At 55.5% G+C, this 57,671-nt stretch carries 42 protein-coding genes (2 of these 42 running past the window's edge); 26 read left to right on the top strand and 16 right to left on the bottom strand.

Annotated elements, in window-relative coordinates:
* The 4 genes from NTX17_05425 to NTX17_05440 form a co-directional block, all read right to left on the bottom strand.
* A protein-coding gene (locus NTX17_05425; GenBank protein ID MCX5800811.1) for a hypothetical protein crosses the window boundary here: on the bottom strand, positions 1–1,213 show its 5' portion. It extends 2,015 nt beyond the left edge of the window; the window shows 1,213 of its 3,228 coding nt (coding positions 1–1,213); the start codon lies at positions 1,211–1,213; its stop codon lies off the left edge, out of view.
* Entirely contained in the window at positions 1,214–2,014 is an 801-nt protein-coding gene (locus NTX17_05430; GenBank protein ID MCX5800812.1) for a response regulator, read from the bottom strand.
* Positions 2,015–2,096: 82 nt separating this feature from the next.
* On the bottom strand, positions 2,097–3,392 hold the full coding sequence (locus NTX17_05435) for a 4-hydroxybutyrate CoA-transferase (GenBank protein MCX5800813.1): 1,296 nt from the start codon (positions 3,390–3,392) through the stop codon (positions 2,097–2,099).
* 32 nt (positions 3,393–3,424) lie between these two features.
* Complete coding sequence (locus tag NTX17_05440; protein ID MCX5800814.1) at positions 3,425–5,392, bottom strand: cache domain-containing protein; 1,968 nt, start codon at positions 5,390–5,392, stop codon at positions 3,425–3,427.
* A 156-nt stretch (positions 5,393–5,548) separates the two neighbouring features.
* On the opposite strand from NTX17_05440, the gene NTX17_05445 reads away from it, so the two are divergent.
* The 7 genes from NTX17_05445 (at position 5,549) to NTX17_05475 (ending at position 14,206) form a co-directional block, all read left to right on the top strand.
* Positions 5,549–7,234, top strand: coding sequence for a metallophosphoesterase family protein (locus NTX17_05445; GenBank protein ID MCX5800815.1), 1,686 nt, complete (start codon positions 5,549–5,551; stop codon positions 7,232–7,234).
* A 71-nt stretch (positions 7,235–7,305) separates the two neighbouring features.
* Positions 7,306–8,469 (top strand): hypothetical protein, encoded by a 1,164-nt coding sequence (locus tag NTX17_05450; protein MCX5800816.1) that lies wholly within the window; start codon positions 7,306–7,308, stop codon positions 8,467–8,469.
* Between the two features lie 9 nt (positions 8,470–8,478).
* Positions 8,479–9,195, top strand: coding sequence for a GNAT family N-acetyltransferase (locus tag NTX17_05455; GenBank protein MCX5800817.1), 717 nt, complete (start codon positions 8,479–8,481; stop codon positions 9,193–9,195).
* 220 nt (positions 9,196–9,415) lie between these two features.
* A complete protein-coding gene (locus NTX17_05460; protein MCX5800818.1) occupies positions 9,416–10,297 on the top strand; it encodes a GNAT family N-acetyltransferase in 882 nt (293 codons plus the stop codon).
* Between the two features lie 17 nt (positions 10,298–10,314).
* Positions 10,315–11,787: an oligosaccharide flippase family protein gene (locus tag NTX17_05465; protein MCX5800819.1), complete on the top strand. Its 1,473-nt coding sequence runs from the start codon at positions 10,315–10,317 to the stop codon at positions 11,785–11,787.
* A 36-nt stretch (positions 11,788–11,823) separates the two neighbouring features.
* Positions 11,824–12,576 (top strand): glycosyltransferase family 2 protein, encoded by a 753-nt coding sequence (locus NTX17_05470; protein MCX5800820.1) that lies wholly within the window; start codon positions 11,824–11,826, stop codon positions 12,574–12,576.
* A gap of 34 nt (positions 12,577–12,610) precedes the next feature.
* The gene (locus NTX17_05475; protein MCX5800821.1) at positions 12,611–14,206 is read left to right on the top strand and encodes a glycosyltransferase family 39 protein; all 1,596 of its coding nucleotides are present in this window, start codon (positions 12,611–12,613) and stop codon (positions 14,204–14,206) included.
* A gap of 15 nt (positions 14,207–14,221) precedes the next feature.
* Here the strand turns inward: NTX17_05475 and NTX17_05480 are convergent, their stop codons facing one another.
* Positions 14,222–14,890, bottom strand: coding sequence for an OmpA family protein (locus tag NTX17_05480; GenBank protein ID MCX5800822.1), 669 nt, complete (start codon positions 14,888–14,890; stop codon positions 14,222–14,224).
* A 419-nt stretch (positions 14,891–15,309) separates the two neighbouring features.
* On the opposite strand from NTX17_05480, the gene NTX17_05485 reads away from it, so the two are divergent.
* The gene (locus tag NTX17_05485) at positions 15,310–18,735 is read left to right on the top strand and encodes a hypothetical protein (GenBank protein ID MCX5800823.1); all 3,426 of its coding nucleotides are present in this window, start codon (positions 15,310–15,312) and stop codon (positions 18,733–18,735) included.
* 35 nt (positions 18,736–18,770) lie between these two features.
* Here the strand turns inward: NTX17_05485 and NTX17_05490 are convergent, their stop codons facing one another.
* Positions 18,771–21,263 (bottom strand): protein kinase, encoded by a 2,493-nt coding sequence (locus tag NTX17_05490; GenBank protein MCX5800824.1) that lies wholly within the window; start codon positions 21,261–21,263, stop codon positions 18,771–18,773.
* Between the two features lie 276 nt (positions 21,264–21,539).
* On the opposite strand from NTX17_05490, the gene NTX17_05495 reads away from it, so the two are divergent.
* The 3 genes from NTX17_05495 to NTX17_05505 are packed head-to-tail and all read left to right on the top strand — an operon-like array spanning position 21,540 to position 25,575.
* On the top strand, positions 21,540–23,207 hold the full coding sequence (locus NTX17_05495) for a hypothetical protein (protein MCX5800825.1): 1,668 nt from the start codon (positions 21,540–21,542) through the stop codon (positions 23,205–23,207).
* A 3-nt stretch (positions 23,208–23,210) separates the two neighbouring features.
* On the top strand, positions 23,211–24,689 hold the full coding sequence (locus tag NTX17_05500; protein MCX5800826.1) for a hypothetical protein: 1,479 nt from the start codon (positions 23,211–23,213) through the stop codon (positions 24,687–24,689).
* Positions 24,682–25,575 carry a metallophosphoesterase gene (locus tag NTX17_05505; GenBank protein ID MCX5800827.1) on the top strand — a complete coding sequence of 298 codons (894 nt, stop codon included), beginning with the start codon at positions 24,682–24,684 and terminating at the stop codon, positions 25,573–25,575. The genes NTX17_05500 and NTX17_05505 overlap by 8 nt, the downstream gene beginning before the upstream one ends.
* An 8-nt stretch (positions 25,576–25,583) precedes the next feature.
* Here the strand turns inward: NTX17_05505 and NTX17_05510 are convergent, their stop codons facing one another.
* The 3 genes from NTX17_05510 to NTX17_05520 all read right to left on the bottom strand — a co-directional run bounded on the left by NTX17_05510 (position 25,584) and on the right by NTX17_05520 (position 31,870).
* On the bottom strand, positions 25,584–28,778 hold the full coding sequence (locus NTX17_05510; GenBank protein MCX5800828.1) for a nucleotidyltransferase domain-containing protein: 3,195 nt from the start codon (positions 28,776–28,778) through the stop codon (positions 25,584–25,586).
* Positions 28,771–30,516 (bottom strand): hypothetical protein, encoded by a 1,746-nt coding sequence (locus NTX17_05515; protein ID MCX5800829.1) that lies wholly within the window; start codon positions 30,514–30,516, stop codon positions 28,771–28,773. Before NTX17_05515 ends, NTX17_05510 begins: the two co-directional genes overlap by 8 nt.
* A 67-nt stretch (positions 30,517–30,583) precedes the next feature.
* Positions 30,584–31,870 carry a Glu/Leu/Phe/Val dehydrogenase gene (locus NTX17_05520; protein MCX5800830.1) on the bottom strand — a complete coding sequence of 429 codons (1,287 nt, stop codon included), beginning with the start codon at positions 31,868–31,870 and terminating at the stop codon, positions 30,584–30,586.
* A 408-nt stretch (positions 31,871–32,278) separates the two neighbouring features.
* Here NTX17_05520 and gdhA point away from each other — a divergent pair, with 408 nt between their 5' ends.
* Complete coding sequence (gene gdhA, locus NTX17_05525) at positions 32,279–33,640, top strand: NADP-specific glutamate dehydrogenase (GenBank protein MCX5800831.1); 1,362 nt, start codon at positions 32,279–32,281, stop codon at positions 33,638–33,640.
* 487 nt (positions 33,641–34,127) lie between these two features.
* Positions 34,128–35,183: an arabinogalactan endo-1,4-beta-galactosidase gene (locus NTX17_05530; protein MCX5800832.1), complete on the top strand. Its 1,056-nt coding sequence runs from the start codon at positions 34,128–34,130 to the stop codon at positions 35,181–35,183.
* 24 nt (positions 35,184–35,207) lie between these two features.
* On the opposite strand, the gene NTX17_05535 is transcribed toward NTX17_05530, so the two are convergent.
* Genes NTX17_05535 through NTX17_05550 form a run of 4 tightly spaced genes read right to left on the bottom strand, consistent with a single transcriptional unit; the run spans position 35,208 to position 39,816 of the window.
* Entirely contained in the window at positions 35,208–35,639 is a 432-nt protein-coding gene (locus NTX17_05535; GenBank protein MCX5800833.1) for a 3'-phosphoesterase, read from the bottom strand.
* A gap of 52 nt (positions 35,640–35,691) precedes the next feature.
* The gene (locus NTX17_05540) at positions 35,692–37,161 is read right to left on the bottom strand and encodes a TolC family protein (protein ID MCX5800834.1); all 1,470 of its coding nucleotides are present in this window, start codon (positions 37,159–37,161) and stop codon (positions 35,692–35,694) included.
* Positions 37,146–38,771: a DHA2 family efflux MFS transporter permease subunit gene (locus NTX17_05545; protein ID MCX5800835.1), complete on the bottom strand. Its 1,626-nt coding sequence runs from the start codon at positions 38,769–38,771 to the stop codon at positions 37,146–37,148. Before NTX17_05545 ends, NTX17_05540 begins: the two co-directional genes overlap by 16 nt.
* Before the next feature lie 22 nt (positions 38,772–38,793).
* Entirely contained in the window at positions 38,794–39,816 is a 1,023-nt protein-coding gene (locus NTX17_05550; protein ID MCX5800836.1) for an HlyD family secretion protein, read from the bottom strand.
* A 190-nt stretch (positions 39,817–40,006) separates the two neighbouring features.
* Between NTX17_05550 and NTX17_05555 the strand changes: the two genes are divergently transcribed.
* The 7 genes from NTX17_05555 to NTX17_05585 all read left to right on the top strand — a co-directional run bounded on the left by NTX17_05555 (position 40,007) and on the right by NTX17_05585 (position 46,615).
* Positions 40,007–40,849, top strand: coding sequence for a glutaminyl-peptide cyclotransferase (locus NTX17_05555; GenBank protein ID MCX5800837.1), 843 nt, complete (start codon positions 40,007–40,009; stop codon positions 40,847–40,849).
* A 299-nt stretch (positions 40,850–41,148) separates the two neighbouring features.
* On the top strand, positions 41,149–42,120 hold the full coding sequence (locus tag NTX17_05560; GenBank protein MCX5800838.1) for a substrate-binding domain-containing protein: 972 nt from the start codon (positions 41,149–41,151) through the stop codon (positions 42,118–42,120).
* A 108-nt stretch (positions 42,121–42,228) separates the two neighbouring features.
* Complete coding sequence (locus tag NTX17_05565; protein ID MCX5800839.1) at positions 42,229–44,016, top strand: tetratricopeptide repeat protein; 1,788 nt, start codon at positions 42,229–42,231, stop codon at positions 44,014–44,016.
* Positions 44,017–44,111: 95 nt separating this feature from the next.
* Complete coding sequence (locus NTX17_05570; GenBank protein ID MCX5800840.1) at positions 44,112–44,840, top strand: MotA/TolQ/ExbB proton channel family protein; 729 nt, start codon at positions 44,112–44,114, stop codon at positions 44,838–44,840.
* 3 nt (positions 44,841–44,843) lie between these two features.
* Entirely contained in the window at positions 44,844–45,317 is a 474-nt protein-coding gene (locus tag NTX17_05575; protein MCX5800841.1) for a biopolymer transporter ExbD, read from the top strand.
* A gap of 1 nt (position 45,318) precedes the next feature.
* Positions 45,319–45,822 carry a biopolymer transporter ExbD gene (locus NTX17_05580; protein MCX5800842.1) on the top strand — a complete coding sequence of 168 codons (504 nt, stop codon included), beginning with the start codon at positions 45,319–45,321 and terminating at the stop codon, positions 45,820–45,822.
* A gap of 64 nt (positions 45,823–45,886) precedes the next feature.
* Positions 45,887–46,615 (top strand): TonB family protein, encoded by a 729-nt coding sequence (locus NTX17_05585; GenBank protein ID MCX5800843.1) that lies wholly within the window; start codon positions 45,887–45,889, stop codon positions 46,613–46,615.
* 148 nt (positions 46,616–46,763) lie between these two features.
* Here the strand turns inward: NTX17_05585 and NTX17_05590 are convergent, their stop codons facing one another.
* The gene (locus tag NTX17_05590; GenBank protein ID MCX5800844.1) at positions 46,764–47,192 is read right to left on the bottom strand and encodes a hypothetical protein; all 429 of its coding nucleotides are present in this window, start codon (positions 47,190–47,192) and stop codon (positions 46,764–46,766) included.
* A gap of 131 nt (positions 47,193–47,323) precedes the next feature.
* Positions 47,324–49,870: a cation-translocating P-type ATPase gene (locus tag NTX17_05595; GenBank protein MCX5800845.1), complete on the bottom strand. Its 2,547-nt coding sequence runs from the start codon at positions 49,868–49,870 to the stop codon at positions 47,324–47,326.
* Between the two features lie 232 nt (positions 49,871–50,102).
* On the opposite strand from NTX17_05595, the gene NTX17_05600 reads away from it, so the two are divergent.
* The gene (locus NTX17_05600; GenBank protein MCX5800846.1) at positions 50,103–52,868 is read left to right on the top strand and encodes an endonuclease; all 2,766 of its coding nucleotides are present in this window, start codon (positions 50,103–50,105) and stop codon (positions 52,866–52,868) included.
* Positions 52,869–53,011: 143 nt separating this feature from the next.
* The gene (locus NTX17_05605; protein MCX5800847.1) at positions 53,012–54,655 is read left to right on the top strand and encodes a C69 family dipeptidase; all 1,644 of its coding nucleotides are present in this window, start codon (positions 53,012–53,014) and stop codon (positions 54,653–54,655) included.
* Positions 54,656–54,720: 65 nt separating this feature from the next.
* Here NTX17_05605 and NTX17_05610 read toward each other — a convergent pair whose 3' ends face one another.
* The gene (locus NTX17_05610; protein ID MCX5800848.1) at positions 54,721–54,888 is read right to left on the bottom strand and encodes a Flp family type IVb pilin; all 168 of its coding nucleotides are present in this window, start codon (positions 54,886–54,888) and stop codon (positions 54,721–54,723) included.
* A 411-nt stretch (positions 54,889–55,299) separates the two neighbouring features.
* Here NTX17_05610 and NTX17_05615 point away from each other — a divergent pair, with 411 nt between their 5' ends.
* The 4 genes from NTX17_05615 to NTX17_05630 all read left to right on the top strand — a co-directional run.
* A complete protein-coding gene (locus NTX17_05615) occupies positions 55,300–55,962 on the top strand; it encodes a SagB/ThcOx family dehydrogenase (GenBank protein ID MCX5800849.1) in 663 nt (220 codons plus the stop codon).
* A 428-nt stretch (positions 55,963–56,390) separates the two neighbouring features.
* Positions 56,391–57,155, top strand: coding sequence for an AraC family transcriptional regulator (locus tag NTX17_05620; GenBank protein MCX5800850.1), 765 nt, complete (start codon positions 56,391–56,393; stop codon positions 57,153–57,155).
* Positions 57,148–57,288, top strand: a complete 141-nt coding sequence (locus NTX17_05625; GenBank protein ID MCX5800851.1) for a hypothetical protein — start codon at positions 57,148–57,150, stop codon at positions 57,286–57,288. The genes NTX17_05620 and NTX17_05625 overlap by 8 nt, the downstream gene beginning before the upstream one ends.
* Positions 57,289–57,501: 213 nt before the next feature.
* A protein-coding gene (locus NTX17_05630; protein ID MCX5800852.1) for a diguanylate cyclase crosses the window boundary here: on the top strand, positions 57,502–57,671 show its start. It continues 1,414 nt past the right edge of the window; only the first 170 of its 1,584 coding nucleotides appear in the window; it begins with the start codon at positions 57,502–57,504; the stop codon falls past the right edge of the window.

Consider the following 57,671-nt stretch of genomic DNA (forward strand, 5'->3'; position numbering starts at 1 on the left):
CTCCGCTCTGTTTGGCCGTGAGCAAGCCCATCAAGGTCGTGAGGACACCCTCGTCTATGCCGCCGCGCTTTTCCTTCTGACTGCGGCCTATCATGCCCATTGCCCAGGCGAGATAGAGCCGCGCTTCCCTATCAGTTGTTGCGGCATGTTGCAGCAAGGTAGGTATAGCCTCTATCGCGTCGGGGCCCAGTTTCCCGAGCGCCCAGATTGCTTCGCACTTCTCGGCGCGTGTGGATTGGTCGTATTCCGAATCAACACTCGAGCGCACCTTGACCGAATCCGGGCCGTCGAGCACGCGCGCAAAGCTGGCCAGAGCCTTATTCTGTTTCAGATTTCCCAGAGCGTAGACGATGTTGGCACGGAGATCGGTGTAGCGTAAGTCGTAGGTTTCCAATGCCGCCAGGAGCGAGTCAGTGCTTCGAACGTCCCTGAGTTTGCCGATAATGCCGGAGGCCTCGAACTGCATGCCCGTTGAGACGTCTATTTGAGGGTCCGCCAGAATCTCGAGACAGGGCCGTAGAAGAATGTGAGGTGTGCCGACGGCGGCGCCCTTTGACAGATTAAGCTGGTCGCTTATGAAATCACGAACCTCGTCCTTGCGTCTCGAGTCCCGGAGGTCGCCCAGGAGAAGCTGGAGATCTTCCCTCAGCTTTTCCTCTTCGCCAATGATGAGCACCGTCTTGTTGAAGATGCCTTCCTCGTCGGCCTTGAGAAGCTCGTTCAGCTTGAAGAACGTATCGAGACCAGGTTCCTCAGTCTTTCTCAACTCATCGAGCAGCTTTTCGCTCTCTTGCTGGTACCGGACTCTCTTCGCCTTCCCGCGCGAGTCCCATTCGACAACGTATGCGTCGCCGTTCTTCCTGCATGTCTCGTATTCGACGGCGAAAGAGAGGAATTCGAATGCGCGGAGCAAGTCGGCACCGGGCGCCCTTCGAGAGAGCGTCCGTGCGAGTAGCCAGTGTTTCCTGTCCTGTAGGAGAGGGGAAAGGAGATCTCTGACCCGTCCGGGGTCTCCGCCGACCGAACCGGCTTCCCAGATTTGGAACCAGAGTTCGTTCGACGTCCTGTCTCTTGTTTCCGAGGGGTTCTTCTGCCAGCTACCTTGTCGGTCCAGATACGTTAGGCTCGTGGGGTCGAAACCCTCGAGCAGCTCTTGCAGCGAATCCAGCAAGGCGTCGATTTCTGGAACATTGAAGTCGTCTTCTGTCAGCATTCACTCGCTTCTCAACGAGGTGAGATTATTCAGATCCTCCTCCAGACACGTCGGCTTCAGCACGAGCACCCATCCCTCGCCGTAAGGATCCTCCATCAGCTTCGAATAATCCTTCCTGAGAGCCTCATTCACTGCGACGACCTTGCCGCTTACCGGCGTCCACACCTTGTGTACATGAGCGTGCGAGTCTGTGACTCTGAAGCAGACCTCTCCCTGGTACCTCATTTCGTCCTTCTTGGGAAGATCGATGGAGGCGATGTTCTCGATAGTCCGCAGGAAAACGTGGTGCACCCCCGCCCGCACGTTGCCGTCCTGTTCCGTCCGAGCCCACGAGTTCTCTGGAATGCAGTAGGTGTTGTCGGGCAGGGCCACTTTCGTTCTGCGTCTCGAACCTGGCGTACCCTTTTCCGTGCTTTCCTCCTCGTGATAGCGCTTGCTCTCCAGAGCTCTCGCTACGAGCGCGCGCAATTCGGAAGGGGTGAACGGCTTGGGGATGTAGTCGAAAGCGCCCAGCTTTATGGACAGGACCGCGGACTTGATGGAGGGATATCCGGTAATCATGATAATCTTGACATCCGGCGCCTTCTCTTTGAGCCGTCTCAAGAGGTCCATTCCTGAGAGCCCCGGCATCATCAAATCTGTGATGACCACGTCGTACCGGGATTCCTCCTCTTTTCTGAGAGCTTCTTCTGCGCTGAGCGCCATGTCTACGGTGTACTGTTCAGTGGTCAGCGCACTGGATATGCTCTTGCAGACAGGGAGCTCGTCGTCCACGACCAGGATTGTTACTTTCTGTGCCATCTCTCGTCCTTCCTCTTCTCTCTTTTCCTCGAACCGAGCCGGGCTCACGGCCGGGTCGGCTCACGCTAAGTCCGCCACCGGGCTATATCAACTTTCTCTTCATCGCTTCCCTCTCCAGATCTTGTCTGAACTTGGGAGCGGCGATTTCGATCAGTGCTTTGGCACGTTGTCGCAAGTTCTTGCCGTGAAGATAAGCCACACCGTACTCCGTCACGACGTAATGAACGTCCGCTCTGGTGGTCACCACGCCGCCGCCTTGCTTGAGATAAGGGACGATCTTCGAAGTTCCGCCGTCCTTCGTCGTTGCCGGCAAGGCGATGATGGGCTTTCCGCCCCTTGACTGCGCCGCGCCCCTTATGAAATCAACCTGACCCCCGAAACCGGAGTATATCCGAGTGCCGATCGAATCTGAGCACACCTGGCCGGTGAGGTCAACCTCTATTGCCGAGTTTATGGCCACCATCCTATCGTTCTTGGCCACGACCGAAGGATGGTTCGTGTAGTCGACGGGGTGAACCTCAAACGCCGGGTTGTCGTGAGCGAACTCGTACACCTTCTTTGATCCCCAGAGGAACGTCGCGACGGCCTTGTTGGGATGAAGGGTCTTCTTGGCTCCCGTGACAACACCCCTCTCCATCGCGTCTACTATCCCGTCCGAAACCATCTCGGTGTGTATTCCCAGATCCTTGCGGTCGTACATGGCCTTTAAGGCCGCGTTCGGTATGCCGCCTATGCCCAACTGAATTGTGGAGCCGTCCTCCACCAGATTCGCAATGTTTCCGCCGATCTTCTCTTCCACTTCCGTAAGGTCCTTCATCACGAGTTCCGGCAGTTCCCTGGAAATCTCGACCACCTTGTCCACCTGAGATATGTGGATGAAGGAATTGCCCAGCGTCCTGGGCATCTTGTCGTTCACCTCGGCCACGACGATCTTTGCACATTCGGCTGCGGCCTTTGAGGCCAGACACTCGACGCCGAAGCTCATGTATCCAAAACTGTCGGGCGGCGAAAGATGCAAAAAAGCCACGTCAAGATCTATGATGTCGGAATAGAAGAGGCCCGGTATTTCATAAAGGAATATCGGAATGTAGTCGGCCCGGCCTTCGCCGATCGCCTTTCTGTCGGCGGGTCCCACGAAAAGCGAGTTGTGTCTGAAATGCCCTTCCATTTCGGGCTTCGAAAGTGGGTCGTCTCCCAGGAGAAGCACGTGCGTCACTTCGACGCCATGAAGCTCGTCGCGCCGCCCCGCGAGCGCCTTTATGATCGTGAGAGGCGTAGCGGCGTTGCCGCTCACGTAAATCTTGTTCTTGCTCTGTACAACTGACACCGCCTCTTCCAAAGATGAGATCTTTTTCTTGTAACCGTCAAGCCATGTCATTACGCGCTCTCCCTTCCTTTCTTCCCAATCTACTAAACCTTCCTTGATTCACTCATGGGCAAACAGATGCTGAGTGTCGTTCCATTTCCGACTTCGCTCTGCACGTCTATCCGCCCGCTGTGCTGCTCTATTATTCCATAACTCACGGAAAGACCCAATCCCGTGCCCTTCGTTCCCTTTGTGGAAAAGAATGGATCGAAGATCTTACCCAAATCCGTTGCGGGAATGCCACAACCGGTGTCGCGGAACATGATTATGACACACTGTTTTTCGGGAGAGAGCCGGGAAGCGATGAATAGAGTCCCGCCGTCGGGCATTGCATCCAACCCGTTCAAGATGACGTTGGTGAACACCTGTTTGATTTTGTTTTCGTCTATTGTGATCTTGGGCAGGTTCTCGCCCAACTCCTTGTCGATCTCGACGTTATGAGCAAGCACCTGGCTCCTCAAAAGCACCAGAGTCTCCTCGATGACCTCGTTGACGTCCGCGGGTTTCTTCTCCGGTGGCGTCTGTCTCGAGAATTCCAGAAGTCCGCTCACGATTGCGCTGGACCTGGTGGTCTCGTCGATTATTAGCTTGAGATTGTCTTCGAACTTCTGCTTTTCCTCGCCCGTGAGCTTCTCTGCGATGAGATGACTATTGATGAGTATGGAAGTCAGGGGATTGTTTATCTCGTGCGCGATTCCCGCGGCCATCTTGCCGAGCGAAGAGAGTTTTTCGGATCGGAGAAGCTGATCTTGAGCGTCCCTCAGCTCCTGGGTCTTGTCCCGCACCTTATCCTCCAGAGTCTTGGTCAGGGCCTGATACCTGTCGTCCGCCCTCTGAAGCTCGGCCGTCATGGCGTTGAAGGATTCCGCCAACTGTCCGAGCTCGTCCTGTGAGTTGATCTTGACCCTGTGCGAGAGGTCGCCTCTTGCAACTTCCTCGGTGGCGACAACGAGCCGCTTGAGAGGGAAGATTATCTTGCCGGTCATGAAGTGAACCATCAACGACAAAAGGAAGGCAGTCAGCAGTGCTATGCCGAGAAAAGTGAACACGAGGCGGCGTCTAAGATCGATGTAAGGCGCCTCGAGCATGCCAACATAGAGCATTCCGATTATCTTCCCGTTGAGACTTCTTATCGGCTCGTACGCCGTTATGTACCAACCGTTTACTACAAACGCGCGCCCTATCCAAGGAACCCCTTTCTTTATTACTTCATCATACACTTCCTTTGACACTCTCGTTCCAATGGCTCTCTCGCCGGCAGTCTTTCTGACGTTGGTAGATATGCGAAGATCTCCCTGGAAGATCGTGGCCGTGCCCGTGTCTTTGCCCTTATACTTCTCTCCCTTGTAGACCATGTCCTTCACCTTATCGACGATCTCGTAGTTCTTATTGAGCAACTTGCCCGCGTACAACACACCCAGCAGAGCGCCCGCGTCATCAAAAATGGGAGCGGCCGCCTCCAACATCATGCCCGAAGTCTCGACGCGTTCTTGTGTCGGTTCGGTCATTGGAGTGGCGACAAGTCTCACGCGAGCCTGTTTTGCAAGGTCGTCGCCTTCCTCTCTCAGTTGTCGCACGGAGAGGATCTCCGTTGAGGCCACGACCTTCCGGGTGGAGAGCGCCGCCGCAACTATAGGGTTATGCATCTGGTTGTCGCCGAGGTTGTCCGGGTGCCGTGCTCTGAGGAGCACGACTCCATCCTTGTCTGCCAGTGTCAGGACATCGAGGGATTCGTTCTTTCTTATCGCCTCGAGCTCCGTCTTGGTTAGTTCCCAATTTGTGCCCACGAGGCTGTCCTTCAGGAACGACCGGACTGCCGTGAACCTGACGACGTCCCTGATTTCTCCCAGTCTCTCGCGGTATACTTCTCTGGCGGAGTTGAGGTCGGTTCTCACGTTATTCTGTGCGCGTCTGATGATCTCGTCGCCCATTAGATGCACTCCTACCCAGGAAGTGACTATTCCGTTGATTATGATCACCAGAACGAAGCTTATGGTTAATTTTTCCCTCAACGAAGCTCTCATCTCGAGATTTGCCCCTCCATTTCAAATTCGAACAATTATAACCGCTTCCGGGTGTGGAAAAAAGCCTTTCCTTGCCGGAAGGGGACAGACGGTTTCGCTTCGATTAGACTTGCGCTCCCTCTGGCTCACCGATATATTCTCTTTATGGACAAACTAGGCCCTGGGCCCTTCGTCTTGAGCTTGGTCCTGCTTTTCTCGACAGTCCTCCTCACCACGCCCGCGCTTGGACAGGCAACGCTTGTTCCGGCCGGTTCGATCTGGAAGTATCTTGACGACGGCACCGATCAGGGCTCCGCATGGCGGGAGCCGGCCTTGAACGACAGTGCCTGGCCCTCGGGGCGCGCCCAACTGGGATACGGCGAAGGTGATGAGGCGACGGTCATCGGTTATGGGCCAGACTCACGCAGGAAGCACGTAACAACGTATCTCAGGCACAGCTTCAGTGTCTCCGACCCTTCACAGTACCGTGGTCTAAAACTGAAGGTGCTTCGAGACGACGGCGCGGTCATCTATCTCAACAATAGCGAGATAGCGCGGTCAAACATGCCTTCCGGGACAGTGAGTCGCCTCACGCCGGCCTCGTCAAATGTGTCTGGGGCGGACGAAGACACGTTCCATGATTTCTTCGTAGGTCCCGACCGGCTTGTCGCCGGCACGAACGTTCTGGCCGTAGAAATCCATCAATCAAGTAGGACGAGCTCCGACGCCAGCTTCGATCTTGAGCTCTGGGCGACGGGTGTGATGCGCAAGTCGCCGTACCTGATATACGAAGGCGACAACACCGAGATGAAGGTATTGTGGCAATTGAATTCGGCTGGCGCCAGCACGATAGCGTGGGGTGCCGACACGTTCTATTCCGCAGGAAGTGCGCAAACCTCGGAGTACGGGAGCGATCACCAACACGTCTACACAATCACGAACCTGACGCCGTGCGCCAGGTACTACTACAGGGTTGTGGCTGACACGAACACCTTCAGGGGATCATTCCGTGCCGCTCCGCCCGCGGACGCCGGCCGCACCAAGTTCATCGTCTACGGAGATTCCCGTTCGTATCCCGAAGATCATGACTGGGTGGCCGGTTCGATCGTGTCCACGTGTGTCGCAGATTCCGACTTCCAGTCGGTGATCGTGTCGGTGGGCGACTTGGTCAACAATGGCGACCAAGAGACGGACTGGGACACGGAGCTCTTTGACGCCGACTATTCCCAGATTCGTGAAATGTTTGGCACCATGCCTTACCAGTCGGTCATGGGTAATCACGAGCAATCGGGCCTATTGTTTTCAAAGTACTTTCCCTATCCGTTTGTCAACGACAGATACTGGTCCTTTGACTACGGTCCCGCGCATTTTGTTATGTTGGATCAATACAGCGACTACGGTCCGGGCTCGCCTCAGCTTGACTGGATCGAGAGCGATCTGGCCTCAACCGATAAGCCCTGGAAATTTGTTTGCATGCACGAACCGGGGTGGTCCGCCGGCCCGCACGCAAACAATGTGATTGTTCAGGACTACATACAGCCCCTGTGTGAGAAATACGGTGTTGCCGTCTTGTTCGCGGGGCACAATCACTATTATGCTCGTGCCGAGGTGAACGGCGTCGAGCACATAACCGCTGGTGGAGGAGGCGCGCCTCTATACCCGCCGGACACCGCTTATCCGCACGTTGTCACAGGGACCAGGGCCCTCCATTACTGCAAGGTAGAAATTGACGGTGACTCACTTGAGCTGACCGTGGCGAAGCCCGGTGGAAAGGTGATTGACCATTTCACGTTGACACGCACTTTGAACGGAGATAAACCCGTCCCTTACTCTCCCCGAGGTTCTCGGTAACCGTTTGAGGAATTGGTAGACTTTTGCGGCAAACGACATTAGCTTAGATCCAAGCAAGGCACGCAAGATCCGTGGAACGAACGAACAGAATCAAACCGGCAAAATGGTTTAACAACGCAGACTCACCCGTCATGTTGATGGTAGACGATTTCACTAACGTCTGGATAGATCTGAACAACAACGGCAGGGTTGATGCCGGCGAAGATTGGGGACACGCAATGAATTCCCCGCACTCATCGTTCAGGTTTCTCACGTCACAGATTTTGGACCACTGGCCGGCCGTGAAAACGACCTTCTTCACACCGGTGGCACGAGTGCCGATGCTAAGAGATTACAAGTGCAAAGCTCATTTCGGTCCGATCAATGAGACTGAGGAAATGGTGGCCTTTTTCAGAGCCGTGCATGAGGACGAGAGGTTCGAGATAGCGTATCATGGCCTGACTCACGGTGTCAGCGGGAAGGACACCGGGGACTTCGTTCAGGAATGGGCTTCATATAAATCACTGGAGGAGGCGCTTGAGGCGATTCAGAAAGGGAAGAGGATATACTTCGACGTTTTCGGTCAATATCCTACGGGCGGCAAGTACTGCGGTTACGAATACAATGCTTTTTCCGACGAAAGCATCGAGCGGAGCGGCTTTCTCTGGTGGTGCAGGAGTTGGGACAGAGGGGAAGCGGGTTCCGAAGAAATCGAGCGCTTTGACGTGAGATACTTCGGAGTGAACAAAGTCATTGATATTCCGTCTACAGTCCACGGCGCGCTATTCACCGAGCCCAAGAACCGAGGGGCAAGGGCCTTCAGAAAGCGGGCCGTGCTCAAAGACGGGATCGCCCAACTCGAGCATCTGCTGAAGAACAGACTGGTGATAAGCATTCAAGAGCACATTTCACCCGCCAGAACCGACGGGAGAAGACAAACACCCAACATTTTCGACGACAAGACGGGCCTCAAGACGATCTTCGACTATCTCAAGGACAAACATGCCTGGTATTGTACGGGCACGGAGCTTGCCAAGTACGTTCAATCCCGGGACAACGTTACGGTCGAGGAGACCGAAGAAGGTTTCCGCCTCCGCTGCGCGTTGGAAGGAATTGCAGACGGGAGACGCATCTCCCTGATTGTCTCTGACGAAAAGGTGAGGAAGATACGCGCGCCCGACGGGGAATTGATAGCTCGCGGCAGCGGAGTGTTCAACGTGCGTGTCACCGAGGGCCTGTACTCGACGATTTACTGACGAACGCCCGTGGCCGTTATTCGGCCCGTGCCTTTCGTAAGAAGGAAGCTGCACGAAGTGGCTCAGTTGACGCAGAGAATAAAAGAAGGCTATGAGGAGGGAGGGACGGGACGGCTTACGCAAGCTTTTGTCAACAGGGTGACGAAGTTCGTCTCACTCTACCTTTACTCTCGCAAGAAAGCGCGACTCCTCGAGTGGTCCCTGACCGGGCCCGTACCTGAGGTCGATCCGCCTGGGATCGGCATAGAGATAAGAGACCTCCGGGAAGAAGAGATACCTTGCTTCAAGGACATTGTCAGGGCGAAGAAACTCGAGCTTTTCCGAGAGAGACTCGCCGAGGGCAAGATATGCCTTGTGGCATGGCACGAAGGTGAAGTCGCCTGGTTCGGTTGGGTTGCCATGGGTCCTGAATACGAACCCATCTTTCGTGTCATGCTCAATCTGAAGGAAGACGAAGGATACCTTCTCGACGCATTCACGAATCCCAAGTACAGAGGGAAGAACCTTCACACTTACATGTCGGCGAGACGGCTTGAGCGTCTCCAGAGAATGGGAGCAAGAAGGGCCTTCGGCATTGCAGCCGTAGAAAACCTGCCCTCACGAAAAGCCCACGGGAAGGGTGGTTGCGTGGAAACCAGAGAGGTTTCCTGCATCAACATTCTGGGCATAAGGTTCCATTTGTGGAAAGACTTACCGGAGAAAGAGCTGAAGAGTGGCCAGCCTTGAAAAGGAGTAGATCACGGTCAACATAAGACTTGTCACCAGACTCGGGGATTTTTCATCTCTCAAGCCCCATCTCAACCGTATTCTTCAGTCGAGCGGCTCTGACCACGTCCAGTGCACCTTTGAATGGCTGTCTCTGTGGTTCAAGCACTTCGGGGCAGAAGAGGAACTTTTTGTGCTTGTCGCGCAGGAAGGAGAAGAGATTCTCGGGGTGGCGCCGTTGATGATACACAAACGGCCTGCGGTCCTCAGGGGACTCGTCAAGCTCAACACACTCTGCTTCATCGGTTACGGGTTCACGGATCACTCAGACTTCATAATCTCGAGGGATAGGGACCGCGTCATGAGGGCGTTCTTCGGCTGCATATTCGAAAACAGTCATCTCTGGGACGAGGTGTTGTTGACGCAGATCCCCGACTCTTCCCCGAATTTCGAACTGGTCAAGAGCGAGATCCAGAAGGGCGGGTATGAAGTCACGACAGACGTGTTGATCAAGTGTCCTTACATCGAGATAGAAGGAGATTTTGAGGCTTACTACAACAGACTCGGCAAGAACTTGAAGCACGACGTTGCAAAGAAATCAAGAAGGTTGACGGAGCAGGGACTCGAGCCGGACTTCGAAGTCGCCACAAGGATCGACGAGAAGATCCTGGAGGAATTGCGTGGGCTCAACCGGAAGCGCGCCGAGGCGACGGGGCACAGGTCATTCTTCCTCAGGAAGGACAGATACAATTTCGTGAGCGAACTTGCAAGAGTCTTCAACGAGAACCAGTCGTGGCTTCTTTTTCTTTTCAGGGCGAAGGGTAACCTCATCGCGTACCGGCTCTGTTTTGCGTACAACAACGTTGTCTATGACTGGAACACCTCCTACGACTTGGATTACTCTCAGTATTCTCTCGGCAAGATATTGCTCAGACCCGTCCTCGCCTACTGCTTTGAGAAGAGATATGGGGTCTTCGACTTCATGGCGGGGGACGAAGATTACAAACTCAAATGGACGGAAAAGGTGAGAACCCATTACCGAATCGGCGTGCGCAGAAAAAACCTCAAGACGCGAGTGGTGCGACTCTACTCCGGCCTGAAGAGCAGGGTGCTACAAAAGTAGAACCTGTACAACCAAGAATGTTCAACGAACTCAAGCGACTTCTGAAACAATCAGCAATCTACGGCGTGGGCAGCATAGTGAGCCCGTTTATCGGCTTCATTATGCTGCCCGTGTATTCGCGCTTTCTGACGCCCTACGAGTACGGGACTCTTGCGGTAGCGTCGGTCACGATCACCTTTCTTTCTTCTCTCGTCTCTCTCGGAATAAGCTCGGGACTCATACGATTCTATTTCGTTTACAGTGAGAAGAAGGACAGGGATGAAGTCATAGTTTCTTCTCTCGTTTTCTCCTTTCTTTCATCCGTCGTTTTTGTCGCCGTTCTCTGGCCTTTCTCCGCTCAAATCTCCGGAGCTCTATTCGACTTTGAGAAAGGAGATCTCTACGTCAAGTATGTCCTGCTGATAGCGGCGATAGACACCTGGATCACCAACTGCCTTGCCGTCCTGAGGGCAGAGGAGAGGCCTGCGATCTATTCGGTGATTACGGTCCTGAGATTGATGCTCATGCTTTCTCTCAACATAGTCTTTGTCGTCGTCCTTGACAGGAAGATCCAGGGAGTTCTCGAGGCCCAGGCGCTGAGCGGCATACTGAGCTACATTGGGGCTCTACTGATTGCAGTTAGAAAGAAAACCTTCTCGTTCTCGTGGAAAAAGACCAGGGAAGTGCTCAGTTTCGGCCTTCCTCTCGTCCCCGGAAACGTGGCGTCCGTCGTAATTACACTCTCCGACAGATTTTTTCTCAAACGCTTCGCGACGATGGAGCAAGTGGGACTCTATTCGATCGGTTCCAAGGTATCCACTGCAATGAGGATAGCGATTGTGGAACCGTTCAGGATGGCATGGCCTCCGTACATGTTTTCAGTGGTTGAGAAGCCCGATGCGAAGGAAATATACAAGAAGGTCTTGGTCTATTTCACGTTTGTCACTGTCTGGGTGGGTCTCTTCCTGTCCATGTTCGCAAAAGAGGCTTTGATGATTCTGGCTACGCCGGCCTATTATCCGGGATACCGGGTCGTGCCCCTGCTGGTCTTATCCTCCGTACTCGTTGGAATGTGTGCGATTCTCGTGGCCGGTATCCAGATTTCCAATAAAACGAAGTACGCGTCGTACAGTTTCATGATCGCGGCAGGTGTTAACCTGGTCATGAATTTTATGCTCGTTCCAAGGCTTGGAATGATGGGTGCCGCAATATCGAGCGTAACGACCTACGGGATCCTCAACCTGCTCTATTTCATCGTCTCCCAGAGGTTCTATTATATTGCGCATGAGTTTCGACGAATCGTTCTCTTGTTTGTCACGGGCATCGCCGTATATGTCCTGGGCGTTGTCGTCACAAGAGACAGAGGTCTTGCCGTGAGCATCGCCGTGAAGCTGGCTCTCGTTCTTTTGTATCCGGCCCTGCTCCATCTGTTGAGATTCTTCACCAAAGAAGAACGGGCGAAGATGAGAGAGATTCTGAAGGAGCTTCTGAAGAAGCTGCCGGCGTTCTAGTCTACATTTATTGCGCAAGGGGGAATCGTCACTCAAATGAACGAACCAGGTAAGATCGTAGTCGTAATGCCTGCCTATGACGCCGAGACAACGCTGGAAAAAACCGTGGCAGACATTCCTCCGGGTACGGTGGACGAAATCTTGTTGGTCGACGACTGCAGCCGGGACAATACAGTCAGACTCGCCCAGCAACTGGGTCTGATCGTCATCAGGCACGAGAGGAATCTCGGATACGGAGCCAACCAGAAGACGTGCTATCGCGAGGCACTGAAGCGCGGTGCTACAATCGTGATAATGGTCCACCCTGACTACCAGTACGACTCCAGACTCATACCAATTATGACCGAGCTTCTGAGGAAGGGGCACTGCGATCTGATACTCGGAAACAGAATCAGAACGAGGAGAGAAGCTCTGGTCGGGGGGATGCCGGTTTACAAGTACGTTTCCAACAGACTCCTCACGGTCATAGAGAACGTCTGGCTGGGACAGAATCTGGGAGAGTTTCATTCGGGACTTCGCGGCTACCAGAGAAAGGTGCTGGAGACCATCCCGTGGGAAAGAAACAGCGACGACTTTGTCTTCGACAGCCAGTTCTTGGTTCAGGCGGCCCACTTCGGTTTCCGGCTGGGTGATATCCCGGTGCCGGTTAGGTACATGAAGGAGGCCAGCAGTATCAATTTCAGGCGCAGCGTAGTGTATGGACTCGGAACGCTCGGAACTCTGATTGAGTACAGTCTGCATCGCGCCGGAATTCGTAAGAGTCCGCTCTTCACAGAAGTGCGACACTAGCCTGATCAGCTTCAACACGGAGGGCCTTGCGACCATGAACAGCGGGAGTCGAGTCGAACCTGTGAAGCTCGCCCCAAACGTTGAGAGGGCATTGATTGTGCTGATCCTGCTTCTTTCCGTGGCCTTCCGTCTGTACGCCTTGACAGACGACATAATGTACGACCCCGCAGTGTACGCTCAGGATGCGCATAATTTGCTCAACGGCACGTTTCGCTTGAACACCGACTCATGGTACAGCCATCGACTCCCCGTGCTTGTGCCGGTTGCGCTCGCCTATGCGGCGTTGGGGGTTCGCGCGATCTCGACTAATCTCTGGCCGCTGCTTCTGTCCATTCTCCAGATTATTGTGATCGTATGGCTGGGGTCGCGCTGGCTTGGCAGAAACGTTGGAATACTGGCGGGTCTGCTGGCGGCAATAATGCCGCTGGACGTCATATATTCTGGGATCCTCAGTCCAGATGCGGTGATAGCGGCCTTTCTCACTTTCTCTGTCGCGTTCTGGATCTCTGGATTCGAAGGCAGAAGCGCGCCATCCAGGTCGCTCCTGTTTCTCTCAGGCCTATTCAGCGGAATAGCGGTCGCTACGCGTGCCTATGCACTTCTGATCGCGCTCTTCTTCGCCGGCTACGCAATCTGGCGGAAAGCCTCTTTGCGAAATTGTCTCTGGTGGTGCCTCGGAATTGCGTCCGTTGCCGTACCGGTCGTTCTACTATATTCCCTGGTTACGGGCGATCCACTCTTCTCACTCCGCGCAATGACGAGTTTCTATGGAGCGCCGGAGCGTTCGGAGGGTATGCGCCTTCTGTATTACCCTCGCCTCATCTTGAGTTTGAAATCCTATACGGGGCTGTTTGCACTCTTTTTCACAGTCATCGCAGTCTGGGGTCTGGTGCGACCCACTCGGCGGCGCTTAGTGCTTCTCGCGTGGATGGCTCCCATCTTGCTCTACCTTCAGTTCGGATCCATGAGCTTCCATTCGTACGTGCCGATTTTCAAGAGGGTGCGCTTTCTCACGCCGTTCACTGCTCCTGCAGCGCTTCTGGCGGCGCTCGTGATCTTGGAGGAACTGTCCCTGGTTGCGGGGAAGATTGCAGGTGCGTTGAAGCTGAAGGGCGCAGCCGGGCTCGGGCGTGCTCTTCTGGTTTCCATTGTCCTTGTCCTCTTTGCGAATTCTCTGTGGATTGTCAGGACACACAGAATCGGGCACGCTGCAATAGCAGTTAATTTCAGGAAGACCGTCGATGTTCTCAGAACTGACCGGAGCATTCCCGTACTGTTCGACCACTGGCGAACGGCAATCCGTTTCGGCTATTACTTCGGCTTCGAGGAGGGCTCTCATTTGTACGAGGGCGCGGACGAGACTCAGCGCATGGTGAGGGGCGGTTGTACGGCCAACACCCGGTTGGGATATCTCAAGTGGTACGAAGACCCTTCTCAAATCCCCGATGCGTTCGTTGTGCTCGAGGATGGGATACTGTCCGACGCAGAGAAAGCGTCGATCGCAGATCCCACCAGGTCATCGTTCCCGGCAAAAGACATACCCTTCTACTGTCAGAATCCTCCTCAATCCTGGGAGCTTCTCGGAAGATTTGGAACCTTCCGCGTTTTCAGAACTCACCCAGGCACTTGATTCGTGGTTCCTCTCTCATCCGGTCGCTTTTGACTTGGCCACTTCCTTGAGTTTGTCGTTGGCAAAGATGGCGACTTCCACCCTGCGGTTCGCCTGGCGACCTTCGATAGTCGAATTAGCCGCGATCGGCTGGTCCTCACCATATCCCGTGATAGAGAATCTGGCTGGATTGACTCCCAGACTGGTGAGGTAGCTCGCAACCGAATCCGACCTCGAGCGGGACAACTGGAGATTGTGTTCCGCCGTGCCCGTCGAATCAGTGTGACCTTCGAGCAGGATGCTGGTGTCCGGATACTTGTTCAGAATTACGGCGAGCTTCGAAAGTTGCTCCTGGCTTGCGGTTCTCAGGGTCGACTTGTCCACATCGAACAGCAGGCCGGAGTCAAACGTGACCTTGATACCTTCGCCGACTCTCTCGATCTTGGCGCCGGCAAGATCCTGCTCCATCTCGGCAGCCTGTTTGTCCATGTAGTTTCCTATGTAGGCCCCTGCAGCGCCGCCAACAGCGGCCCCGAGTATGGCCCCGACTGCGGTGTTTCCTGCCTTGTGTCCGATCAGCCCTCCGAGAACGCCTCCGGCGGAAACGCCGATGGCGGCCCCCTTCTGTTGGCGGGTCCAAGTGGAGCAACCGACGGACGCGAGAACCAGCAGGCTACACAGAGCGACAACAACGAACTTTTTCATGTTGGCCTCCTCCTTTTTGGTCTGTGTGAGCGAGGGTCAGGATACCACAGAGAACGCGCCCTCGCAACCAGTGCTGTGGGACTGTGTGTCGGTAACATATGAAATGTTCGGTGTGGAGTGGACCATTTTCGACGTCAGAGCGGGCAAACATCACGTCTCGAATGGGTTTTTGTGACCTCGTAGCCGGAGTCTCTGCAATTGATTCTTGGAGTGAAAAGCAGTATAATAAGCCACGCGGATGTCAATGTTGCACCAGCGCGGTGCCTTTTTTGAGACGTGTGCCTCGAGACTCGGCATGTCATGTTGCGTTCACATTTCATTTTCCTCGGTCTTACGAAGCTCTCAGATCAAGCGATTCTCCGAGCGAGTCCTGAAACGCCGGTCGCAGCCTTGGGCTGCACAGAATAGGAGTGTGAGACATGAGACAGTGGAAAGCGAGAAACAGGTGGGTTTTTCTCTCGACCGTTCTCTTGCTCGTGCTTCCCGCGTCGGCCTATGCGCTGGAGCATAGCTTCGCCGACCACTTCACGACTACTGCGTATAGAGACGACAGCAGCACTACCGCTCGGTGGGACGTCTCAACGCCTGGTCGTCTGGAGCTCTGGCCGTTTCACATGAGTCTCGCAGGGAGCAAATGGTCTGACGTGGTTCCATACGGGGTAGCCGTTTCAGGCGACTACGCCTACGTCACACTTCGCGGCTCAGGTCTTGCCGTGGTTAACATAAGCGATCCTGGAGCCCCGGTTCAGGTTGGGGCTTGCGTGACCCTGGGCGGGGCCTGGGCAGTGGCCGTTGACGGTGACTACGCATATTTGGCTGACGGCGCGGGCGGTCTCAAGGTGATCGACATCAGCGTTCCTGCCAGCCCGGTTGTTGTCTCGGTCTGCTCCGAGGGATTCGACGCTCGTGGAGTCGCGGTTTCCGGGGACTATGCTTACGTGGCATGCGCAACGTCTGGTCTCAGGGTTATAGACATCAGTGACCCCGACAATCCTGCCCTGGTCGGCGGCCATGACACGCCCGGGCTTGCGGTCGAGGTCGCCGTTTCGGGTGATTATGCCTACGTGGCCGACAGTCAAAGCGGGCTGCAGGTGATGGACATCAGCGATCCGACTGCCCCGGATCTTGCGGGAACCTTTGCCACCGCCGACTCCGTTAAGGGAGTGGCCATCTCGGGGGACTGTGCCTTTCTCGCGGTTTATGGAGAAGGGCTCGAAATCTTGGACATCACCAATCCATTGTCTCCTTCTCTGAAGGGACAGTACAATACTCCCGGGCGGTGCACCGGAATTGAAGTTTCTGGAGACCGTGCGTACGTGGCAGACGGGCAGTCCGGGCTTGAGGCCATCGGAATATCGAATCCCGCCGAACCGGTCTTTGGAGACAGCTGCGATAGTCCAGGCTCGACGTACAAAGTGGTAGTTTCTGGTGGGTACGCTTATGCAACTGACAGTGACCAGGGCCTTCTTGTCATTAAGGTTGCAGAGCCCGTCGTGCCCCCGTTGTTCGTTGCGGAACTTGGTCTGGGTGACCCCGGCACGGCACTCGACGTTGCCGGGGATTACGCCTGCGTGGCCGTCGGCGCTCGACTCTCAGTTGTAGATATTAGCTCGCCCGCTTCACCCAGCGTGGCGGCCAGTTACGGGCCCATCACCGGAACCTTCACGGGTGTAGTGTGCAGCGGCGATTATCTCTACGCATCGAACACCGGCACTGGCTTTCAGGTTCTGGACATAAGCGATCCTATGTATCCTGATTCTGCCGGAAGCTGCTACATTACCGGCGGAGGCAACGGGATCTTCGTTTCCGGAAATTATGCTTACGTCACTACTGGAACGTCAGGGCTCAAAGCCGTGGACATCAGCCTGCCCTTCGCCCCGTCTGTTGCGGGGAGTTGCTCGCTGGCTGTAACGGGCAACGGTTTGGTTGTCTCCGGAGATTATGCTTACGTGGCCTCCGGAGGAGGCTTGCTTGTCGTCGACATTAGTGATCCTACGGCCCCTTCTCAGGTGGGGAGCTGCGGTACTCCGACTGCCGCCTGGTCGGTTTCCGTGTCGGGCGACTATGCCTACGTGGCCGCCGGAGCGTCAGGTCTCGTCGCGATAGATATTAGTGATCCGACCTCTCCTAACGCGGTTGGAGGCTGTCTCACTTCTGGAAGTGTGCGTTCCGTAGCGGTCTCGGGCAACTATGCCTACCTGGGTGACGAAGGCAAGTTTTATACTGCAAACATCACTGACCCTACCGATCCCGTCTTGGTCGGCGAGTGCTCGACGGTGGGAGAGTGCCGTGGGATCGTTGTCTCGGGGGAGCACACCTACGTGGCCGATTACTCCGGATTTTTCGAGGTAAGACAGGTTTACGAACACCAGTTTGACCTGCAAAGGAACCGGGGGCAATCCATCGCGTTTTTTCAATCAGAAGACGAAATCTCGGCCGCGAGAGTCTTCCCTGCGCAGGTTGACTTGGTCTGCTGGTACGTGAGCGCCGACAGCGGCGCAAGCTGGAGTCAAGTGCCGACAGACGGCCAGTGGCACGCGCTCAGTTCGCCCGGGCACGATCTAATGTGGAGAACGGAGCATTACTACAGAGCCTACGGAGTCAATCCTGCCTGCGATTTTGTCGAACTTCAGTGGAAATACGATTTCGCCGAGATAGATTCAGTGAAGGACATTCCAGAGGACGAAGGTGGATGGGTCCGGCTTCGTTTCAACAGGTCAGGACTTGACTTTCCCGCGCCTGAGAGAGTGCGGTCCGACGATGGTGAGGGAGGGATAGTCTCAGATCCGTCAGAGAGGGTCACGACAGACGGCGGCACTTTCGGCGTCAACGCAACCACCACAGTAAACACCTATTTTGCACATCGACGCATAGACGACATCGGCTTCATTGAGAAGCTCCTCGAGAAGGGTAACCGCGTGGAAGAGGACAGACCTGCCGCGGTAGATTCGTGGGATGGAATCGACGGCGCAGTTGAGATGCCATCCTCGATTGGTGACGCGCCGGCTTATGTGATGGGCGGGCATTACTACTACGTGAGTCAGGGTTCGGGAGGATTTCCGCCCGGCGTGTGGGAAGCCGTGGGGAGTGTCCCTGCGACTCAGCAGGATCAGTACTACTGTCTTGTTTCCACCCGGGCAGATTCCATGAGCACGTTTGAATATTCCGTATACTGTGTCACGACGCACACCGGTGCCGCCTCAACATATTTTGTCAGTCCGCCTGACAGCGGTTATAGTAAAGACAACCTGCCGCCCGGATCGCCTCGTGACCTTGGTGGTGAGTTTACTTATCCTCCGTCCATGCTCCATATCAGTTGGCTCAAGAACAGTGAACACGATTTCTCTCACTACGCAATCTACAAGGGAACGAGTGAGGATTTTGTTCCCGGCGAAAGCAATCGTATCGGGACGGCGTGGGATACGTCCTTTGTGGACGACCAGTTTGATCCAAACACGAACAATTACTACAAAGTGACGGCGTGGGACATACACGAGAACGAGGGCGGGTGGGGACTATTGACGCCGGAGGGCATAAGTGGGTCCGAGCAGCCGCCCGCTGTTCCTACGGTCGCGCTGCTCGAGCAAAACGTGCCCAATCCCTTCAATCCGGTCACGGCAATACGGTTCTCGACCTCACACTCCGGACGCGTGGCGTTGAGAGTGTATGACGTGACGGGTCGGCCCGTGAGAACGCTCGTGCAGGAAATCAGAGGAGCGGGTCGATACGAAGTCAAATGGGATGGGCGTGATGACAATGGTCGCGGCGTTCCTTCCGGTGTTTATCTGTATCGACTGGAAGCGCCTTGGTATGGCGAAACCAGGAAAATGGTCTTGATCAAGTAGAATCTGCACCTGGGCGCACAGCGGGAGGCGTGTGTCTATTGCTCTGCTTCTGCCCGCTTGCGCATCTGGTCGATCATACCTTTTGTCGTGGCCATCATGAGCTTGAAACGTTCATCGTTGCGAAGGTTTTCCATGAGAGGGTCCAGGGAGCCGAGGCGATAGTCCCTCCACCCCGCATCAATTGCCCTCTCGAGCCATGCGTAGGCGTCTTCCTTGTTTCCTCGGACGGCGTTGATCGCAGCCACGTAATAGGGGACCTGCCGGGACTCATCTCCTTCCTTGAGCAACGCTTCGGCGAGAACTGCCGCCTCGCCAAGGAACTTCCCGGTGTCATCCTGTTTGCCGGTTTTCCAACATATGCAGCCCAAACACGTCATGACCGCTATGCATGTGACTCCACGCAGGTCCTTCGAGCAGAGTTCGAGCGCCTTTTCGTAGTATTGCCTCGCTTCGACAAGATTGCCCGAGTAGAACTCAACGTCACCGGCCCATATCAGTGTCTCGACCTCGTCTGGCGCGAGCGACAAGGCTTTCTTGCTGTGCGCACGCGCCTTGTCGAAGTCTCCTCGCGCAAGATACATGTACACGAATTCACGATGTGGATAGATGAAATCCGGCTGAAGTTCCAAGGCCTTGTGGAACCAGCGCTCCGCCTCGGCGTGGTTGTCCAGGCACATGTAAGCGTACCCCACGTTCGAGTACGAAAATGCGAATGTGGGATTGAGCGCGAGCCCCTTTCTTGCCCACTTCAACGCCTCTCCGTACTCACCCAAGGCAAGATGCGTCGTACCGATGTTTCCGACAGCGGGATAATAGTTGGGGTTGAGTTGAACGGATTTTCTATACGCTTCGAGCGCCTTGCGCCTCCAACCTTTTGCCATGAACGCGAGCCCGAGGGACTTGTGCGCCTCAGCGCAACCAGCGTCTATTGAAATTGCTTTCTCACTCGCTTCGATTGCGGAGTCGAGCCAGGTGGCTTCAAGACCGAACCTGCCCGTGCGTTGGCTGTAAGCGTCTCCCAGCCCGGCGTACGCCAGGGCATAGTTGGGGTCGAGTTCCAGTGCTCTCTTGAAGAGCTCGATCGCGTTCTCGTTGTCCTGCCTGCGGTAGCGGTAGTAGTATTCGCGACCCTTGAGATAGTAGTCGTACGCCTCGAGATTCTCCGTGGGTTTTCTCTCGATCCGTTCCTTCACTTCCGGCGAGAGTTTGGCCTTGAGTGCCGCCGCGATGCTTTGCGCAACGTCGCTCTGTATGGCAAAAATGTCCTTCATCTCTCGATCGTAGGTCTCCGCCCATATTGGTTCGTCCGTCCTAGCGTCCACCAACTGACTCACTATGCGAACGCGGTTGCCCGCGCGCCGCACACTTCCTTCCAGAATAGTGTTGACGTCGAGTTCGCGTCCTATCTCTCGAAGTGTCTTGTCACTGTGTTTGTAGCGCATCACCGAGGTGCGAGAGATGACCTTGAGCTCGGCGATCTTGGAAAGTTGCGTGATTATGTCCTCCGTGGTCCCGTCACTGAAATACTCGTCCTCCTTGTGTTCACTCAGACTTTTGAACGGAAGGACGGCGATAGACTTCTTGTCGATTCTTGCCTGTGCCACCAGTTGTCCTGCCACTCCGACCGTGCGGCCTTCGCTCAGGGCTCGCAAGTCGGCCAGCAGATCGACCATGCTCTGGTAGCGGTCGTCCGGGTTCTTGGCCAACGCCGTTTCCACGATGCTATCCAGAGCAATCGGTACTTCGTCGCGCAGAACCGAAACCGGTTTTGGATTCTCGTTCAAGATGGAGTACATGATCGCAGGCTCGTATTCGCCGCTGAAAGGCAATCGGCCTGTCACGATTTCATAGAGGACGACCCCGAGCGACCAGATGTCAGTTCTCCGATCAACGTCCTCACCCCGAACCTGTTCCGGCGACATGTAAGCCAGGGTGCCCATAGTAGAACCGATACTGGTAAGCTTCGTCTCGCCGGTCGCCAGCTTGGCGAGACCGAAATCCATGATTCTTGCCTGTCCGTTGGGAGTCACCATGATGTTGGCGCTCTTGATGTCGCGATGGACAATGCCCTTTTCGTGTGCCTCTCGCAACCCCTCCGCGACCTGGATGGTAACAGCTATGGCCTCGTTCAATCTGAGGGGGCCCGCCCTCATTCTGTCCTTCAGGCTCTCGCCCTCGACGCAAGCCATGGCTATGAAGGTCTGTCCGTCAACCTCGTCGACCTCATAGATAGTGCAGATGTTGGGATGGTCCAGCGCGGAGGCTGCCTGTGCCTCGCGCACGAATCGTTCCTTTGCCTCTGCGTCGCGTATCAGCGTCGGTGGAAGGAATTTTAGAGCAACAGTGCGTTTGAGCTTTGTGTCCTCGGCTCTGTAGACGATTCCCATACCGCCTTCACCCAGTTTTTCAAGGATTCGGTAATGGGAGACGGTTTTTCCGATCATGAGAGTTTCCCTTTGGATGCCCATCTCGTCGTGTGTAAGCCTACCAAGCGCGGGTTGTCGCTCGGTAACCGGGCTTGAACACATGGAAATCTGCAAAGAGAACTACACATGTGATTCTACGCCAGGGCCGGCGCTAATTCAAGTCACTCTGGGCCGCGCGCAGGGGAGGACTCCTGGGTGCGTACGTTTCCGCCCCGGCGCCGGTGTTTTGCCGGAATCTCCGGCGATCCCGCGAGTCGCCTCTTTTGTGTGCTTGTAACTGGGGCAAAGCACGCTATTATTAGGCGGGAGCGGAACGCTTGAGTGATCTGGACTGGATTCTGAGCAGGAAATGGGAGGCCTGCCATCCCGGGTGGGGCTATGAGCACCAAGGTTGTCCAACGACTGGGAGACGTAAGAAGTTATGGTGACGGGTCCCTGGGGGGAAAGGGTACCGGTCTGGTCAAGATCAACGAATATCTGCTTCCCCAAGCGAGCAAACTGAAGACCTGGATTCTGACGACAAGTTTCTACGACAGGTTTCTCGAGCTTGACAAGAAATTCGGTGAAGAAGAACTGAAGGTCGTGGCCTCGATCCTGGCCGAACTAGGGGACATCCCTGTAGGCGTCCGGTCATCGGCAACGGATGAGGCGGGCGTCGCTGCCGGGAGGATGTGTCCGATTCGCGCGGGAGAGAATACCTCCTTCATGCTTCCAAACAATCATCCCGATTTTTCCTCGCGTCTCAATCAGGTCGTTCAAGCGATCTATCATATCTACGGCGATTTTCTCGATAGGCAGCCGCAAGGCGGCCGCGAGAAAATGGCGATTGTGATAAACCCCATCCACGGAATAATCGACGAGACAATGGCGGGGCCCGTCCATTACCCGTACATCTCGGGAGTTGCGAATTCGTTTTTCCCCCACGCTCTCAAGGCTCAGAATCCGAACGAAGGCTTTGCACGAATCGCGTTCGGCCATGGATACGCGACAGTCTTGGACGACTTTCCGGTGATCTCCATGGCGACCATCAAGAACCCGATTCCGATAGAGCTGCTGCAAGTGGGCAACGGCCAGCAATTCTTCTACGCCCTCGACATGACGAAGAACCGGGAGCTTAGGGGAGAAGAACTCGAGACGATGAAGAAGCTCCACGTCAGGTTCGCCAATTATCACAAAATCAAATTACTTGGAATTCACAACAACCTGATCACCATCGAGGAATTGGTGCAGAACAATCATTTCGGGTTTCAACGCGGCCTCGTGGAGATTATGGAGATGATCTCTGCCAAGATCTCGTCCCGTTTTCAGATCGAATTCATTTTCAATATCGATTTCAAGAAGACGACGGAAGAGGACGGCGTGTTCCACGTCGTGCAGTTGACGCAACTGCCGGACCTGACGTTTGAAGCGATTGACATTCCAGACCGTGTGAAGCACACCTATCTCGCCCTGAGCAATTGCCAGGGACACGGGATCAAGAGGGGAGTCCGATTCGTCGTCGTCGTCTCGCCCTTTGTCTACACGAAGGACATGCAGGAGGCGGTGAGAGACAGGATATGTGGTATCAACCGCGAAATGCGCGAGCGAGGCCAGGACTACCTCATCATCGTACCCGGTCGGCTTGGGAGCAAGAACCGAGATTGGGGAATCTACGTGGACTACAAGGACGTCGACAGAGCGGTTGCCATTTTTGAGTACGGCGTGGATGTGGCGGGTCGCCCGGAGCCGCTGCCCGAAGACTCCAGTATGACGGGCGGCATATACGGAAGCCATTTTCTATACATGATTCAGGGTGGATACGACGAAGAACAAAAACGACTCCAGACGCGGATGTACGGGACACAGGGGACTCATTTTCTCACCAACCTGATGAGTAACAATGTGGTGTACGGCTTCATTGCACCCACGCAGGACACGATTGATCCCTGGCTCTTCTCGACAACAAACGAGAGTGATCCCTTGTCTGTCTTGGCATTTCCGCACGGCGCCGCCGTCTATGCCGATTCCTTCAGCCAGCGCTGCGTCGTCATCTCGGAGGATGAGTGAGCCATGATCGTAGGAGAGCGCAGGCCCAATTTTTCCAGAAAGCCCGGCCGTGAATTCGCATTCATTCCGCGAATAATCAATCCCGTGAAGATGGCGAACGCACTGGTTCTATCGGCGGGAGAAGAAGTGCGACAGGCGGGGAGGGTCTTGCAGGAGCGCATGCCTTGGGTGAAGACGCAGGTACTGTCAAGTCCCACATCTGTGTCCGACTACAGATCCGATCAAGCGTCAGTGTTCATATTCGACGACACGGCCCTTACCATCATCGACGCGGACAAGATACGAGAGAAAAACAGAGACGCGGTCCTGGTTCTGCTGACGTCGAACCCGTTCATCTATTGCTCTCCGCCGCAAGTGGCGCGGGAGAAATTCCCTTACACGTCCAAATCCGACCTCGTCTTTGCGATGAACAACAAGGACTTTCCTCCTCAGCAGGTCATCACCTCCGTGGTGAGGGCGGCGGAGGATCTGTTGAATATCGAGAAATATTCGAGGGCCAAACGGTTCATTTTTCTGATCGTTGATGACGAACCGCGCTGGTTCTCTCAGTTTCTGCCGGTGCTCTACGGCATCATCGGGCAGCGCGCCGACGTTATGATCACCAGAACCTATGAGGAGACGCTGAGATTTCTCTTCGGCGTCGAGAAGGAATCGGAAATCGACAAAGAAGGTTATCGTTTCTTGGGCTACGGTGACGACGTGGTCTGTCTGATTACCGACATATTCTTTCCAAAAGGGAACGATCTCAGTTGTGATGCCGGTATAGACCTGCTGAGGCTGGCGCGGGAGTACTATCCGCGCTATCCCATAATCATTGCCTCCAAGGCAAGGGTGGCGGATGAGTTGAAGGACGTGGGCTTCGTTCTTCCCAAGGGAGATCCGGGAAGCCTGGAGAAACTCAGAGATTACCTACAGAATTTCACCGGCATGGGCGATTTTGTCGTCTGCGACAAGACGGGCGAAGAGCTGCGCCGCGCGAAGAACATTCACGAGGTGTATGAGCTCATACTCGAGGCCGAGAAGGAGACGGACGAGGCCCGGAAGTTGCGAGAGCTGATACAAGTCTATGCCGACAACGATCACTTCTCGACGTGGCTCTATATGCACAGTTTTAGGGAACTGGGAGATCTATTGAGACCCCAGCAGAGCAAGGGGCGCGCGCTTTTCAGCACGCTGAAGAGACATCTGCGGAGAGAAATACTGCGTATGGATTACACGCCACTGAACATTGAAGGTAACAAGATTTTTGAGCTCGACGATCTCTTGCGACTGCTCAGAACAGTCAACGCAGATAAACTACAGCCTTTCTCGGACAACGATGCGTTTTCCTCCTGGCTGGACAGGAAGGGTTATCCCGAACTGGCGGAAGAGTTCCGCCCCATCCACATGAGCGGAGAGAAATTGCGGGAGACGTTGGTACATCTTGTCGAGAAATGGGTAGGCATCTATCGGGGGAACAACGGAGAAAATGGCTGTGGCTGAGGGCACGCGGGTTCAGAGAGAAATGACACGTTGCATTTTCGTCTCGGATCTTCACGGCAACACCGAACGTTATCAGAAGCTTCTCCGCGTCATCGGCAAAGAGGTTCCCCAGGCCGTCTTCTTGGGAGGTGATCTGCTGCCGTCAGGTCTGAGCCTGCGCAGTTCCCAGGGTTTTTCTTGCAGTGATTTTGTGGAGGAATATCTCGTCCGGGAGTTCCTTCTGCTGCGGGAGCACATGAAGGGTGTCTATCCCAGGACATTCGTCGTCATGGGAAATGACGACGTGCGTTGCTTTGAACCGTCGTTTGTCGACGGTGAAACCAAGGGCGCGTGGGAGTACATTCACAACAGAAAGGTGCCGTTGGAGAGCTTTCAGGTCTACGGGTACTCCTACGTACCTCCCACTCCCTTTTTGCTGAAGGACTGGGAGCGTTACGACGTGTCGCGTTATGTCGACCCCGGAGGCGTTTCACCTGAAGAGGGATCACGCTCTGTCTCGGTCCCGGAAGAGGAGAAGAGAAACGCCACGATCAGAGAAGACTTGGATCGATTGGTTGGAGATGACAATCTGGATCGAGCCGTTTTTCTGTTCCATGCTCCGCCGTACGATTCTGATCTCGACCGGGCGGCCCTGGACGGCAAAATGGTGGATCACGTTCCACTCGACTTGCACGTCGGAAGCATTGCGATCAGACGGTTCGTCGAGACGCGCCAGCCCTTGCTCACACTTCACGGCCACATACACGAATCGGCCAGGCTGACTCACTCTTGGCGCCAGCGCCTCGGTCGAACACACGCGTTTTCTGCCGCCCACGACGGCTCGGAGTTGGCCTTGGTCCGTTTCAGTCTCGAGGACCTTGACTCTGCCACTCGTGAGCTAGTCTAGTAGACGGCTCATTCCGAAGGCAACTCGCGCTTCATCAGTTGCAGCGGTCGTGCCGGGTCCGTGATCGCGCCGATCTTGGCGGCGTACGACGTTTTCTGAGCTATGTCTTCGTCCGTCACGACGTGGATATCCAGAAGGCCGGTGGTTCTGTATCCCGTCCGAAGGTAGTTGATCTCCTCGAGGGCCAGACTCCATCCTTCCAACCACAGCAAGAGATCCTCGTGTTGTTCCTCGGTCCCCTGGAAGTGGATCAAGATGTCAATGTCGCTGCTGGGCCCGGCCGTGGCGTTCTTCGTGCTGCCGAAGACATAAAATCCACTGACTCCGAAGCGCTCGGGATCAAGTTGCGAAGCGATGTGCTCGGCCATCTCCAATCTCCATGCCCAGAAATTCTCAGACTGTTTTTCGCCATAATATTCCGAAGTCGGAGATGAGCGCATCTCGACCGAGGGTTCCGCCAGAAATCCGATGGCCTCGTCAAGCTCTGCATTCATCAACACTCGCAGTATGAGGCCGTCCGTTGCTTTGGGGACTTCGATGAGCTTTATTGTGTCAGACAGGGCTCTGAATTCTGGCAAGACGTCTGGCAGTATGTTCTTGGCGTGCCTGAAAAAGGCCTCGTTGAAAATTGTTCCCTCGTGGTCGGGATAGAGTGGTAGGTAACGAATCTCTGCCTCGACCAAGTCTTGGAAAAAGTGTGTGCCGAACGAAAGGTCCGGCAAATACTTTCCCTTCTTGCGAGCGATCTCTATGAGAAGAGCGGTGTTGTTGATGTCCGAATAAGTCACCTTTACTCCCAACTTGATGTCGCCCTTGCTTCCCCAGCGTCCCGGTCCCATGAGCACGAATTTCCTTCGCGGCAACAGCTTGTTCAGTTTCCCGACGGCCCGGCCGACGGCGGTCAGCGAGGCCAGGTCGGAAAGTTCATCGTAAGAGCGGGGATCGATGTACACGATGTGAGTGATCTCGGGCATGCGTCCGTTCGAGACGTATCGATTGGCCGTGAATAGAATTCTCTTCTTTTGAATGTCTTTGGGGATCGGAGCCGGTCTGCTGCCCTCCACGTAACTCTGAGGGCGACATTGCAGCAAGTAGAAGTCCTTCCCGTCCGATGCGAATTCAATGTCTACTGGCATTCTCAGCTTGCGTTCGAGCAACGTGAGCAAGCCCTGCACCTGGTCGACGAAATGCGTGTCGCTGATGAGGCCGTCGAACGTCACGACAAGGTCGTCTGCGTCGAAGTCAACGTTCTTCCCGACCGGTTTGCGTATCTGTTGACCGTCAAAGATGGAGACGATTTTCTCTATCGCCGGAATCTCGTCGCCGGCTTTTCTGAACAGTTCTTTGACCTCGATGGTCTCAAACGTGTTGGTCTTCAGATTGATGACGTCCACTTTCTTGGGGGCGTAACGCACTATTTCATCGAGAGTGACATTGACTCGGAGGTCGGGCTGGCCTGGCGCGATCAGGACAGGATAGTCGTCGCTCGTTCGGTCCACGGCGCGCGTTCCAAGTCCGGGAACAAGACGTATCAAACCATCTGTTGCCTTGATGCGCGGTGACCAGCAAAACTCATTTCTACTGAACGCCACGCCGGCGAAAGAGGGCATGAAGTAATCTCCTACTTTGGTCCCAACCACCTCCTCGATCATGATGCCCATCTCTTCAGCGAAATCCAGGAGTCCTCGTTCGGCCCGATAGCTGATGGGGTCGGGTCCGAACACTGAAGCGTACACTTCGGCTATGGCGTCGGTCAGCGCCTCCAGGCGCTCCTGCTTACTACCCTGATTGGCCAAGAACAGGCTCTTGTATTTTCCCGAGAACGACGAACCGCTTCTATCTTCGAGAAGGCTTGAGCTTCGGACAATGAGAGGCGACCGCTCGAAATCGTCGAGGACCATGGAGAGCCCCTGTATGATTTCCGTGGAAAACTCGGCGTTCTTGAAGGTCTGGATGACGTGAGGATATTCTAGGCGCACCTGATTTATGTCTTTGTATTTCTGTTCCAACACCTCGTTGAGGTTGTTGTAAGCCAGAAAACTCGGCAGGCCATCGGACGTGATGTACCAAGTCTTCGGGACCTTGATGTCGCCGAGAAAGGTCGACTCCTTGCTCGACGTCCTGAGGACTCGTTCCGCCAGAAATAGGCCGGCGCTCTTGCCCCCGAGCTTGCCCTGACTTTCGGGTAAGTAAAGAATGCGATCCAGAATGTCGTAGAAATCGTCGATCTCGACGAAATCGATGGCGTTGCTGATAAACTGGGGTTGGTCGGAAAGAAAGCGCCTGATAAGGCTAACCTGAACGCCTCTCTTTGTTGCAGGTGGCAGTCCGATTCCCTCCGGAGCCACGTGGTGGTAGCGCCTGATAGCGTCTATTACCTTTGCGATCGGAGGATTCTGGTTGGCCAGTTGGGCAAGAAACCCCAAGCGTTCCTCCCGGATCCACTTTTGTATGTTGGAGAGTATCTGCTCGCTGGTGGCGTGCCTGGCGGCCATTCCGAAGATCTCATCGCTGAGAGTGTCCGAGAGGACCAAGACGTTCTTCTGATAGGGACGGTTGTCGTCGCCGGCAAGACTCTCGTCCCTGCTTCTCAGGTCGATCACGGACCTCTGCAAAAATTGTTCTGCTTCCTTGATTCCGCTCCAGCAAAGAAAGTTCAACATTCGACGCGAGATGTTCAGGAATAGATCGTGATCAGTCCGGCGCAAAAGGTTCAAAGCCACTTTCCACTCTTCCACTTTGTGCTCGGAAAGATCTTTGCGGGCAGTCTGGTATTCGTGAAACACTTCTTTCATCCGGCTGTACACGATGAAGTGGCCCATCCGGTCCACAATGGTGTCGAGCAGCCTGGTTTCCTCCTTCAAGAATGGACCGTCGTCTGCTCGCGGCATTTCGCGTGAATAGTAGACGCTGATCGTGCCGACGTTCCGGCCCTCGACGACGATGTCTGCCGACTGTACCCAGGGGGTTTCCTTAAAATTCGGCGAAGTGTGGGTTCGACCTCCGAGCGTAACCTTGGCCATGCAATGATCCGGGTACTGCCAACCCGGAGGAATCGCCCTGATGATGCCCCTGCACACTTCATCAATGTCGGCGTCCGGCCTGTTCAACAACTCTTCAATCTCGTAGAGACAATTCAACTCCTTGGCTCTTTCGCGCAGGAACCATAGCAAGTAATCAGACGATTTCTTCTGTTCATCCATGACGGATCACTCCTCGGCCGCTCCTTCCATCGACGTTTATTCTCAAAGGACGGGAGAGCCTCACGTGTCTCACAAATTTATCTTCCGATATTACGGTCTGACGCGCGAGCCAATCCCAAGCGATCTTGTATTTGTCGAGGTGCTCAACCGAAAAATAGAACACCCGGAAGCTCGTAATGTTGTGGAAAAAATGTGAGCCTTGGCTGAGCAAAAAGTTCATGTTGGGCAGTGTGGCCTCAACGATGGCTTTCGCGCCCGAAATCTGACCGAAATTGACCGGGATGCCGCCGGATGGATCGGACGATCCCCATCGGCCGAAGCCGATGAGAAGATAGGGAATGGCGGAGGACGCCAGTTCGTGATTGATTTTCTCCAGTTCCTTGGCTATCGCCGGCGTACATCTCACGTCAAAAGTCTCGGGCTTCACGTATATGATATCGCGGAGAGTGTCAATCGCTCCGTTGCCGAGGGCCGCCTCAGAGGCGACGACGACGTCTTGTCCGGCCAGTTCGGACAGCGAAACATCTACGACCGCGTCGGAGACTACCATCGGTCTTACTTGAAGAAAGCCGAACCGCGCAGGCTTTCCGCGAGCCTGATCGAGGGTCAGGGCGAATTCGAGCTCCACCATCCCGCCCAAAGCGTCTTCGCACACTTTGAGAAGTTCTCTTATCAGGTCGTTCAAGGGTATCTCGTCAAGCCTCAGAATCGGAGCGAAATTGATCAGCCTCGGCCCCTTGTCTCCGACACCAATCACAAGTTTGTCGTCATCGGGCTTGTACGTGGAAGCGACAAAGCGCAGGGCCTCGTCCTGTTCCGCCGCCGACAGGTCGTACTTGAACATATATTCGACCTCCTTGATCGGGTCATATTCCGGCGGTTCCCCCATGTTGATTGCCCAGAAGCCTTTTTGCGTCTCCTTCAGAAGGTCTCTCACCGAGTTGTAGGGCGGGTTCGCCTGAGGATAGGCCGGCGAATAGGACCAGGCAACGCCCTCGTCGACGATGGTTTTCCCGAGGCCGAGGGCAAGGTTGACGACGCCGTCGCCGGGTTGGGCGGGTCCCATGGGGTAGAAGTTGTAGGAGCGTGCCACACCCGAAATATGCGGGTAGAAACGCTTATCGCCCAAGCGGCCGACCACCTCCTGAATGATGACGGCCATCTTTTCGTCGGCCGTCGTGTGGCTGGTGGCGCGGATGTAGTTCTTGGCGTTCTTGAAAAACGTGGAGGCGTAGACGTACTTGATCGCCTCGGCCAGCTTCCTGAAGCGGATGTCGGTATCACGCTGGTTATTGGGGATCATCTTTGTCACGTACACGCTTGCAAAAGGCTCGAACATTGCGTCCTCGAGCATGCTCGAGGACCTTATTGCCAGCGGCGTGTGTACCTGGGCAATGAGTGCCCGCAGGTCGCCGACGAGCTGTGCGGGCAATTCCGCCCGCTGGAAGGCATGAGCTATCAAGTCATCGCGCGTGTCCGAAAAGGCGATTTCGTGCAGGTCGTTCTCTTTCACGAAGACATCGAAAAAATCAGTTCCTATCACTGCCAGAGTCGGGATGGTGACGGCGATGTCGGGCATGAACCTGGGGGCAACCTCTGTCTCAAGGATTTCCCGCATGTAGGCCAAACCCTGCGCCTTGCCGCCGAGCGATCCTGAGCCTATGTACGTAAACTTCTCTTTACCCGTGAAGAAGTTGCGGTCGAAGGGGGTCAGTCTTTCAAGGTGGGAGCGCTTCATTTTTTCTCGCATCGGACTAGACCGCGATGGTTGACAAGGTCGTGGCGGGAGGACGTCAACACTTCGCCTAGAGCCACCCACGATCCTTGCACGCCTGGACCACGCGAGCCACGGCAATGTAATAGGCGGCATCCCGCATACTTAGTTTCTTCTTCTTTGCGAGTTGCACGATTTCGTTGAATGCAGAAGTCATCCTGACGTCGAGCTTGCCGAGCACCTCGTCCCTCTCCCAGTAGTAGTTCATGTTGCTCTGGACCTGCTCGAAATAGCTGCAGATGACGCCGCCGGCGTTTGCGAGGAGATCGGGGATCAGAAAAATGTTGCGCTTTGTGATTTCCTCGTCGGCCTCCGGCGTCACAGGACCGTTGGCTGCCTCGGCGACGATCCTGATGTTCCTGTTCATCTTGCCCACATTGTCTGACGTGATCTGATTCTCTAGGGCGGCGGGGATAAGAATCTCCACGTCCTGCTCCATCCAGGCTTCGCCAGGAAGCACTTCGTAACCCATCTCGAGAGCCCGATCCCTCTGTATGCCTCCGAAGGGATCGGTGATTCGCACCAGAGCCTCGAAATCAACCTCAGGCTTCTTCCTGAAACAGTAGGACGTCTGGTCTTTCTGGTCCCAGCAAGCAACAGAAATCACCTTTCCACCCATCTGCTGGAACAGACTGACGGCGGGACGACCGACGTTTCCGAACCCCTGAACGCTGGCTCTTGTTTGCTCGGGTCGGAGCCCGAGTTCCTTCAGAGCTTCACGAATCGCGAAAACCACGCCGAAACCCGTGGCCTCCTTGCGGCCGAGAGATCCTCCCATGCCTACCGGCTTGCCGGTGATAAAACCGGGAGTCTTCTGTCCGCGAATGACCTCGAGTTCATCAAGCATCCACAGCATGTGTTGACTGGTGGTCATGACGTCGGGGGCGGCAACGTCCACAAGAGGCCCCAAGTCTCTGGAAATCTGACGCACCCAGCCACGGCACAATCGTTCCTGCTCTTTCATGCTCAGATTGTGAGGGTCGCAGACCACCCCACCGTTACTACCACCCAACGGGAGGTCAACCACCGCACACTTCCAGGTCATCCACATGGCCAGAGCGCGAATGATGTCTATCGTCTCTTGAGGATGAAAGCGGATCCCGCCCTTTCCGGGGCCTCGAGCATCGTTGTGCTGGACCCGAAAACCACGAAAAATCTTCACGCTCCCGTCGTCCATTCGAACGGGTATGCTGAATTGGATCTCCCTCGCGGGATAACGCAGGAATTCTCTGGTCGCTTCGTCCAGCTCGAGCATCTCTGCAATCTTGTCAAACTGGGCCTGCGCCATTCTGAAAGGATTGAACGACTTGCCACTCATTGAGCCATTCCTTTCTCTTCAATGGGTCCCTCGACGGGCATCCACGACTATTGTGTCCATGCAAGCCCACATGCACGGCCATGAAAGCCCTCCCATGTTGCGATGGGACTGGCGAGCTTGACTCTCGTAGTCATAATCAGTCTAACAAGATACCCTCTGGCGCCCTCCGGTGTCAAGAAACGATTCCAGGGCAGGCCTCTCAAGGCGTGAGGGTATCCTCCGCAACTGCTCTTACGACTGCGCCCGTGTTTCGCGACTTTCCTCACAGAACATGAAGGACGAAAATCCTTTGACTCGTCCACTGAGGATGATTACAATTGAGGCTTTGTGAGAGCATTTGCTTTGTTGCTCTCGGGTTCACTGGACGTCCGTCGCGCCACTTTCACAACCTTGACCAAGGAGGGTCTTATGGCAGATTATGTTGCGGATTTGATGGCCCAAGTGAAGGCCAAGAATCCGGCCGAACCAGAGTTCCATCAAGCAGTTGAAGAAGTTGCAAGATCTCTGGCTAGTGTGTTGGAGCGCCACCCGGAGTATCGCAAGTTCAAGATTCTCGAGCGGATTATTGAGCCTGAGCGCGTCATCATGTTTCGAGTTCCTTGGATGGATGACAGTGGCAACGTTCACGTGAACCGCGGCTTCAGGATCGAGATGAACAGCGCAATAGGGCCGTACAAAGGCGGCCTGCGGTTTCACCCCACCGTGAACCTCGGGATTCTCAAGTTTCTGGCCTTCGAGCAAGTCTTCAAGAATTCGTTGACGACTCTCCCGATGGGTGGTGGAAAGGGTGGTAGCGATTTCGACCCCAAGGGAAAGAGCGACAACGAAGTGATGAAGTTCTGCCAGAGTTTCATGAGCGAGCTCTTCCGCCACATCGGTCCCGACACGGACGTTCCCGCGGGGGACATCGGAGTGGGAGGCCGCGAAATCGGCTTCATGTTCGGACAGTACAGGAAGCTACGAAATGAATTCACGGGCGTTCTGACCGGCAAGGGGTTGAGCTGGGGGGGATCGCTGATTCGTCCTGAGGCGACCGGCTACGGCGCGGTCTACTTCGCCGCGGAGATGCTCACCACAAGAAATCAGACGATGAAGGGGAGAACCTGTCTCGTTTCGGGAAGCGGCAACGTGGCGCAATACACCATCGAGAAGGTCAACCAGCTTGGCGGCAAGGCGGTCACTCTGTCTGACTCCAGCGGGTACATCCATGATCCTGAAGGAATCGACGAGAAAAAACTAGCCTTTGTCATGGACTTGAAAAATGTGCGACGCGGCCGCATAAAGGAATACGCGGACAAGTTCAAGGGAGTCACTTTTGTCCCCTTTGATCCGAGTCTGGACTACAATCCGCTCTGGAATCATAAAGCAGATTGTGCGTTCCCGAGTGCCACTCAGAATGAAATCAACGGCAAAGACGCCCGGAATCTTGTCAAGAACGGCGTCTATGTCGTGTCTGAGGGCGCCAACATGCCGACGACTGCCGAAGGCGTGGACATTTTCCTGGAAGCCAGGATTCTCTACGGCCCCGGTAAGGCGGCGAACGCGGGTGGAGTCGCTACTTCCGGCCTTGAGATGTCACAGAACAGCATGCGTCTCAACTGGTCGAGAGAAGAAGTTGACGGCCGACTACACCAGATCATGAAAGACATTCATAAGGCGGCTTGGGAAGCTGCGGAAACCTACGGGACCCCGGGCAATTACGTGAACGGTGCGAACATAGCCGGGTTCCTGAAGGTGGCCAGCGCAATGATGGAACAAGGGCTCGTCTAGACTGAGACCAAAATCATGGAGCGAAAGGTGCGGAAGGCCAATCTTTCCGCACCTTTCTGTTGTTGGCAGACTTGACGTGGCGCGCTGGGTTAAACGGCCGGGCCTCGCAAGCTTGACCTGGCGGACTCATGTGACTATGCTGCGGAAGATGGCGGCTTCCGGTTATCCTGAGTCCGGGGTTCACATGAGAATCGGACGTATGTCTGTGAGTCACCGATCAGCGATGATGGCTGTAATGGCCCCGCTTATTGCTTTGACGGTTGCTGGCTGCGCTGCCACGGCGTCGGTTCCCCAACGCTCTCTCTGCCGAGTATCGGAGTCCACGTCCTCAGCATCCTCCGATTCTACGTTGCCGTCTTCCGGATCTCACTCGGCGCCAACCCTCAACTCCGCCTCGTCAATGCCTGACTCCACATCGCCCACGCCCGGCTCCTCTTTGCCCGTCGGAAGCGTGTCGCCCGGGGAGACAATTCCTTTCATCAATGGAGTGGACGCCTCCTTTCTACAGCAGATAGAGGAACACGGAGGCAAGTACTATGAGAACGGAGTGCCAAAGGATGCGTTACAGATATTCAGGGATCACGGTATCAACTACGTGCGCCTGCGCGTCTGGAATCGACCTTCCTCCGGTTACAACGACCTTGCGCACACTCTGGCCATGGCGAGACGTGTGAAGTCTCTCGGCATGGGGCTGTTGATAGATTTCCATTACTCCGACACGTGGGCGGATCCCGGACACCAGACTAAGCCCGCCGCCTGGGCCGGCCTGCCGTTTAACGAGCTCGAGAAAGCCGTGCACGACTACACGTGCGAAGTTGTGACTGCGCTCGGGAATCAGAATACGCTGCCCGAAATCGTTCAGATCGGGAACGAGATCACTTCCGGAATTTTGTGGAACGACGGAAGGGTAGGGAAGGGTTACGAAGATAACTGGCCACGTTTCGCAGCGTTGCTCAAGGCGGCCGCGGGCGGCGTGAAAGATGCGCTTCGCGCTGAGACTACCGGCACAAGCGTGCCTTCTGCCGGCGCTCACACCGCAGTCATGCTGCACATAGACGCCGGGGGCAACAACGCGACGTGCCGATGGTTCTTCGACAAGGTGATGGAGCAAGAGGTTCCCTTTGACCTGATCGGCCTTTCTTACTATCCGTGGTGGCACGGAAGTCTGACCGATTTGCAAGACAACGTGAACGATCTTGCCTCACGCTATCGAAGGCGGATTGTGGTCGTGGAAACGGCCTATCCGTGGACACTGGGCTGGTATGACGGCACACACAACCTGGTAGGCCGGGAAGAACAGTTGCTGCCCGACTACCCTGCAACAGTTGAAGGACAGCGAGAGTTTCTGAAGAGAGAGAAGGGCGTCATTGAGAGCATTCCTTACTCGAGAGGCGCGGGCATGTTCTACTGGGCGCCGGAATACATTTCGGTGCCGGGCCTCGAGTCTGCCTGGGAAAATGTGACGTTGTTCGATTTTCAGGGCAGGGCATTGAGCTCGCTGGACGCTCTTTCCGAAGACTTCGCGCGTCCCGCCGCCAGATGACGGCGCGGGATTGTCCTCGAGGATTCACTTACCCCGGGGCTTCACGCTGGTCTCAAGTTTCCAATCGGGATCGGCGTATTCGTCCCTCTGCTTTATCAGAAGCCACTCGTTTCCTTTGCCGCGACCCTTCAGTTGTACCAGCGCGAACCCTCCTCTGAGCTTTCTTCCTGCCAAAGAGAAACCAATCATGTCTTTTCTCTGTTCAAGTAGCTTGTAGTCTCCAGAGTCCCATATGACCACCCGGCCTGCTCCGTACGCGCCCTCCGGTATTGTGCCTTCAAAGTCGATGTACGCCAGAGTGTGATCCTCGACTTGAATGGCCAGCCGCTTCTCTGAGGGATTCATCGACGGTCCCTTGGGAATGGCCCACGACCGAAGGACTCCGCCCATTTCAAGACGGAAGTCGAAGTGAAGACGGGAGGAATGGTGTTCGTGGACTACGAAACGGAGACTCATGTTCGCTCCTAACGGAATGATCCGGGGCTTGCACAGTTTTCCCGGCCCTCGTCTACCAGACTTTCTTTCCAGTAGCCCTGTCGACCGCGACGAGACTTACCGTGTAGTTGTACAGCGCACGGAGGTAATTCAGCCTTGCCTGCGTGAGCGTGGTCTGGGTATCGAGCAGGTCAAGATTGGTGACTACTCCGGCTTCATACTTGATCTTGGCCATGGAGACCGCTTCCTCGGACTGCCTGACCTGCACCTCTGCGTTATCGATTTTCTCGAGGCCGGCCTTTGCGCCGGCCGTTGCCTGCTGCACGTCGGCTATGATCTGCCGCTCGAGATCCTCCGTGCGCGCTCTGGTCGAACGAAGATTCGCCTCAGCTTCGTTCCTCTGATGTCGAGTTCGATTGCCGTTGAATATCGGGAACTGTAGTTGTGCGCCCGCCGAGAAATTAGCCTTTGCCGTGTTCAGTTCGGCGAAATAGCCGTTCTTGAAACCGGATGTGAGGCTCAACGCAAGCGACGGTTTGTCGCCGAGAGAGGAGAGGCGGACCTGCAGAGAAGCGCTGTTCTCTGCGTCCCTCGACGTGATCATCTCCGGTCGTTGCTGCAAAGCCGCTCGCGAGAGGGAATCCGAAGCCAACGACAAAGTGACGCGGTCGAAATCGCCTTTCAGTCGCACCGGTTGGTCGGGAGGCAGACCAGTCAATTGTCTGAGCAGTATCTCTTGACTCTCGAGAGTATTGGCCGCGTCGATTCTTTCGTTTCTGACCGCGGCGATCCTTACCTGGGTGGTCAGCACGTCGAAGTCCGTGGCAGTGCCGGCTCTGACTTTGCTTCTGCTGACATCGAGATGTTGATCGAGGGCCTCAAGCTCCTCGTCCAAGACGGCAACGCTTCGTCTCAAAATAAGGATTGAGTTGAACGCGGCAATAGTCCTGTATGCGAGATTGGATTTGACCTGTTCAACGTAATCACTGGCGACCTGCCGTCCGGACTGAGCCAGTTTGACGGACGTCGTGTTCCTGCCGAAGTCGTAGAGAGTCTCTCGAAGTCCCAAATGAACGTCGTAATTGTTTTCGGGAGCCAGTTTAATGGGCTCCTGATAAGGGAGTTCCATCGTGGACACCGGGCCGATGCGAGTGTAGGCCCCGTAGAGCGATAGGTCCGGATAACTTGAGCTGCGGCTCGATCTGACCCGTGCTTCGGCCGCGGCGACTCCCTCCCGCGCCTGTGCGAGGGCGGGGTGAGTCGACATCGTCAGACTGACGGCTTGTTCCAGTGTAAGAGAATCTGGAATCGACGTCTGCCCCGAAGACAGCCCGGGCACGGACGCCGAGCAAGAAGTCGACGCCGAAGCCGACACCGACATGGAAGCCGAAGGAGCAGCAGCAGCGGAAAAAGCCATTAGCACAGAACCGATCGCAACGAGAAGATTGTTGAAGATCATGTTACACCGAAGCCCAGCCACGCTCGAAGGACGGCCGGAGGAGATCACAGTGAAAGGAGTATTGAATCTCATTTTGTACCCCATGCTTGCCCTCTCTGTGCCCTTCTGGACTTGTGCGTCCTCAGGAAGAAGACGGGCACAACACTGATCAAGACGATGACTGCGGCAATAAGAAAGACGTCATCCACGGCGCTGATGAAAGACTGGTTGGCGACAAATGACGCGATTTGCGCCTTGGCCTTGATCGCGGCCGCGCTCGCCGTCCCACCAGTCTTGGTCACGGCAAAGTGTTGGAGCCTCATCATCGTCTGTTGAAGACTGTCGGAAGACGTGTTTATTTGTTCTCCGTACGTGGTGGAATGGAAAATCGTCCTTCGCGTCAGAATGGTCCCGAATACTGCGACTCCGAAACTTCCTCCCAGTTGGCGAATCACATTGAGCAACCCGGAGGCCTGCGCCATCTTGCGATTCGGGATCTCGGAGATGGAAATGGTCGTCAGGGGAGTGAACAGTATGCCCATGGCGATTCCTCTCAAGTAAAGCGGGAGCATGATGTCTCCCTTTTCCGAGAGGTAGGAAAGAAAGCCGAATTGATAAAACGTGTAGGCCATGAGAAGAAGACCCAGGATGAGGGGAATCTTGGGGTTATACCGGTCGGAGAAAAAACCGGCGAGTGGCGACACCAGTCCCTGCAGGAATCCGACCGGCAAGAACACGAGTCCCGCCTGTAAAGGGGTGTACCCGAGCGAATTCTGCAGAAATATCGGTAAGAGGAAAGTGCTCCCGAACATTCCCAACCCAAACATGAATACGACCACGTTGCTGACGGCAAAATTGAAATTCTTGAACAGACCCAGTTCGATCAGCGGGTGCTCCACGGTCAATTCCGTGGTCAAGAATATCAGGAGGCCGACGGCGGCGACCGCAAAGCAAGTGAGAATGTAGTCGGAGGTCCACCCCCCAGTGTTCCAAGAGGAATTCCCGTTGGCCAGAGCGAGAAGCAGCGCGGTGAGAAAAGTCGAGAGAGAAATGAAGCCCACGAGATCGAACGACCGCGAAGTCTCGGATTTGAACTCGCGCAGAATCACGAGAAGGGCGATCAGGCCAAAAATTCCGATGGGGATATTCACGTCGAATATGGTGTGCCAGGAGAAATGATCGATCAGGTATCCGCCGACAGTCGGCCCGAGTGAAACGGAAGCCGATGCCGCTATGGACCAGAACCCCAGGGCGATTCCCCTCTTTTCGGGAGGGAATTCCCGGGTCACGATCGCCATCCCGACAGGCATCAACACGCCCGCTCCGGCCCCCTGCACGACTCGGAACGCTATGAGGGCGTTCAGACTCCAGGCGATGCTGCAGAGGAACGATCCCAGTGTAAAGAGAGACAATCCCAGAATGAGAACCAACTTGTAGCCGAGGTGATCTGCAAGCCAACCTGAAGAGGGCAGCATGACGCCGAATACCAGCAGGTACGCCGTCAGGACCCACTCCACCTTGTCCACGGAGACGCCGAAGGTGGACATCAAGTTGGAGAGTGCGACGTTGACTATTGTGGCATCCAAGACCGCCATGAATGTGGCGATCATGACTCCCGCCAGGACCAGCCAACGGTAAGTCGGATTGTCCGGCCTGAGGTAAGGGTATTCTTCGAGGAGTCTCTTACGAAACTGTGACCAGGCTGCAATTCTCATGGATCATTCAGATTTGACCGGGTCATTTTGGAATGACGCGGATCTTGACTTCCACCGACATCCCGGGCAAAAGGGAAATCCGGTTCGGATTCTTTCCGTGGTTCGGACTTTCTATCGATATCTTCACGGGTACTCGCTGCGTGACCTTCGTAAAATTCCCGGACGCGTTGTTAGGAGGAATCAGCGAGAATTCTGAGGCGGCGGCCGCTCCGATCAGAAGAACTCTGCCCGTAAGCTCTCGGTCGGGATACGCATCCACGGATATCCGGACCGGGTCATTGAGATGGATCGATGCAAGCTTGGTCTCCTCAAAATTGGCCGTGATCCAGATGTTGTTCAAGTCATATATGGTGAAAATCGGTTGGCCCGGCTGCGCGATATCACCCGGCATCACCCATTTCCTGGCCACGAGGCCCGATGCGGGTGCCACGATACTCGTATTCTTCAGTTGCGTCTCGACTATCCCCAACTGTGCTCTCGAGTTGTTGACCTGACTCAGTGCAACCTTGTACTGGGCTTCGGCCATCTCCAGTGCCTGCCGTGCGTGATCGTATTGCTCACTCGTGATTATGCCGTCTCTATTCTGCATTGAAGCCCGCTCAAAATCGCTCCTCGCGCGGTCGAGACCTATCTTGGCAACGGAGACGCTTTGCAGGGTTAATTCGAGGCCGGCCTTTGATTGAGTCTCCTGGGCTTTGAGGTCGGTGTCGCCGAGCTGGACCAGCAATTGACCTTCTTCGACAGCGTCCCCTTCGTTTACCGTCAGCTGAGTGACGCGACCCAGGATTTTCGAGCTTACCGTGACCGGGTCTCCGTCTATGTAGGCGTTGTTGGTCGAAGCGTAGCCGCTCAAGTATAGACGCCAGTACAACGCGACGGCTACGGAAGCGAGAATCAGAATGAGCAGCGGGATGACAAAGCGTTTCTTTCTTACGAAGGCCCTCTGCGCCGGGCCGTCCTGATGCGCGAAACCAACTCGCTGCGCCGAATCACGTTCCGGCTCGGAATTGCTCTCTGTGTGCTTCTGATTCTCAGTCATGGCCATTTCGTTCCTTCGGTTCCAACGGTTCTTCATCTCGATTCACGAAGAGCAACTGATGACGTGAATTCTACTGTGCGGCGGGTATCAATGCAAGGCAGGGTTGGCGGAAAATCATCAGAGGCAGGAATGGCCGGCTTGTGATAATGTTATGGGTGTGTTCGGAGTACTTGCCAATCTTGAGGGAGGCTTCACAGTGCGCCGCCGAGCAACAGCATTCATTTTCGCGTTTCTCCTCACTCCATACGCGCTTTCCACCTCCTGCTCGCATTCTTGCACGCCCGTAATCTCGTCGAGCCCAGACGACACCAGCTTTTCGGACACCACGGTGACCATTTACACCTACAAGGTCGTTAACGTGTATCTTCACGATAGAAATGCGCTCACCGAGGGGCTCGTTTTCGAAGACGGTTTCCTGTATGAGGGAACGGGCGGTTACGGAGGCTCGTCGATAAGAAAGGTGGAGCTCGAGACCGGCGAAGTACTCCAGAAGCACGTGTTACCTTCCACGTATTTTGGCGAAGGGATCGCGATTCACGGAGACAGGATTATTGAACTGACATATAAGTCGTGCGTAGGCTTTATCTACGACAAGGTAAGCTTCGATTCGCTTGGCACGTTTCAGTACCCGACCCAGGGTTGGGGCATTACGTACGACGGGGCTCGTCTAATCATGAGCGATGGAACGTCGATGCTGCGCTTCTGGGACCCAATCACTCTCGAACAGGTCGATTCCATCGAAGTCCACGACGACACCCTTGCCGTGACCCAATTGAACGAGCTTGAATGTGTGGAGGGCAAGATATACGCGAACGTCTGGAAATCGGAACGGGTCGCGATCATCTCTCCAGCGACGGGTCGAGTGGAAGGCTGGATAGAGCTGGGAGGACTGTTGACTGACGACGACAAGATTTACCCGGTCGACGTTCTGAACGGCATCGCTTACGACAAGGACAAGAAAAGGCTCTTTGTCACGGGCAAGCTTTGGCCCAAGCTCTTCGAAATCGAGATTGAGCCCAAGGCCGGAGCGTCTCCGTGAGTATGCCAGCGCGAGCCCAAACGAGCCCGACAATGCCGCCGAGAGGTTGGCTCCATTTTTCACTTGACCGGTAATGCGGGCTCGTATTATTTTTGTTTACTGTTTCGAAAATCCAGTGTGTCGCTCCGAGTTCTGGTGTATTCTCTTGGTATGCGAACCGCGATTTACCTGATCCTTGGCGTCGCTTTTATTGGGATCGGGATCGCTGTCTGGATGGGGAGCATGTTTCCGGCACTGCCCAAGGCTGGTTATCTACGCCTGATGGTCGGCCTGGTTCTTGTGCTAATGGGTGTTTATCGATGCGGCCTGGCCTTTTATCCCGGACCAAGAAATCGTCCGTCGCACCGGTCCGAATCGGATCGCTCGCAGCGTTGAGTGTCGTTCTGGTCTTCCTTTTCGCGTTTCCACTGACCGCCGTGGTCGGCTGTGCGAAAAAGGGAAGACAGCAGGCGTCGACGCCTACCACCGGTTCCCTGGCAATCTTTGTGAGCCCCGCCATTGAGTCTGTCATTCAGTCGGGAGCAGACCAGTTCAATCGCCTCTATCAAGAGGCCAACATAAATGTATATCCCTTGAATTCGCGTGCGATTATCGATTCTTTGATCTACCGGCGGACAGACGCCGCCTACTTCGATCGCCCCCTTTCGGAGGCCGAATCGCTGGCCGTAATCAACACGCGTAGGCACATCTATTCCTTCGTGTTGGGCAGCACCGTTGCAACGTGGATAGTCAATCCACAGAATTCCGCGAGCGTTATCGATTCTCTGCAGGCCATCCAGATTCTGACCGGCCGCGTGACGTCGTGGAAGGCGTTGGGTGGTCCCGACAGGAAGATCAACATTTATCTTCCGCCGCTGGGGGACGGAGCCTGGAACGTGCTGGAGAGTTTCTTCGGCCCTTCCTTGAGCGAGGTCAACGCGTACTACTGGCCGTCTGACAGTCTGGTTCTCGAGCGCGTGGCAGAAGATCCGGATGCTCTGGGTTTTGTCGGCAGGCCGATTTACGACCCCAAGGTGAAGAAACTCCGTTGGCACGATCCACTCCTGGCAGATCCGGTGGCGGCGAACATTGGTACATTACAGGAAGGCAAATATCCCTTTAGAATACGCCTCTATTATTATACAATTGCAGATAGGACGGATTTGGCGTCCGGATTTCTTTCCTTCTTGGCTTCAAATGCCGGTCAGCGCGTCATCGCAGACCAGGGCTTCCTGCCGGAGATGGTTCCTGCCCGTGTCGTTACGCTTCCGCCCGCTGGAGATCACAAATAGATGTCGTCGGTCAATTAACGGAGAATGATGACAGCAAGACATGTTGCCAAGCATTATGCAAAACCTGTTGCGGACCAATTGCACAACATGTAAAATAGGATCATGAGAATGAAAACAATTCTTACCCACATGATAGCTCTGGCGCTTTGTCTGACCGCTTCCGTTCCGCTCTGGGCGGCAGGAAATCCTGAACCGTCGGGAGGCTGGAGAGCCCTCGGGGAGAAGCGATACGCTGACGCTTTGAAAGAGGCGGACAACGTCTTGAGCAAGAAACCCAAAGACACAGGAGCGCACTGGTTGGCCGCAGAGGTCACCCTGGCTCAGAAGGACACCGCGGCCTCGATCACGCATTGGCGTGGGGTGCTGGAATCTGATCCGATCCATCCTCAAGCCATGATGCGCCTCGTTGAGCTGCTCTTCGCAAGGGCGGACACCGTAGGCGTGCAGAAGATCTTGGACACTGCCCGGCAGAAGAAGCCCGGTCTGGCCCAGCAGACAAAACGTGATCAGGCTGCGTCCTCTTACTCGAGACTGGCCTCTTCGGCTCGCTCAACAGAACAGCAGACAAAACCCGACGTGGCGGCATTTGCTTACTGTCAGGGGCTTCTGTTTCAGGCGCGCGGACAACAGGCCGATGCAATGGTGGAATTCTCGCGGGCGATAGAGAACGATCCTGGGCAGCCTCGTTTCTACGTTGCCTTTGCTCGATTGTATGAGGAAAAGAGAGTACTTCCTCTGGCCAGGGAGAATTTTCTGACTGCCCTGGCTCTCGATTCCACCGACGCGTCGGTGCATTATGGACTGGCGAGCGTCCTGATGGACATGAAGCAATACAGCGAAGCGCTGGCGCAGTTTAAGAAGGCGCGTGATATAGATCCAGAATTCCCGAACGTGAGCTACCAGATCGGCAAACTGTATTTCTACGCCGAGAAATATGAGCAGGCCCTGCAGGAACTACAGGTGGCATTGCAGACGGCCAAAGAAGACAATTTCTTCCTTTTCAGCATATACGGTCAGACACTGCGCGCCCTCAGGAAGGCGGAGGAAGCGCAAGTATACCTTGAGAAGGCCTACGGCCTGAAACCGACCGAGCTCTCTACCGCGCGGTCGCTGGCGGCCAACAGTTTTGATCTGAGAAAATATGATCGCGCCGTGGAAGTACTGAAGGTCATTACGGAGCCGCCGAAGGCAGAACCGACGGACTACGCCCTGCTGGGAGAATCATACTACAACATGGCGGTGAGGGGCGTGGACGCTCAGGCGCTTTACGATTCCGCGGCCGTCTATCTGAAAAAAGGATACGAGCTGGTACCGGCAAACAACCGTCTGGCTTACCTTCTAGGAATGACTTATTTTAACTCGGATCGGTACGACTCGGCGATTGTTTACTTCGACAAGAAGATTCAGGCGGACTCCACGTCCTCGGCGGCATACTTCTACATGGGATACTGCTACTTGAAAAAGGAAATGTACCGGGACGCAGTCGCCAACCTGCGGCGAGCCAACGAATTGGATCCCACCAGGGCGTCCGTTCACACGATGCTGGCGCAGACTCTGATTTTTGCGGATTCGACCAAGGCAGCCAAGCTGGAATTCCAGGCCGCCGTTGAATTGGATCCTGCGCAGGGTGACGCCTACGGCGGGCTCGGCTTCCTCTTTCTTAAAGAGGAGAATTGGTCCAGTGCCGCGGCCAATCTGAAACGTGCCACTGAGTTGCAGCCCACCAACGCCAATTACTGGCTGGCGTACGGACAGGCTTCTTACTATATGGAGGATTACGGCACGGCGGAACGAGCTTTTCGTAGCGCCCTGCAGTACGATCCCAACAACAAGGATGCGCGCACAGGACTGGAGACGATCGGAAAAGTTAGAGCAAGAAAAAAGCAATTGCAGTGAGGACGCAAAGGAGGGGATTACAGGAACTCAGTCTACAAAAACAATAACAGCATTGCGAGTGTATCTGCTACAATAGGAACGCACAGGAGGGAAACATGAAACTTAAGGAGTCGTTGTTCACCGTTTTCTTGCTTGTGATCACCCTCGTAGTAGCGGTGGTCGTCTACAAGTTCTTCCTGCCGGACTTCATCAGAAAGGGTGGTCCCCTGGTAGTTCTCTTGATAGCCATCACTCTCATGCTAATCACTTACATCGTCGAGCGTATTTTGACTCTGAAGAAAGCGCGCGGCAGCGCTCCGATCCCCGATTTCTACCGCAGCTTTATCATGGCGGTCAACGAAGGCAAGTTTGAGGATGCCGCGACGATTTGCGACAAGCAACGCGGTTCGGCCGCGGCCGTTCTGAAGGCGGGCGTGGAGGCCTATCTACGCGGTGTCAAGATGAAGCTCACCGGCGACAAGAGATTGGCTGAGACGCAGCGCTCTATTGAGGAAGCGCGTCTCCTTGAGATCCCCTTCCTCGAGAGAAACCTCTTCGCTCTATCCACGATCGCTTCGATTGCGACCATGATCGGGTTGCTGGGAACGGTGATCGGCATGATCCGTTGCTTCGCTGCCATGGCTCATCAGGGATCGCCTGACGCCATTCAGCTCGCCGTGGGTATTTCCGAAGCCCTGATCAATACGGCCGGCGGGCTCTTTGCGGCGATTTTGGGCATCGTTGCCTACAACATCTTCGTCAACCTGGTGGACAGCTTCAACTATTCCGTTGACGAAGGCGCCTTCATGTTTATGGAAATTCTCAAGGAGAAGGAGGCACAGTAAGCCGTGGCACGCCCGACAAAAAAACGTCTGGGCGTCAAGATCGACATGACGCCCATGGTGGACGTGGCCTTTCTTCTGCTGATCTTCTTCATGTCCACCACACAATTCAAGCCGCCCGAGAATGTGCAGATAAATCTACCCGGCTCGCATTCGAACTTGAAGCTTCCCGAGTCGGATATTCTGATCGTTTCTGTATCCAAGGACAACAAGATCAACATGAGCTTGGGGGCTCCGAGATTGGATCAGCAGATAGGATTCATGAAACCAAACGAGGAAGGCGCGTTGCGATCCGTGGATTTCCAGCCGGATCAACTCGGCGACAAGATCATGCAGGCGCGTCTCGAAAATCTGAGAATCCGGCTGATACTCAAGGCTGACAAAGACGCTGAATACGGCTACGTTGAGGACGTCATGGGGATTCTGCAAAAGCTCAACATGAACCGCTTCAACATAGTCACAGAACTAGAGAAGGATTAAAATGGGCGCTGTAGATACCCCTTCAGGATCGTCGCGAGGTGGAGGTGGCAAGAAGAAGAAAGGGCGAGTTGCCATTCGCATCGACATGACGCCTATGGTGGACGTGGCATTCCTGCTGCTCATATTCTTCATGGTGACGACGGTTTTCCGTCTGCCTCAGGCAATGGAGATCAACCTGCCGCCGGAGGCGGCCGGTGAAGCCGAAGTGAACGAAAGGAATCTGCTCTACTTGCGCGTGGCTCCACCGGATTCGTTGTGGTTCAATGTGGGCTTTGACAAACCCCAGACGACGTCTTGGGACGAGCTTCGCGGCATTTTGGATGAACGGAAAGCCGCGAGCGGCGACAAGTTGACCATCGTCGCAAAGATCAGCAGAAAGGCCAAGTACGCCACCATGGTGAATCTGCTGGACGAATTCAACGTGGCCAAGACGACTCGATTCTCGATACTGAGATTCGACGCGTCGGATGACTCCTTGCTGGGACTCAAGGGTCAAGGTCTCTAGGCTGTAAATACCGCGTATCGGTCCCTAAAAAGGTATAACAATGAGCACAGCAGCTTCTTTCACAATGCCAAACGAGGGCCACATAGGCGGCTTCGCCATAAGGCGTTTCATCCAGAAATTCATGCTGATAGGCCTGGCGATTTCCGTGGGTGTTCATGTTGTTGCCGTCAGTAGTTATTACATCACCCTCTATATAGAAAACCGGAAAGTCCCCCCGCCGTCGCACGTGATTTATCTTGATCCGTCGAACCTGGGTCAACCACCAACGTTGAGCGGAGAGGAACTCGCTCCGTCGCTGAGAATCGCACAGCCCAAGTTGGCTGCGGCTGCGATTCCCAAACCCGTGGCAGCGGAGGTCGCGCCCGAGGAGCCGCAGATTCAGTCACAGGAAGAGCTCTCGAAGATGCTGAACGCGCGCGTGGATTCGCTGGCGAGACTTGGAGCGGGGGAGAACATTCAAATCAGGGGCGAAATCCCCAACGAGAACGAGATCCCCGGTTCTGACGTCTTCATTGCCTTCGAGCAACCGCCGCAACTTGTGAAGCGAGTGCAGCCTGTTTATCCGGAAATGGCCCGGCAAGCTGCCGTTGGCGGGAAAGTCATAGTTCAATTCTACGTTGACAAGAAAGGCGACGTGAAACAGGCCAAGATAATCAAGGCCGATCCCAAGGGACTGGGTTTTGAAGAGGCGGCAACTGAGGCCGTCATGAAGTGGAAGTTCACACCCGCGTTGCAGCGAGAAACCCCCGTCGGGGTCTGGGTGGCGCAGACGATTTCATTCACGGTCGAATAGTGCGAGTCGTGGACTAGCCTAGTGGTGGACGCGAACCAGGTTCGCGTCCACCACTTTTCGCTTTCAAAGTTGATCCGCCTTCGAAGTCGAACTGCCCTCAAGGCCGTTTCACCTACCGTGCCGCGTTTGCGTATCCGTCTAACGTGACCTATTTCTCGGCAGCGCTGCCGACCTTCACATCTCGTAAAGCGTCGGCGATGACGTACATCCTCTCGTTGTTGCCAGCCGGGTCGAGGGGGGTAATGTAGAAGCCCTTGCGATCCTTGCTGTAGCCAAGGCTGAATCCTCTGATCACCTCTCCGTCAGAGAATTCCAATCTGATCTTCAACCCTCGAAGGGCAGTACAATCCACTTCTTCGAATCTCTTCTTTTCGACGTACTCTTTTCTACCTTCAAATGATTTGACGAAGAAGACTGCTTTGAGATCACTACACTTGATTTCGTGGACAACGCCTCCCTGGTCTACAAGGTGAAATGTTTCTGCCACTGGTTTGAAATCGTGAGTGTATCCCTTGAGCAATTTTCCGCCCTTAAAACGAGCAAATATACGGTTTCGTCCGGCCTTGGATTCTTCCAATGGATCTACGTCCTTTCCTCACAAGAGTTGACAAGTCTCTGGCCACAGCCGATCGGCTTCGCCCCGATTCTAAAATCCCATCACTGCCGATGCAAGCGTTTCTTGCCGCATTGCAACCTGAAGGCTCATGCTCACGCCGCCTTGCGCCGCGTTGCGAGCTTCACCATTTCGAACCACAGGACGCAGACCGACCCGGCCCCAAGGCTGAGGATGAGATCCGTCGCGTGGAGCGGTGCGAAGTGAAAGAGTCGTTGCGCGAACGGGACCAAAAGAACCGCCGCGAGGAAGGCGCATGCACCGAGCACCACCCATCGCAGCGCCGGGTTGGGGACACGTAGCACCGCAAAGATGGATTTTGTCCAAGATCGGTTTACGAGAATGATAACGATAAAGGCCACGACCAGGGTTGCAAACGTCAGCGCGCGGGCGGCCTCGGCGGAATGGTCGGCGCGAGCGAGCAGGAAGATGCCCAGGCAGACCACAAGAACGCTGAGCCCCTGCATCACCGCGACTCCGATCGTCCGCGTCGAGAAGAGCCGCTCATCAGGGCTCCGGGGCGGCCGCTGCATCACGTTGGCCTCGGCATCCTCGGCCTCGAAGATGAGGGAGCACGAGGGGTCGATGATCAGCTCCAGGAACACGATGTGGACCGGCAACAGGAGGAGCGGCCAGTCGGCGAAGAAAACCGGAATCATCGACAGGCCCGCAATGGGCACATGCACCGCCAGGATGAAAGCGATGGCCTTCTTGATGTTGTCGAAGATGCGCCGTCCGAGACGAATGGCCGCGACGATGGACGAAAAGTCATCATCCAGCAGCACGAGTGACGCGGACTCGCGAGCCACGTCCGTTCCGCGACCGCCCATGGCGATACCGATGTGCGCTGCCTTCAGCGCCGGGGCGTCGTTGACCCCGTCGCCGGTCATGGCGACAATCTCCCTGTTTGCCTTGAGAGCGTTGACGATGCGCAGCTTCTGCTCGGGAACAACCCGAGCAAAGACCTGCACGTCCCGAATCCGTTGTGCCAGATCCTCGTTAGACATCAGGTCGAGCTCGGGCCCGGAGATCACCGTCTCACAGTTCGCAAGCCCCGCCTGGCGGGCGATGCTCTGGGCGGTCACGGGATAGTCACCCGTGATCATCACAACGCGAACTCCGGCGGCCTGGCACTCAGCGACCGCGGCCGGCACGGTTGGCCGCAGCGGGTCCTCGAACCCCAGCAAGCCAACGAGCTCGAGCGAAAGGTCGTGATGCTCATCGGGGAGGCTTCCCTGGCACGTGACTCCTCGCGCGACGCCAAGAACTCGAAGGCCCTGGGACGCCAGGGTCGCCACGTCCCGCGACAGCGATTCGCGTTGCGCCGGAGTCAGATGGCAGAGATCCGCGATGGCCTCGGGCGCGCCCTTCGCCGCCGCCACCACCTCGTCGCCGTTCCCGGTGCACCAGGCGTGACTCACCGCCAGCAGACCGGGCGTCAGCGGGTATTCGCGTGTCAGCGACCAACCCGAATGCAGGTGCTCCGTGTCCTTGATTAGCCTGTCTCCTGCCACGTGCAGCGCCCGCTCCATCGGATCGAAGGGGTCGCGCTTGCTCGCCAGAATCGCGTTCTCGAGGAGGCCGTGCATTTCCTCCGGGAGCCCGCCACGGAGCGTCGCGAGGTCGATGACGCTGCCGGACACCGCGAGCTTGCGCAGGGTCATCTGGTTCTGCGTGAGGGTGCCCGTCGTGTCGACGCAGAGGACCGTCGCGGCCCCAAGCGTCTCGACCGCCGGCATCCGCCGCGTGAGCACGTTGCTTCGGGAGATCCGCCACGCGCCCAGCGCCAGAAAGACCGTCAGCACGACCGGGAACTCCTCGGGGAGCGTGGCCATGGCCATCGCAATGCCGGCGAGGAAACCCTGCTTCCAGACGTCGGCACCGCCTCCGCGCGTGAACGCGAAGGCCAGCACCACGAGAGCGCAGGCCATGAGCCCCACAATGGCGAAGGTGCGGACCAGGCGCCGTGTCTCCTTCTGCAGAAGGGTCGGCTCTGGCTCGACCTGCTCCAGCGCCTTGCCGATCCTGCCGAGCTCTGAACGCAGGCCTGTCGCCAAAATCTCAGCAATGCCCTGTCCGGCGGTGACCAGGGTTCCGGAAAACACCGAGGGCAGATCGTCGCCGCCTGGCCTGTCGAGTGCCCGGGCTTCGACCGACGGGACCTTCCTGACCGGAACGGACTCTCCCGTCAGGAGCGACTCATCCGTCGAAAGATTGATGCCTCGTCGCAGGAGACCATCCGCGGGGACGCGGTCGCCCTCGCAAAGGATAACGAGATCGCCCCTCACCACTTCGCGCCCTGCAATGCGCCGATGCATGCCGTCACGAATGACGAGGGCCCGAGGGCTCGACAGATCTCGCAGTGCCTCCAGTGCTCGTTCCGTGCGCCGCTCCTGGATGATGGTGATGGCCATTACAACGAACACGAAGCCCAGGAGCATTAGGGCGTCGGCCAGCTCGCCCATGAAGAGGTACAAGCCCCCCGCAGCGACGAGCATGAGAAACATGGGTTCACGACCGACCTCGAGGCCGATGGTCAACAGGCTCCGTTTTTTCTGCACCGGAAGCTCGTTCGGCCCCTCCTGCCGCAACCGCGCGTAGGCGCCGTCTTCGCTGAGCCCGAGAAGCCCGCCCAGATCCAGAACGGTGTTGGTGACCCGCGTCTTCTTCGCGGGCACGTCGCTCGTGTTGTCATGTGGCTTGCTCACGATTCCTCCGGGAAAGGCCAACCGAACTGGGCGGTTGGCGCACAAGGTATTCTGAATGAACATTCAGATTTTGTCTACTCACATTCGGACTGGCGCCCATGACAGATCAGTGTTATGCCGGCCGACCTCCTTGAGGAAACCTACAGGATGTGATATAATTTCTGTTGTGAATACATCCAGAGTTTCCACCATAATCCTCCTACTTGCTGTTGCCCTGCTGGTTCCGGGCTTCACGCCTTCGCGTGCCGCGTCGGATGTGCTTATCTCCGAGATGTGCGATCCCCGGAACAACTACGCGACGGACAGGTTCATCGAGATCTACAACTCGGGTAGTGCCGCCGTTGACCTTGCCGGCTGGTCGTTGGTGGCGATGGGTAACGGTGTCGAAGAGTTTAGCTGGCAACTCTTCGGGCTCGTCGGTCCCGGCGAGGCCCTGGTTGCAGGTGATCAGGTCACAGTCACGGTGTTTCCGGTAGCCTTTCCGAACGACGCGTGGTCGGCAAACAACGGAAATTGGAACGGAAAGGTTGGCGATGGTGCCAAGTTGCTCAATGCAAGCGGGACCATCATCGACTACGTTGTGGTCAACGGGACCGCGTTCGAGAACGCCGACTATGTGAGAAAACCCGATGTCCGCGCACCCAACACGACCTACACCCCCTCGGAGTGGACCTCGACGCCCGTGAATCTCGCAACAGACGGTAGTCCCGGTGTTCACAATGCGACCCCTCCTCCAGCGGGTCCCTCCATTTCGGATATCATCACGGATCCCGCCTCTCCTTTGGCAGGAGTTGGAATACACGTCTTGGCTGACGTCATTGATTCGACAGCGAACATTGCGTCTGTCTTGCTGTTCTGGGGAACGACGGGGTCCTCACTTCCCAACGAGATAGGCATGTCACTGTTGCTGGGAAGCACTTATAAGACGGACATGCCGATACCCTCTCAGCCCGAAGGCACGACGGTCTTCTTTAGAATCCAGGCGAGCAGCGATTTGCCGGCGATGAGTTTGTCCGAGCTTCGGAGTTACTCGCTGCCCTACGATCTTGCCATTCATGAAATACAAGGAGAGTTACCCGGTTCTCCCTACGACGGCTACCAAGTCATAACGCGAGGGATTGTAACGGCGCAATACGGTTCTTCTTTTGTCATACAAGACGGGAGCGGACCTTGGAACGGCATGTGGGTGCGGAGCACGGCAGAGCCTTCGGTCAGAGACTCTGTGACAGTCAGAGGCCGGGTCACGGAGAGCGACGGCTCAGGGAACGCAGGCAACACGCTTCTTGTGGACGCCGTGATGGTGAGCAGCTCTTTGGCGGACGCCCTGCCCGACGCCGTTACAGTATCGACAGCGGCTGCTTGCTCAGAGGCGTACGAGGGCGTGCTCGTCGAGATCGTGAATGCCGCATGCACGGCTCCAGCACTGGGATTCGGCGAATGGGAAGTGAACGACGGAAGCGGCCCCGGTCGCGTGGATGATCTGTCGTACAACTTTTCCCCTACACTCGGTTCGTCGTACACCGTGGTCGGACCCGTCACTTACGTCAACAGTTACTTCAAGATAGAACCAAGGGACGCAAACGACGTGGTGTGGACTGGAGACGAGTCACCTCCAGTCATCTTTACCGCCGCTGCAACGAGCGACACGACCCTCCTGGTGACATTCTCAGAAGCAGTGGAGCAGACCAGTGCAGAGACGAACGCCCATTACACGATCGATGAGCTGGCCGTTAGAGACGCAGAAATCAGCTACGATCATTCCGATCAGGTCCTCTTGACGGTGCTGCCCATGTCGGCGGGCGATCACACGCTAAGAATCAGCGGAGTCGCCGATCTCTACGCAAACGTCATGGTTGACGTCAGTGCTGTTTTCGTCTTCACCGACAACGACATTCCCGAAGGATACTACGACAGCGCTGAAAGTCTTACTGGTGAGCAATTGAAGGCGGCGCTTCACGAAATTATCAAGAACCATACCGTGCATAGCTACGATTACGCGTGGACCGCTTTCCAAACGACGGATGACAAGCCAAACGGAAAAGTATGGGACATCTACTCGGACGTTCCCGGTGGAACCTCGCCGTATGAGTATACGTTCGGCGTCGACCAAGGAGGCGTTGGAGGCCAAGAGGGCACGGGATATACCCGCGAGCATTCCTGGCCGAAGAGCTGGTTCGGAGGTGAGGTGACGCCAATGTACTCAGACCTCTTTGCCTTGTATCCATGCGACGCGCACGTCAACGGTAACCGGGGTGCCTACCCCTACGGAGAAGTGATGTTGCCCGAATGGACGTCACTCAACGGCAGCAAGAGAGGACCTTGCTCATATCCTGGATACACGGAAACCGTTTTTGAGCCGATCGATGAGTTCAAAGGCGACGTTGCACGCACGTATTTCTACATGTCGACGCGGTATTATTCGGAGGATGCCGGATGGCCGGGAGGGCCGATGACGGACGGCGCGGAGCTTCTGCCCTGGGCGATTGACATGTTTCTGGACTGGCACACAGAAGATCCGGTCAGTCAAAAAGAAATCGACAGAAACAGTGCCGTCTATGCTCTGCAGGACAACCGCAATCCGTTCATCGATCGCCCCGAGTTCGCCGTTTGGATGTTTGCCACGACGGGAGTTGAGGAGAAATCCAGCCCGTCAGTCGTTGCCGGATTGGGTCCAATCTATCCCAACCCGTTCAACCCTGTGACCGTAATTCGGTTTGCCATTGCGAGTCCCGGGTGGGTTGAGTTGCGAGTGTATGACGTAGCGGGGAGGCCCGTGAGGACGCTTGCAGAGGGGGTGAGAGCTGTCGGGCGTTATGATGTCACCTGGGACGGACGCGACGATATTGGTGTGCCGGTCGCTTCTGGTGTGTATATGTGCGAGCTGAGGGCACCGGGTCGCGTTGAGACGAAGAAGATGGTTCTCTTGAAGTGAGTCGATCAGGAAGAAGCGTTAACTCTCCGGAACAATTCTTAGAAGCAAAACCGAGGGGCTGGCCAACCGCCGGCCCCTGCAAGTTTGAGGCGGCGCTTGAATCCTTGGGCATGTTCGCTCGCAAGAGAGCAATGAGGTTGACCATGCAGGACCGATTGTTTGTCTCTACCGTTAAGCACCGATTTCTTGTCTCGACGATCTACCTGTGCACTTACATTCTTGTAAGTGGGCTTGTGGCCGCGCCGGGGACAAAGGCATGTACCAGCCTTCTGGTGACAAGGGGGGCCACGGTGGACGGCTCAGTCATGATTACCTACACCTGTGATGGCGAGTTCCACCCTCACTTGAGACACGCCCCGGCAGCCTACTACGAGCCTGGAGATTCGCTTGAAATCACCGATTGGGAAGGGCGCGTCCTGGGCAAGATAAAACAAGTCGCGCACACTTACGCCTACGTAGGTTTGATGAACGAGCACCAACTGGTCATCGGTGAAACCACCTTCGACGGCCGGGAAGAACTTCATAACCCCGAGGGGCTCCTGGACTACTGGACCATGATTGAGCTGGCCTTGCAGCGAGCCAGAACGGCCAGAGAAGCCGTCAAGGTCATGACCGATCTAGTTGGTGATTACGGTTATCGATCGACCGGCGAATCGTTTTCGATCGCCGATCCGAAGGAGGCCTGGATACTGGAGATGATTGGGCCCGGTCCGGGTGGGCACGGAGCCGTGTGGGTCGCAGTCAAGGTCCCGGACGGCTACATATCGTGCCATGCAAACAAGGCCCGAATCGGCGGGTTCCCCCTGAACGATCCGGAAAACTGTCTTCATTCTGGCAACGTCGTCTCGTTTGCAGTAGAGAAAGGCTATTACAATCCAAGATCCGGCGGACCATTCCGATTTTGCGACATCTATTGTCCGTCCACGCCAAAGAATCAGCGCTACGCTGACGCGCGCGTGTGGAGCATATTCCGCCGGGCAGCGCCGTCGGCAAACCTCTCGCCGGACTATCACAGAGCTGTGGAGAGAACCCAACCATATCCTCTGTGGATAAAACCTGACAACAAGTTGTCGACGGCTGACGTGTTCACCCTCATGCGTGATCACTATGAAGGAACCGACTACGACATGACAGAGGGTATCGATGCAGGTCCCTACGGCGCACCAATCCGCTCGAGGCCAATAACGTGGACGGTTGACAGCGTCGAATACGCGTGGGAACGTCCCATTTCGACACAGCAGACGGGATTCTCCTTCGTTTCCCAATCGCGGTCGTGGCTTCCAGACCCGGTCGGCGGCGTCCTCTGGTACGGGGTCGATGACACCTACACGACGTGCTACGTACCGCTGTACTGCTGCATCGATTCTGTTCCGAAGTCGTTTGCGACTGGCAGCCTGGACGAGTTCTCGTGGGACTCCGCCTGGTGGGTGTTCAATCTCGTCGCCAATTATGCTAACTTGAGATATTGTGACATGATAGTCGAGATTAAGACGACTCAAAGTGACGCAGAGAAGACATTTCTGGCTTTGCAACCCGTCGTGGAGAAGACGGCGGCCGATCTCGCCAAGTCGGATTCGAAACTCGTGACTCGTTACCTCACGAATTACTCTGTCACCCAGGCGGAATCAGTGGTGGCGCGCTGGAGGGAATTGGGTGAGCATTTGATAACGAAATATAACGACGGCTACGTGAAGGACGAAACCGGGCGTCCGAGTGAGAAAGGCTATCCCGAGAACTGGCTCAGGAACGTCCTGAAATCACGTCCGGAGCAGTTCCGGCTGAAATAGGAAAGGACGGATAGTTCACCCCGCTACTTGGAACGCCGTCTCTTGGAGCGAATTCTTGGAGCGAATCAGACTCCAGTCAGAGCAGATGCGACCGCCGTAAGAGTGCGAATCAGCTCGTCGCGCAGCAGGATTATCGCTCCAATCATTGCAACAGCGATTAGAGCCACAAGCAGGGCGTATTCGGTTGTCGCAGCGCCTTTGCGGCTGGTCAGGACGTTATTCAGAAACCTCATGATCTTTCCCTCCTCTCCGTTTTTCCGCCGTACACGTTAATCTCGATCTCCTACTGATTGCAAGGGGCATGCCATTCCTGTCACAATACCTGAGTCTCTTTAACTATCAGGGATTCTTGACGTTGTTAGTTTCTATCGAGGAGCAAATGTGGGTTTCGAGGGGCTCAGTCTCCCGTCGCCACGCGTTTTTGCACAATCAGAGAGCAATTGTCAGCGGTGCGGCGCGACGGTTCGGCTTTTCGCTTGCCTCACCCGGGTTCTACCGTATAATCGCTGTTGGACATAGACCCGTTTACTCGCATGCAAATAAAGAGTAGGGGAGCCGAGCTCGGCGGCCGTGACGGATAAGGAGCCCCCGGAAAAAGCCGCGCAGTGTCTTCAAGGTAGGATCACAGGCTAGGAGTGGACGAAATGAAACATGTAACATCAATCATGGCCCTGCTATCAGTTTTGATTTTCACTGGAGGCGTTGTGGACGCACAAGAGTTACAAAGTATCAAGCTTCCCACCGTTGCTCTGAAGAACGACAAGCTATTTATGCAGGCAGTAAAGGATAGGAAAAGCAACAGGGAGTTTTCCGAGAAGGAACTCAGTCTACAGGACCTGTCCAACATTCTCTGGTGCGCCAACGGGGTCAACAGGCCAGAAACGGGAGGACGCACAAGCCCTTCGGCCATGAATAAGCAGGACGTGGATCTTTATGTGATACTGAAAGAGGGGATATATCTTTACGAAGCCAAGAAACATGAGCTCGTCCCCGTTGTCTCGGGTGACTACCGCCGGAATGCCGGCACGCAGCCCTACGTCGGTGCGGCGCCGCTAAACCTGATCTACGTTTCCGACATCTCCAAATTCGACTTCCTCAAGAATCATGAGGAACAAGTAGTGACGGCGGCCATAGGTGCCGGGCACTGCTCGCAGAATGTTTACCTCTACGGAGCCGCGGCTGGCTTGGCCGTCGTTACACGTACTTCTGTAGACAAGGCAAAAATGGCCGACGTATTGAAATTGAGACCTCAACAGGTAATTATCATGGGCCAAACAGTTGGCTATCCAAAATCGTCTTCCAAATAGCCGGAGGAAAAGAGCGAAGAGTGCCCCTCAGGTATTTGAGGACGGACTGGCGCTGTACCAGAGGTTCGTCTTCGAAGCCTTGCTTGGTTAGCTCGCCATTCTCTTGGCTGCCGCATGCCATCGCTAACCGCTTTATTATAACACAGATATCTAGTCACTTGATTACACTACTTAGAACTGTACGCCGGTCGATTTCTCTTGCCTAAGAACTGCCTCTCTGGTTCACTGACCGTAGCGCGATTCCATTCAAAACCGTCGGGCCATTGCCGACCTACGATTGATCGAACATCCCACTGCTAGCACATCGCACACAACTAATTGGCCGACATGACCTGAAAACGGAGAGAAAAATCATTCTGAGCGTTCCCATTGGCTTCGCACGAATTGAGTGCAAGCAAACTGCATACGCATAGTCCGGGAGGAACACTATGGGAACGAGCCCAGGGGCTTCAGTTGTAGGGCTCAAGCGCGTTTGTCTCGTGGGTCAGGAGGCTGCCACGGTTACAGCGCTGGGTAGGCTCCTGGGACGAGATTACTATTTGACTGTTAAAGAATCGATCGGCGATTTCCTCTCCACCCTGGACCCAAAGGTGCGATCTGATGGACTAGTGTTGGGCGCTCAGTGTTCCAATCTTGAGAGGATGAGGTTGGCTGACGCCCTCGAGTCTGAACAGTTGCACTTGTTCGTTTTTGTCTTCGCTTCACCCGACCGAATTTTTGTTCCCGACCCGCTCAGCAGACTCAAAGTTCAAGGATTCTTCAGAAAACCAAGAGAAATCTTGAAGCTGGCCGAGGCTCTTCGCCGGGTGCTGGGTCCTGCCCGCGAAGGACAGGGCGTTCCCGTCAATGATGCAAGAAGTGGGATGGTCGCCGGCGCAATCGAGTACATTGAGAAAAATCTTGTTAACATCAAGCATTCTACCGACGTGAACAGGCATCTTGGAGTTAGTCGAGAACATCTGTCACGAGAATTCACTAAGTACACGGGTCGCACTTTGTGGGATTTCATCAACCTTTGCAGAGTTGAAAGGGCAAGAGAGTTACTGCAAGGGGACCGGCTCTTGGTGAAGCAAGTATTCAGTGAGGCCGGTTTCAATTGCAGATCGAGTTTTTTCAGAGCTTTTCTGAAACACACGGGGCTAGCACCTGGACATTACAGGCAGTTACTGCCGGAGAGACAAGGGCATGGATAGGAGCGTCGGCACTTTCATCCTGACCGGCCCCATGCTTGAGCCCCGTCAGGTGCAGAATTCCTCGAGAGCTTTGAATGGGATGGTAGCCCCCTTCAGCGAGCTCGAGGCTGATGTCGAGGCGACGAAAAAGTAAACGCTCAGTCAACGTGCTACCGTCAGGAGGTTCCGAACCTTGCCATGGAACAGACACTCAAAGAGCAATCCGGGGTAGGGCGCGACGAACCGGTTTTCACAAGCACGAAACGGTTACTTAGTCGTCGGAGCAGCAAATGCTCCCGTCGTGATGTGATATGCGCCCTGATCAGTAACAGGCTTAGGGGCACCCCCGAACCTGGGGAGTAGAGCCATGTCACACAAAAGAGAATCTCAAAGCAGAACAGAGAATACTCCATTAAAGGCGCCTGGCCGTTCCGAAAGCCGCGCCAACCACCCTTCCGACACTGAAACGTTGCCGCAGGAGGATACGACGAAGCGCGAGCGGACAGAAGACGCGTTAAGGGCATCCGAAGCTCGTTA

This window comes from Candidatus Eisenbacteria bacterium, from assembly GCA_026388185.1.
Taxonomy (GTDB): Bacteria; Eisenbacteria; RBG-16-71-46; order JAFGJU01; family JAFGJU01; genus JAPLKG01.

What these genes read in the sequence shown, in the direction of transcription:
- NTX17_05430 (MCX5800812.1), bottom strand. Translation starts at nt 2,014, where the DNA reads ATGGCACAGAAAGTAACAATCCTGGTCGTGGACGACGAGCTCCCTGTC.
- NTX17_05435 (MCX5800813.1), bottom strand. Translation starts at nt 3,392, where the DNA reads ATGACATGGCTTGACGGTTACAAGAAAAAGATCTCATCTTTGGAAGAG.
- NTX17_05445 (MCX5800815.1), top strand. Translation starts at nt 5,549, where the DNA reads ATGGACAAACTAGGCCCTGGGCCCTTCGTCTTGAGCTTGGTCCTGCTT.
- NTX17_05460 (MCX5800818.1), top strand. Translation starts at nt 9,416, where the DNA reads ATGATACACAAACGGCCTGCGGTCCTCAGGGGACTCGTCAAGCTCAAC.
- NTX17_05465 (MCX5800819.1), top strand. Translation starts at nt 10,315, where the DNA reads ATGTTCAACGAACTCAAGCGACTTCTGAAACAATCAGCAATCTACGGC.
- NTX17_05470 (MCX5800820.1), top strand. Translation starts at nt 11,824, where the DNA reads ATGAACGAACCAGGTAAGATCGTAGTCGTAATGCCTGCCTATGACGCC.
- NTX17_05475 (MCX5800821.1), top strand. Translation starts at nt 12,611, where the DNA reads ATGAACAGCGGGAGTCGAGTCGAACCTGTGAAGCTCGCCCCAAACGTT.
- NTX17_05480 (MCX5800822.1), bottom strand. Translation starts at nt 14,890, where the DNA reads ATGAAAAAGTTCGTTGTTGTCGCTCTGTGTAGCCTGCTGGTTCTCGCG.
- NTX17_05485 (MCX5800823.1), top strand. Translation starts at nt 15,310, where the DNA reads ATGAGACAGTGGAAAGCGAGAAACAGGTGGGTTTTTCTCTCGACCGTT.
- NTX17_05490 (MCX5800824.1), bottom strand. Translation starts at nt 21,263, where the DNA reads ATGTGTTCAAGCCCGGTTACCGAGCGACAACCCGCGCTTGGTAGGCTT.
- NTX17_05495 (MCX5800825.1), top strand. Translation starts at nt 21,540, where the DNA reads ATGAGCACCAAGGTTGTCCAACGACTGGGAGACGTAAGAAGTTATGGT.
- NTX17_05500 (MCX5800826.1), top strand. Translation starts at nt 23,211, where the DNA reads ATGATCGTAGGAGAGCGCAGGCCCAATTTTTCCAGAAAGCCCGGCCGT.
- NTX17_05510 (MCX5800828.1), bottom strand. Translation starts at nt 28,778, where the DNA reads ATGGATGAACAGAAGAAATCGTCTGATTACTTGCTATGGTTCCTGCGC.
- NTX17_05515 (MCX5800829.1), bottom strand. Translation starts at nt 30,516, where the DNA reads ATGAAGCGCTCCCACCTTGAAAGACTGACCCCCTTCGACCGCAACTTC.
- NTX17_05520 (MCX5800830.1), bottom strand. Translation starts at nt 31,870, where the DNA reads ATGAGTGGCAAGTCGTTCAATCCTTTCAGAATGGCGCAGGCCCAGTTT.
- gdhA (MCX5800831.1), top strand. Translation starts at nt 32,279, where the DNA reads ATGGCAGATTATGTTGCGGATTTGATGGCCCAAGTGAAGGCCAAGAAT.
- NTX17_05535 (MCX5800833.1), bottom strand. Translation starts at nt 35,639, where the DNA reads ATGAGTCTCCGTTTCGTAGTCCACGAACACCATTCCTCCCGTCTTCAC.
- NTX17_05540 (MCX5800834.1), bottom strand. Translation starts at nt 37,161, where the DNA reads ATGGGGTACAAAATGAGATTCAATACTCCTTTCACTGTGATCTCCTCC.
- NTX17_05545 (MCX5800835.1), bottom strand. Translation starts at nt 38,771, where the DNA reads ATGAGAATTGCAGCCTGGTCACAGTTTCGTAAGAGACTCCTCGAAGAA.
- NTX17_05550 (MCX5800836.1), bottom strand. Translation starts at nt 39,816, where the DNA reads ATGGCCATGACTGAGAATCAGAAGCACACAGAGAGCAATTCCGAGCCG.
- NTX17_05560 (MCX5800838.1), top strand. Translation starts at nt 41,149, where the DNA reads ATGCGGCCTGGCCTTTTATCCCGGACCAAGAAATCGTCCGTCGCACCG.
- NTX17_05565 (MCX5800839.1), top strand. Translation starts at nt 42,229, where the DNA reads ATGAAAACAATTCTTACCCACATGATAGCTCTGGCGCTTTGTCTGACC.
- NTX17_05570 (MCX5800840.1), top strand. Translation starts at nt 44,112, where the DNA reads ATGAAACTTAAGGAGTCGTTGTTCACCGTTTTCTTGCTTGTGATCACC.
- NTX17_05580 (MCX5800842.1), top strand. Translation starts at nt 45,319, where the DNA reads ATGGGCGCTGTAGATACCCCTTCAGGATCGTCGCGAGGTGGAGGTGGC.
- NTX17_05585 (MCX5800843.1), top strand. Translation starts at nt 45,887, where the DNA reads ATGCCAAACGAGGGCCACATAGGCGGCTTCGCCATAAGGCGTTTCATC.
- NTX17_05605 (MCX5800847.1), top strand. Translation starts at nt 53,012, where the DNA reads ATGCAGGACCGATTGTTTGTCTCTACCGTTAAGCACCGATTTCTTGTC.
- NTX17_05610 (MCX5800848.1), bottom strand. Translation starts at nt 54,888, where the DNA reads ATGAGGTTTCTGAATAACGTCCTGACCAGCCGCAAAGGCGCTGCGACA.
- NTX17_05615 (MCX5800849.1), top strand. Translation starts at nt 55,300, where the DNA reads ATGAAACATGTAACATCAATCATGGCCCTGCTATCAGTTTTGATTTTC.
- NTX17_05620 (MCX5800850.1), top strand. Translation starts at nt 56,391, where the DNA reads ATGGGAACGAGCCCAGGGGCTTCAGTTGTAGGGCTCAAGCGCGTTTGT.
- NTX17_05625 (MCX5800851.1), top strand. Translation starts at nt 57,148, where the DNA reads ATGGATAGGAGCGTCGGCACTTTCATCCTGACCGGCCCCATGCTTGAG.